This window comes from Thermofilaceae archaeon (genome assembly GCA_038731975.1).
In the GTDB taxonomy this organism is placed as follows: domain Archaea; phylum Thermoproteota; class Thermoprotei; order Thermofilales; family Thermofilaceae; genus JANXEW01.
Map to the genome: position 1 here is coordinate 56644 of JAVYQJ010000003.1, position 57671 is coordinate 114314.

Below are 57671 nucleotides of genomic sequence, written 5' to 3' on the forward strand. Positions count from 1 at the left end.
ATGCACTTCCTCCACTACCCTCAAAAAGCGCTAGTTCGCACTAGGGTATTCGATCTGGTGGAGCTTGACGAGAGGCCCTTCGGCCAAAACGTGATCGTAGCTGTTTTAACCGGAGCGGGCTACAACATCCAGGATGCTATCGTAATTAGCAAAGCGGCCATTGAAAGAGGGCTAGCACGATCAACGTTCTTTAGAACCTATGAAACTGTGGAGATGAAGTACCCTGGAGGGCAGGAGGATAGAATCGAGGTGCCTTCTGATGACGTAATGGGTTATCGATCAAAAGAAGCATACGTAAAGCTTGATCCGAGAGACGGCATAGTCTTCCCCGAGTCGGATGTTAAAGGCGGTGAAGTGATAATAGGTAAAACGAGCCCGCCCCGCTTTATCAGCAGCTTCTTCGAGCCTAGAGCAACGACGAGAAGGAGGGACACCTCGATTAGCATCAGACCTAGCGAATCGGGGATTGCGGACCGCGTCGTAATCGCTGAAGATGCCGACGGGAATAGGCTAGTGAAAGTTAGAGTGAGAGACCAGCGGATCCCTGAGCTCGGCGACAAGTTTGCTTCGCGCCACGGCCAGAAAGGAGTGATCGGACTGATCTTACCAGCCGAGGACATGCCCTTCACGGAAGACGGTATAACTCCTGATATCCTAATCAACCCTCATGCTATTCCTTCAAGAATGACCGTGGGGCAACTTCTTGAGTCGCTAGCTGGTAAAGTTGCCTCACTTACGGGTCGCACAATCGACGCTACGGCATTCGAGGGCACGCCAGAAGAGCAGCTTAGACAACTTCTTCATATGTTAGGTTTCAGAAGTGATGGGAAAGAGGTTCTATATAACGGTGTCACTGGCGAAAGATTGGAAGCGGAAATCTTCATTGGTGTGGTTTACTACCAGAAGCTTCACCACATGGTGGCAGACAAGATTCACGCAAGAGCTCGTGGCCGGGTGCAGATTCTGACGAGACAGCCTACAGAAGGCAGAGCACGGGAGGGCGGCCTGAGATTCGGTGAGATGGAGAAGGACTGCTTGGTGGGTCATGGTGCGTCCATACTGCTCAGGGAGAGGTTGTTCGAATCATCCGACAAGACTGTGATATTTGTTTGCAACAACTGCGGTTTCCTAGGGTGGTATGACGCGAGGAAAAACGAACCAACATGTCCCGTATGCAGGGACAAAGGCGAGCTCCACCCGATATACGTCTCGTACGCTTTTAAGCTCCTACTGCAAGAGCTTATGAGCCTAGGAATTGCACCTAGGCTAATTCTGAAAGACAAAGTAGAGGTGGTGTGATTTTTATGCAGTTTGAAGAGACTAAGACGATCGGCGGGATAAAGTTCGGCCTTTTATCCCCAGATCTCATAAGAGCGCTCTCCGTCACTCAAATCGTAATCCCAGAGACGTACGATGAGGAAGGGATACCGATTCGAGGCGGCCCGATGGATCGCCGATTGGGGACTGTTGAGCCCGGAGTTCGCTGCGAAACCTGCGGGAACTACATAGCCTACTGCCCAGGTCACTTCGGGCACATTGAGCTGGCTAGGCCGGTAGTGCACCCTCTCTTTGCCAAACATATCTTCCTGCTCCTCAAAGCTACATGCAGGGTCTGTGGCCGGTTACTGTTGCCTCAGGACGAGATAGAGAAGGCGAGGAGGAGGGCGAAGCAGTTAGAGGCGCGATGGCCGCTTCTTAAGTACAAGTATGGAGAGAATGTGGCCAAAAAAGCCTCAAAGTACACAACGTGTCCCCATTGTCAAGCTCAACAGTACAAGATTCGCTTTGAGAAACCCTACACCTTTTACGAAGAGAGAGAGGGTGGTTCAATAATCCTGAGGCCCTCCGAAATCCGTGAGAGGCTTGAGAGGATACCCAACGAGGATCTTGAGGCATTGGGTATGGATCCTCAGAGTGCTAGGCCCGAATGGATGGTCCTCACAGTCCTTCCCGTCCCTCCCATAACGGTGAGGCCGACCATCACTCTTGAGTCCGGCATGAGATCGGAGGATGACATAACGCATAAGCTCGTAGATTTGTTAAGGATAAACCAGAGGCTAAAGGAGAGCATTGAGGAAGGTGCACCTCAACTGGTAATCGATGATCTCTGGAGCCTACTCCAGTACCACGTCGCAACGCTTTTCGACAATGAACTTCCTGGAATCCCGCCAGCTAGGCATAAATCGGGGAGACCGCTCAGGACGCTGGCGCAGCGTCTCAGGGGCAAGGAAGGGCGCTTCAGAGGCAGTTTGGCTGGTAAACGCGTCGACTTTTCAGCCAGGACTGTAATATCCCCAGATCCAAAGCTAAGCATCAACGAGGTTGGAGTACCAATCGAGATTGCGAAGGTTCTAGTGGTACCTGAACGGGTTACCCCGTGGAACCTTGAGAGGTTAAGAGAACTTGTCAGGAGAGGGCCTCACGAGTACCCAGGGGCAAATTACATCGTTCGACCGGATGGCGGTAGAATTGACCTGCGCTTTGTCAGAGATAGAGCTGCCTTAGCTGAAGCTCTTAAACCTGGCTATGTGGTGGAAAGACACCTCCAGGATGGTGACATTGTGCTCTTCAACAGGCAGCCCTCGCTGCACCGCATGTCGATAATGGCACACAAGGTAAGAGTACTACCGTACAAGACATTCCGATTGAATCTTCTGGTCTGCCCGCCGTACAACGCTGACTTCGATGGGGACGAAATGAACCTTCACGTGCCGCAGAACGAGGAAGCCAGAGCTGAAGCGTTGACGCTCATGCTGGTGCAAGAGCAAATCCTATCGCCCCGCTACGGCGCTCCGATAATAGGTGGTCTCCACGATTACATAACTGGCGCATATTTACTGACGAGGAAAGATACCATTTTGAGTAAGAAGAAAATATCCCTCCTATTAATGGAGGGCGGCTACGAAGGACCTCTGCCAGAGCCGGCGATTCTGAAACCCGGACCCTATTGGACTGGGAAACAACTGGTTAGCCTATTCATAGATAAAAACTTTAACTTTGAATGTAAAGCTTCGGTATGCCGTAAGTGTAACGTATGTGTTAAAGAATTCTGCCAGTATGATTCCTATGTTGTCATTGAAAGGGGAGAGCTATTAATCGGTGTTTTCGATAAGAACACTGTGGCCTCTCAGGTACCACGAACATTTCTACATGATTATCTAAGAAAGATGGGTAATGATAAAGGTAGAGAACTACTTGATAGTTTATTTAAGGTTTTCATAATGTACCTGGACATGTATGGGTTCACACTGGGCATGGACAGCCTCGATATTCCGCAAGAGGCTTTGAAGGGCATCAAGTCTGTAATGAACGACGCTGAAAGAGACGTAGCAAAGTACATAGAACTATTCGAAAAGGGCTTGCTCGAACCTCTTCCAGGGAGGAGCGTGGAGGATACCCTTGAGCAACGAATCCTGGAGGTTTTATCAAGGGCGAGAGACAGGGCGGGTGAACTTGCAAGCCGATACGTAGGTATGCTGAAAGAGGCGGTGATAATGGCGAGAACAGGAGCTAGAGCCAACATGTTAAACATCACACAGATGGTCGCGATGCTGGGTCAGCAATCCCTACGGGGCGAACGTATAAAGAGAGGGTTCTCGAACAGGGTATTGCCGCACTTTAAGCCTGGTGATGTTGGACCTCGCGCTAGAGGGTATGTGTACTCCTCATTTAAAGAGGGTTTGAAGCCCACGGAGTTCTTCTTCCACGCGATGGCCGGTAGAGAAGGTTTGGTGGACACGGCTGTTAGAACTGCGCAGAGCGGTTACATGTACAGGAGATTGGCAAACGCGCTTCAGGACTTCTACGTCGCTTACGATGGAAGTGTGCGGACGTCTGAAGGCTTCGTGATACAATTTAGGTACGGCGAAGATGGTGTCAACCCCGCGAGGAGTGATCACGGAGAGCCCGTAAATGTGAGCAAGATCATTCGTGAGGTACTAGCTGAAAGAGGTGGTTGATGTGGCAAAGGGGGTGCGTGTAAGCGAGCAGGAAGTTAGATCACTGTTAGAGCCTTATGCTCACGTACTTCCCCAGAGCCTGGTAGAAGAGGTTGTAAAGGAAGTTGTAGCTGCAGGCTTGACGGAGGACGAGGCGAGGAAAGTGGTTGAGCGAGTGGTTCACGAGTACACTAAGAGTCTCGCTGAGCCTGGAGAAGCTGTGGGGATGGTCGCGGCGCAGTCCATCGGCGAACCTAGCACGCAAATGACCTTGAGAACATTTCACTTCGCTGGAGTCAGGGAGCTCAACGTAACATTGGGTTTACCCCGCCTGATAGAAATCGTCGATGCGAGGAAGACGGTCTCAACGCCTATAATGGAAGTATACCTCGAAGGCGATTACGCAAAAAGTAGGGAGAAGGCTCTAAAGATCGCTAGTGAGCTTGAACTGACAACAATTGAGAACGTAGCCAAAGCGATAACGATCGATTACATCGACTATTCGATAGTCATCGAGCTAGACCCGGAGGTGTTGGAGAACCGAGGGATAGAACCTCGCGATGTCGTGAAAGCTCTAAACAGAATCAAGGGGAAGAAGGGAAGTGTGGAACAGGAAGGATATACGATATTTTTCAGGACCGGCTTGGATGATGTAACAAAACTGAGAAAATTGTACGATAAAGTAAGGACGCAGAGGGTGAAGGGTGTAAAGGGTATTAAGAGAGCGGTTGTGCGCTACGACGAGAAGCTGGGAGAGTACAAGATTATAACTGAAGGATCGAATTTGGTCGCTGCACTCAGTATAGAGGGCGTTGACTACAGACGGACAATAAGCAATAACATCCACGAGATTGCCGAAGTGCTGGGGATAGAAGCTGCAAGGACGATGATAATCAAAGAGATGAAGAAGGTCCTCGACGAGCAGGGGCTCGACGTTGATATACGCCACATCATGCTTGTTGCTGACGCAATGACGTTCAATGGTCGGGTGAGACAGGTAGGTCGGCATGGTGTTGCGGGCGAGAAGCCAGGTGTGCTAGCCAGAGCGGCTTTCGAGGTGACCGTAAAGCACCTTATAGACTCGGCAGCTAGGGGCGAGCTCGATGAGTTGAGGGGTGTTATCGAAAATGTAATAGTAGGATCGCGCGTCGTGCCGCTGGGCACAGGTCTCGTTAAACTGCTAATGCGGTACCCGCTATCCGGTAGAGAGAGCAGTGTTGGTGAAGCAGGAGAGCAAACGCTCTCACGCTAACTTTATAGGCCGAGTCCGGGTAGCCCCCAAGGAGATGCTAAGAATTGGTTACCAACGCTCTACGATGGTGATGCTATGGATATTGTAAGAGAGATACAGACGGCGTTGAGAACTGGGAAGGTGGTGATTGGATCAAAGGAGACGCTCTCAGCCATTACTAGCGGAAGAGCAAAGCTAGTTATAGTGGCTTCCAATATTCCAGGGCAGATCAGGAGGGATGTGGAGAAATACTGTAAACTGAGTGGAACGCCTCTTTACGAATTCCCAGGCACCTCATGGGACTTAGGCGCAGTCTGCAACAAGCCTTTCGTAGTTGCCGCCATGGCTATCTTGGATCCTGGTGAGAGCAACATACTTGATGTCGTGAAAGGTTGAGTGGGGTGTAGACTATGGCGAACATCAAGCTGACTGAAAAAGAGATGCAATACATCTCCCTTTTTGAAGCGCTTACGCAGGTGGAAGTTCTAGACTGCATTAACGACGAGGAAAACAATCGCCTGATCTTTATCGTCAGGCGGGGTATGGCCGGTAAAGCGATAGGTGCAGGAGGAGCGAATGCCAAGCTAATGAAGAAACTGATAGGGAAAGACGTGGAGGTGGTAGAACAAGGACTGACTCTAGATGACCTGATACGAGCTGCCCTATTCCCAGCAAAGGTTCTATCTATCGAGATGAGAGAGAACAGTAACGGGAGTAAAGTAGCTATCGTAGAAGTTCCAGCAGAGCAGAAAGGGTTGGCTATCGGGAAGGGGGGGAGGAACGTTAAACGAGCGAAGTTGCTTGCACGAAGATACTTCGGGGTTGATGTCGCGTTAAAGTAAAAGCTTAAAAACTAGAAGGGGGTGCGCACTTAGCATGCCTGGTTCAAAGTCTCCGAAAGGACTGTACGCTGCTAGGAAGCTGATCAAAAAGCGCAAGAAGTTTAGGTGGAGCGATGCGGAGTATAAGAGCAGGATGCTACGTCTTAAGGAAGAGTACGATCCCCTCGAGGGAGCGCCGATGGCCAGAGGTATCGTGCTCGAAAAAGTCGGTGTAGAAAGCCGGCAGCCCAACAGCGCTGTGCGCAAATGCGTAAGAGTTCAGCTTATTAAAAACGGGAAAGTGGTAACAGCCTTTGTACCAGGCGATGGCGGGCTACTGTTCATAAACGAGCACGATGAGGTTGTGATAGAGCGTATAGGAGGGCCTGAAGGTAAAGCCTACGGCGACCTGCCGGGCGTTCGTTTCAAAGTGATCAAGGTTAACGGTGTTGCTCTCAAGGAGCTCTTAAGGGGTAGGAAACAGAAGCCGACAAGGTAGGGGTTCACCTTGCCAAGCGAGGGCCCCCGCATAACTATAAAGAAAATCGAGGAGAACTACTGTGAGTTCGTTCTAGAGAACGTTACCCCAGCCGTGGCGAACACTCTAAGGAGAGTATTGATGGCCGATGTTCCCATATTAGCCATTGATGAAGTAGTGATTATCGAGAATAATTCCGTGCTCTTCGATGAAATCCTAGCTCATCGTTTAGCGCTAATACCGTTGAAAGTAGATGCAGATACCTACGAAACCCTACTGCAATGCTACGAAGAGGGCAAGAGGGATAGCTGTGTAGCCACTTTTACACTAGAAGTTGAAGCTGAAAAGCCGATGGTTGTCTACTCAGGGCACATGAAGTTTGGCGGTTTCATAGGCGAAATGGCATCGCTTGTCGGTGCGGAAGTGAAGCCGGTTTCAGACTTGATACCAATCGTAAAGCTAACCTCGGGTCAGAAGGTCGTACTCGAAGCTTACGCGAAGATGGGTACGGGAAAAGAGCATGCTAAGTGGCAGGCTGCATTAGCGGCCTACAAGTACTACCCGAGATTAACTATACTGGAAGAAGAATGTGGAGCAAAGTGTGAAAAATGCATAGAAGCTTGTCCCAAAGGGATCTTAAGTATAGACGGTGGGAAGATAAAGGTTATCGACAGCAAAATTGAGGAATGCACAATGTGTAGGGCTTGCGAAGAAGCTTGTCCAGGAGTGATAAAGGTCTCGTGGGATGACACGAAGTTCATATTTAAAGTGGAAAATCATGGGATTCTTCCGATTTCTAAGATCGTAGATGTGGCGATGAGAAGGATTATCTGGAAAATAGATAATTTTATAAATGAAATTCAAAAATTATTATTTCTATAGCACGAAGCGTTTTAGAAACCTGAAGGTTTCACTAGGGTTTCAGTAAAACTGTGCTACCAGATGTGTAACTCGCTATCTGAAGGAATTAGTTAGATAAGAATCCTTAACTTGAACGTGGTGGATTTCAAAGTATGTGAGTGAAGAGCTGGCTTTTTATCAAATAAAGTGAACGTGCACCTCCTAAGTGATCTTCGCTAGCCTAGATACTCAAAAGGCATCTAATCGAGCAGCAGGCTTAAAAGAAGTGTAATAGGGGTGGTGCGAAACGGGGGGTGAGCAATGAAGAGAACGATTTCAACTAACGTGCATCTCAGAAGGTTGATACACTACCTGAGGAAGAAAGCTCGAGAGAACAAGGCACCAATATGGCGGAGGGTTGCTGAGCTACTGGAAAGGCCAGCGCGGACCCGACCAGTTGTCAACATCAGTAAGATAAACCGCTACACACAGGATGGTGATGCCGTTGTTATTCCTGGCAAAGTTCTTGGTTGCGGTACGCTGAACCATCGCGTTGTGGTTGCGGCTTACACTTTTAGTGAAAAAGCTCGTGAAAAGATAGTGGCTGCAGGTGGTGAGGCGATAACAATCCCTCAGCTCATTGAGCGAAACCCACGAGGTAGTGGGGTACGCATTCTAGTATGATTTAAAAACCTTTTAACGGCAGGGTGTGAGGGTTACGAGATGGAGCTTGAAAAGCGTTCGAGAATAGTAATTGATGCATCGGGGTTAGTCGCGGGGAGGATTGCCAGCATTGCGGCTAAACTGCTGCTAAAGGGTTATGACGTAGTCATAGTGAATGCGGAAAGGGCTATTGTGACTGGGAAGAGGAGGAGAGTTGTTGAATGGTACATGAAGAGGGTGAGCGAGTGGAGGACTCACTACAACCCTGAGAAGAAGGGTCCTAAAATCCCTAGGCGACCCGACACCATACTTCGACGCATGGTGCGAAACATGCTCCCCTACAAGAAGGCTAGAGGGCGGGAAGCTTTCAAGCGCCTTAAGGTTTACCTAGGGGTACCATCGGAGTACGAGAGCCTTGAAAAGTGGGTTCCAGAGGAGGCAAAGCTGAAGAACCCTGAGACGGAGTACGTGACGTTGGGCGAGCTCTCCACGCTAATAGGGTGTAAGGTATGGTGAAGGTTGTAATCGCTTCCGCTAGGAGGAAAACCGCTCGAGCGCGAGTAGTTGTGAAGGAAGGTAAGGGCCGAGTCTTCATCAATGGAGTTCCACTAGAGATACTCGAGCCGGAGCTTGTTAGACTAAAGATAAGTGAGCCATTATACCTAGCGGGGGAGGACATAGTGAGCAAGGTTGACGTATACGCCGAAGCCTATGGCGGAGGCATAATGGGGCAGGCTTCAGCAATTCGCACAGCTATCGCCAGAGCACTCGTGGAGTGGACGGGTTCTGATGCCCTCAGGGAGCTCTACCGCAAGTACGATAGGCACTTGCTTGTTGAGGATCCCAGGCAGGCTGAGCCCAAAAAGCCGGGCGGTAGATCGGCGAGGGCTAAGCGCCAGAAGAGTTACCGTTGAGCTAGGGAGAGTATTGCTCGTATTTAAGCACGGTGTCTATTAGATCCACGTGTGAGAGAAGCATCCTCCTACAGCAGTAGCGTTTTACTCCCAACTCGTCTAGAACTTTCGCAGGATCATCCCCCCTTGCCACTCTTTCGGCAAATTTATTCCACTTGTCGGCTATCAGCGCTCCACAAGTGAAGCATCGGATGGGAATTATCACGATGGGGTAACCTGAGACCCGCCTTTTATTCATTTCTTAGCAAAGGTTCGAGCGCCCCCTCTAATCGGGACAGCTTCCCCTTAGCTCTCATCAATACCTCGTTAGCACGCTCAACGAAGTTTATCAGAACTTCATCCCTTAGAACCGGTTTGCCATCCAATCTCACTGGGGTCTCGATCTTATCAGACGCTATTAGCTCAACCATTACGCTGCTCCCTATCGACATGATTCCGCTGTGCTTCAAACCAGCTGCTCTGGCAGCTGAGATTAACTGTCGGGCGGCATCGAGGCTTTTGCACGCAATGTGGAGTATCGGTCCCTGCACTGAGAGCCACAAGTCCTCGAAGCGGCAAGCTTCGAGGACTTCTACTAGCGAGCTTGGTGACACGGGCTCATGCCACTTGGCGATCACCAACATATGGAACTTCTCGCCGGGCAAGCGTGTAGCCGCTAGCTGTATCCGACCGCTGCAGCTGCTCGTCGTGTAGTAGTCAGCTGAACCGTTTATCAAGGATAGGATTGGGATAACATCCGGATCGACTAGCCCCAATTCGATCGAGCGTAGCAGGCTCCTTAGAGCACGCGCTTTCCCCTTATCAAATGGGTGCGTCATCCTCCTATGCGCGATGCTAGCTTCCATATGTCCACTTCGACTCTAGCATGAGGCTTACGGTCTTCGGCATGCTCCTTCGGCTCGGGGAAATGCACTTCTCTCACGATGTGGTTCTCGAGCCTCTGCAGGATCTTTCTCTCCTCGAAGAATCTCGTGTTGTAGTCTCCCTTTACGAAGGCTTCGTCATTCAATATGAGGTGGAGTAAGCCTAAGTTCGTAGCGACCCCCTTAACAACCGTCTCTTCGATCGCGATTATCAGCCTCCTCCTAGCCTCCTCTCTATTACTACCCCAGCTAACTATTTTCATCAATAGAGGATCGTAAAAAGGTGGGACTTCGCATCCAGCGTAATACCCGCTATCTACTCTTACATACGGCCCGGAAGGTTCTCTATAACTGGTTAATCGTCCGGGTGAGGGGGCGAAGTTGTTTAAGGGGTCTTCAGCGTAAACTCGTGCCTCAATCGAGTGTCCCCGAATGGTAACGTCCTCCTGCTTAAAGCTCACACCCTCGCCTCCGGCAACCAGTATCTGCTCCTTAACGATATCGACACCTGTGATCATCTCCGTTACCGGGTGTTCAACTTGAATCCTCGAATTAACCTCCAGCAGGTAGAAGCGTTTGCTCTCTGGGTCAAAGAGGAACTCGAAGGTGCCAGCGTTTACGTACTCGCACGCTTTTGCGGCTTTAATCGCTACGGAAAGCAATTGCTGCCTCAATTCCCATGTCAAAGCGGGGGAGGGAGCCTCCTCAACAACTTTTTGAAATCTTCTCTGCACCGAGCATTCTCGCTCGAAAAGGTGGTAAACGCCACCTAACCCATCGCCTATTATCTGTACCTCGATGTGCCTTGCTTTAGGCAGGTACTTCTCTAGATATACCTCAACGCGGCCAAACGCTTTGCCTGCTAGCTCGCTAGCGTCTCGCATGGCCATGCTTAACTCGTGCTCATTCCACACTACCCGCATTCCAATCCCCCCTCCCCCTCCAGCTGGTTTCACGATTACTGGATAACCCATTTCCTCCGCAACGCTGGGTGCATCGCGCGGATCGACCGGCTCAAATGTTCCAGGAACGACAGGAATCCCCGCTGATTGGAAGAATCTCCTAGCCCCCAGCTTGTCACCAACAAGCTTCTGTACTCTGGCGGGGGGCCCTATGAAAGTGATCCCCTCCTCCTCCAGTCTTTCAACAAAATCGGCTCGTTGAGAGAGAAAGCCGTAGCCTGGGTGGACGGCCTCTGCTCCCGTGCTTTTAGCAGCGTTGATTATGGCCTCGACGTTGAGGTAGCTCTCAGAAGGATCGGCCCCCCCGACCCATACAGCCTCATCCGCGATGAGCGCGTGAAGGGCATTCTGATCAGCGTCGGAATAAACGGCTACCGTCTTGATCCCGAGCATTTTCGCAGTTCTGATAATTCTCACAGCTATCTCTCCCCTATTTGCCACTAGGATCTTATCAAAGATGGGCTGCACAGGCGCTCAGTAAGCTTTCAAGATTTAAGGGATGTTCCTCAACGCGCGAAAAGAACCCTGTAGAATCATCGCTTATCTGGGAGCGTGAATCCGTAGCGCTTCTCAGTCAAGTTCAACGTTTTCATGATTCCTTAAGATAGTTTGCCATCCTAGATTGTCTAAGGCAAGTTAAAACTAATGAGGCCCGTTTCTCAAAGAGTCACGTATTAGTTTAGCCACTTGTAGGTAAAGGGTCTCGCGATTATTCTCGGTCACTGTAAACATGAGGTAGTCATTCCGCGAAAGTAGCTCTCTACCGAAGGGATCTTCTCTAGCCCTATAGTGTATTGTTGCTAAAACCGGCTTTGAAGAGTCGAGGGCATGCAGCACAGTTCTCCTAAAAGCTTGCGAGAGCAGCTCCATCGGGCCTATTTCATCGATGACGACCAGATCAGCCGAACCAACGGCCTCGATGACAGCCTTAACACCGAGCCGCTCAAGGTTATTGACAAAAACAACATACTTGCCGATGCGAGGAGTCCCTGTACCCACGCGCGCCAGGTAAGCCTGTTCCCCCGTTGCTAAATCGATCAGTACGAACCCTATGCGGCTTCCACCAGCCCTTTCTTCACGCGAGATAAAACCTCCCACCTTAAAACCGAGGCCCCTCACTTCATCAACAACCTTCATCACAAGCGTGGTTTTACCTACGCCGGGGCGACCAGTAACGAGCACGTTCACCTTACGCATGGAAGGATTCACGCATGAGCGCTTTTAAATAGTTCCAAGATCTTAGACTCTATTGCATCTTCATCCTTGCTGAGCGCGAAAAGGTACGCCTCGAGCTCGGCTGAGCGCTGGAGCAGAGCTATCATGCGCCGATCTAAGTGAATGGCCGCTTTATCGCTTTTCACGGCTACTGTTCGTCCGTCAATGAACGAACTGCGCCTGACCACCAGCGAGTTTGGGCTCTCGAATGTTAAGCAAGAGTGCCCCCACGCCCTGATGACTTCTACAAGTCCCTCGCAAACCAGGACAATTATAATGCGTGTTGCGTCGTTGGCTGCTAGTCTTTTAAAAGAGGGGGATAGGTGCATGGCTCCTTTGTCGGCGTCAATCGCGATTATGCAATCACCCCTTTTCGTCAGCCACGGATCGCACGTGATTTCAAGCGTAGACCTGTGAGTAGCTCGCACGAGAGGATGACCCCTAGCTCTAACACATTCAATTGCAATCATCGTAACCGTACTTCCCTCTCAGCGCAACAAATATGCAGTAAGTGATTGGTTCTCTGACAAGCCCCTCCCTCTTCTTTCTTACGGCTACTAGTAGCTGATGCCATCGCGGCCCCACGGGAATAACCAACGAGCCGTTTTCATCTAGCTGTTCTATCAAAGGTGGCGGAATAGTGGGAGCTGCAGCTGTGACAAGGATCCTCTTAAACCGGAAATTCTCCCTAACAGGCGAACCGCAGCTGCCGTCCGCTACAACGAGATGTACGCGGTCGTAGTATTTCGTCCGCTTCAAGTTGTCACGAGCAAAGCGGGCCAGCTCCGCCACCACCTCCACTGTGAGAACGACCCCCTCTAACGGCTCACCGGTAGGTGAAACGATCTCAGCGCATAAGGCTGCTTGATACCCGCTCCCAGTACCTACCTCAAGCACTGTATCCCCTCTTTCGATTTCTGCCGCTTCGCACATTATAGCGCACATATGAGGCGCGGATATTGTCTGTCCCTTTAGGATCGGTAGAGGATGATCTTCGTACGCCTCATCCCTGTATTCGGGAAGAACGAACTCCTCTCTAGGCACCTTTAGGAAGGCTTGCATCACTTTCTCACTCCTTATCACACCTTGTAGCCTCAGCAACTCGGCGAGCATTCGACGACGTTCCTCCACGCCTGTCCTCCCGACAAAATGGTAGTTGGAGCTTAAGAATATGTCTATCAACAACCGGGGGTCACACACTCTTCGCGCCATTCCTACTGGTAGGTTAAACGTGTTTCCTCATTCAACTGGTACGCTCTCACAGTTTCACTGAACGCTGAAGCGGTAACTGATGAATTGTGGCTACTTCCACAACGTAGGGGGGAGCATCGAGTGGGAATCTCTACCAAGGTTTGGTGGAAACATATTTTTAAGCGGTAGTGGGGGAGCCCATACCGCTATGAGGATCTTCGACGTTGGCAGAGTTTGCGTGAAGATTGCCGGCAGAGAAGCTGGCCGAAAGTGTGTCGTAGTGGACATAATCGACGATAATTTTGTCTTGGTAACAGGCCCCAAAACACTTACCGGAGTAAAGAGAAGGAGGGTTAACGTAAAGCATCTGGAACCGTTGCCGTACAAGATTGATATACCCAAGGGTGCTAATGACGAGGTTGTTCTTCAAGCTCTCGAGAAAGCTGGGTTAGTTAACGAAATGAGAGCACCGTTAAAGCCGCTAATTAAAGCATGATTGAAGCTGCTCCAAAAGGGAGGTCCAGGGAGGTTCTCATAAGAGATGAGGAGCCGATTTCGAGTTACGGTAAGCGTCCTGAGGAGCGCAGCGTAGACGAGCTGCTGGAGTTTGGAGCCATAAACCTCGATAAGCCGCCTGGGCCTTCCAGTCACGAGATCGTCGCTTGGCTAAGAAGGATCACCGGTATCGAGAAGATCGCGCATGCAGGCACTCTTGATCCCAAAGTGACAGGTGTTTTACCCATACTACTCAACAGGTCGATAAAGGTTGTGCCTTACCTCCTGGCCGAAGACAAGGAGTACGTTGGCGTCATGAGGTTGCACGGCGATGCTGACGAGGATGAAGTAAAGCGTGTTGTCAGCATGTTTAAGGGGCCTGTCTATCAGAGGCCTCCGCTCAGGTCTGCTGTCAAGAGGGCGTTAAGGGTTAGGCGCATCTACGACGTAAAAGTCCTAGAAGTTGCGGGCAGGGACGTGCTGTTCTGGATATGGTGCGAGGCGGGCACTTACATCAGAAAGTTCTGTCACGATGTCGGCGTCCTGCTTGGAGTAGGTGCCCACATGCAGGAGCTCAGGAGGGTAAGGAGTGGCAGCCTTAAGGAAGAGGAGAGCGTCACGTTGCACGACGTTGCTGACGCCTTCGCAGCCTGGAGAGAAGAGGGTAATGAGGACTACATAAGGCGAGTGGTGGTTCCTGTCGAGCGGGTCGTCGAACACTTGCCTCGCATAGTTGTTCGCGACAGCGCGGTCGACGCCATCGCTCACGGGGCTCCTTTAGCGGTACCCGGAATACTACTTATTGATGCAGGGATCAAAGTTGGGGATGTTGTTGCAATCTTCACGAAAAAGAACGAGTTGGTGGCGATAGGTAGAGCCCTAATGAGGAGCGAGCAAATGCTTGCTGCAAAGAAGGGGGAGGCGGTTAAGCCTGAAGCTGTCATTATGAAGCCTGGAACCTACCCAAGAATGTGGGGTAGCAGTAAGAAGCCATGACCGATTACTAAGCATCAACCGGCGCGATGGGCATTTCTTGGAGGCCGCTGCGCTTCAGCGAGGCAACGGTACATGCGTATGAGGGAAACAAGTTTAATAGAGAGCTGAGCAATGCTCCCCTTGCCGGGGTGGCCGAGCGGACCAAGGCGGTGGCCTGGAGTACTGGCTTCGGGTAGCCACTGCCCCTTTCGGGGCTCCCGGGTTCGAATCCCGGCCCCGGCGCCACTCCAGACAGCGGGTTATAGCAGAAGAGTTAAAAGCACGAGTAAGTGGGCTTGACGATCGTATGGCTGAGCAGGAGTTCAAGTACATAGTCCGCATAGCGGATAAGGATCTTCCAGGGGACAAAAACATAGTCTACGCTCTATCCTTGATAAAAGGCATCGGTGTAAATGCCGCGTACGCGCTCTGTCGCAAGCTCGGAATCGACACGGGAAGGAAGCTTGGTTCCCTTACGGAGGAGGAGATAAGCAAGGTTGATGAGGCTGTGAGAGAGCTGCATAAACTAGGTTTACCCTCCTGGCTTTACAACAGGCGACGGGATCCTCGGCTCGGCATTGACAGGCACTTGATCGGAGCCGATCTTGTGCTCACGGTGAAGAGTGACATAGATTTGATGAAGGAGATAAAGTGCTGGAGAGGAATACGGCATATGCTGGGGCTTAAGGTCAGGGGGCAGCGGACTCGAACCACGGGTAGAACGGGCATTACAGTAGGCGTAAAGAAACCGAAGAAGTAGGTGTTCTGGATGGGGGATCCGAAAAAACCGAAGAAAAAGTGGGAGGGGCCTGCGCATCCTTGGCGTAAGGACGTTTTAGCGCAGGAGCTTTATCTGATAGGTAAGTACGGCTTGCGCAATAAGAGGGAGCTTTGGATCGCTAAGACGATGCTCCGCAGATGGAGGATGCGGGCTAGACGGCTACTTGCGCTACCTCCAGAACTGAGAGAGGCTCGTGCAAAGCCGCTGATATCCAAGCTTTATCACCTTGGGCTGCTGGCGAGCGAGGAAGCATCGCTAAGCGACATTCTCAGGTTGACGGTTGAGGATGTTCTCGAGAGGCGTCTTCAGACGATCGTCTACAAGAGGGGGTTGGCTACCAGCCTGTATCACGCGCGTCAACTAATAACGCATGGCCACATAGCGATAGGGGGGCGACGAGTTAGGAGCCCTGGATACATGGTGTCAAGGGAGGAGGAGGGGCTGATTGGTTTCTATCCGCTATCACCCCTAGCCCGGAGTGCATCAGGCGAAGTTGGTGCTCAAGTTTAAACCAAGTTTAAAATATGGCTTTCGGAGGTGAGGATTGTGAGTGAAGAAGCGCGAGCGAGCGATAAGGGGCACGGGGGGTCTAGGAAGAGTGACGTGGGTATAGCGTGGATCTACGCCAGCTACAACAACACAATAATCCACATAACGGATCTCAGCGGTGCTGAGACTATAGCCTTCGTAACGGGTGGAATGATCGCTAAAGCCGACAGAGATAAGCCCAGCCCCTGGGCAGCCATGCAAGCTGCAGCACGGGCTGCTAAGATAGCACTGGAGAAAGGGATAAGGGTGGTTCACGTGAAAGTAAAAGCCCCTGGCGGCTACGGTCCTAAGACCCCGGGACCGGGCGCGGGGCCAGCAATCCGAGCGCTTGTCAGAGCCGGTTTAATAGTAGATCGGGTGGAGGACGTCACACCGCTGCCTACTGATAGCATAAGGAAACCCGGCGGGCGCAGGGGTAGGCGCGTCTAAGCTGAGTCTGCGCTGCCGTACGTTGTCTCCTTTTCGAGTTTTACCTTCGCTACTTACCTTTACCGGATGATTATCAGAATTCTCCGAATTTAGGACTTCATTATTCGTATGACATCTCTGAGGGTCATGCTCGAGTAGGTTGCAGACGCGTTTAGGATGTTTTCTAAGCTAGGAGAAAGCCTAGCACCTCGTCCACAACATGCGGGTCGAGTTTCTCGTACCTTTCCGTTGAGCCTACATCGTACCAGAAGGCATCGGTCAGGTAGCCTTCAACGTGGTAACCACGCTCTATTAGCTGCGGGATGAAGTGCTGCATGAGGTCCAGCTCTTGCAGAGGTTTCGCTAACTCCTCGAGGATTTTCAGCACCTCTGTTTTTACTGCGAGTACCCCTATCACGACAGGCTTGCCCAACGGTGGTTTCTCCCTGAGGCTCACGATTTTCGTACCTGCGACCTCTGCTACGCCCACGCTAACGGTATAGTTGGTTGAGAGAGCTAGAGTGGCTGCAGCACCCTTCTCACGGTGTACGCGTAGCATATCTGTGAGATCAAGGTTGGTTAGAATGTCCCCGTAGTAGATGAGCACGTCGTCAAACCCGGAGAAGACCCCCCTGCGGCTAGCGTTGAGTAGAGCACCCCCGTTCCCCCTGTAGTTGGGGTCGTCGTGGACGTATTCGAGCCTCACTCCGAAACGGCTCCCATCATCGAAATAGTTCATGATTTGCTCAGCCTTGTAGTTCACGAGTAATGCTACGTCTACAATCCCATGGTACTTCATCAGTCGGATGACGTACTCGAGAAGCGGCTTCTGCTTGAGACCGATCGGTATCATTGTTTTCTGGAAGTAGTAGGTCAAAGGCCTTAATCGTGAGCCGGTGCCACCGCAAAGGACGGCTCCTTTAACCCTACGCGCCCCCACAGGATGGAATTTCTGCCCATAAAAATACTTTTGGCGATCGTCTCTCCGCTGCTCGGCTTGCACCATTCAAGAGCATAAAGATAATGGTTTTATAACCTTCTCCGCGCGCGTAGCTTGATGAGCGAAACCCCACTCGTAGAGAACGAGTTCACGATAGTTCTCGTAAAGGGTAGGTGGATCTTAGACTCGAGAGGAAACCCCACCGTCGAGGCCGATGTAGTTACAGCCGGTGGTGGCATTGGAACGGCAGCCGTACCTGCCGGTGCTTCACGTGGCACGTACGAGGCGCTGGAGCTTAGGGATGGTGGTAAGAAGTTCCAGGGGAAAGGTGTAGAAAGAGCCGTGTCCAACATCAACGGGTTGATAGCCCAGCGAGTAATCGGCATGGACTCGAGGGATCAGGAGAGGGTCGACAAAGTTATGATCGAGCTGGACGGCACGCCGAATAAGTCGAAGCTCGGCGCGAATGCTATACTAGCGGTATCGCTAGCCACGGCTAAAGCTGCTGCTTCGACCTACGGAATGCCGCTCTTCCAGTACTTGGGTGGAAAGCTCGCGCGAGTGCTGCCTACCCCACTTATGAACGTGATTAACGGTGGCAAGCACGCAGGCAACGAGTTGAGCATCCAGGAGTTCATGATAGTGCCCGTGGGGAGTGACAAGTTCTCGGAAGCGCTTAGAATGGCTTGCGAAGTTTACTACAGTCTCAAGGAAGTCCTCGTCTGGAGGTACGGTAAGAGCTCCATCAACGTCGGAGACGAGGGCGGTTTTGCTCCACCCATGAAAGAGAGCAGGGAGGCCTTAGACGCGCTCATCGAAGCGATTAAGAAGGCTGGCTATGAGCCGGGCAACGAGTTCGTCCTAGCACTCGATGCAGCGGCTTCAAGTTTTTACGCTGGGGGACGCTACAGAATCGACGGTAAGGAGCTGGGTAGGGGTGAACTGATAGATTACTACCTGGAGTTGGTCAACGAATACCCGATAGTTTCGCTGGAAGACCCCCTCGAGGAAGAGGATTTCGAGGGATTCAGGGAGATTACCAGCAAGTTGAAACAGCGGGGCGTGCAAGTCGTTGGTGATGATCTCTTCGTAACGAACGTTAAGCGCCTTATGAAAGGAATTGAAGTGGGCGCTGCGAGCGCGCTCCTCCTCAAAGTTAACCAGATAGGAACGTTGACCGAAGCTTTAGAGGCGGCACACCTAGCTCAAAGGTGCGGGCTTAACGTAATCGTCTCGCACAGGAGTGGTGAAACCGAAGACACATCCATTGCTCACATTGCTGTCGCGCTGAGCTGCGGCCAAATAAAGACCGGCGCGCCAGCGAGGGGCGAGAGAACGGCTAAGTACAACGAGCTACTCAGGATAGAAGAGTACTTAGCGGGGGAGGCAGTCTACTTGGGGTTAAAGGCCATCAGGAGAGGCCTCTAGAAGCCCATGAACGTGAGGATTAAGCAGCCTTTTCTTCCTTTCGAAGGCTTCATCCTCGATTGTGACGGTGTCCTCTGGAGAGGAGATAAACCGATCGCAGGTGCGCGTGAAGCGGTAAAAGCTCTTAAAGCAGCTGGAAAAGTGGTAGTCTTCGTTACTAACAATGCTTCACTCTCACGGAACGGTTACCTGGAGAAGATGCGCAGAATGGGATTTGACGTTTCGCTAGGCGACATTTACTGTAGCAGCTACGTTACGGCGAGAGTGCTACGGAGAATACGCGTGAGTAGGGTTTACGTGGTGGGCGAGGAGGGATTAGTGGAAGAGTTGGAGAGGGAAGGTATCGAACTCACAGACCCACAGCATGCAGAGTGCCTAGTTGTGGGAATAGACAGGCATCTTACGTATCAGAAGTTGGCCGATGCGCTCAAATGCCTGAATCGTGGCGCGCTATTCGTAGCTACGAACGAGGACCCCACGTTACCTGTTGAGGACGGCGTGCTTCCCGGTGCGGGCGCGATTGTGGCAGCTTTAGAAAGAGCTTCGGGCAGAAAGCCAGACGTAGTTATCGGGAAGCCCTCTTCGACGATGTTCGAGATGGTCTTAGAGGAAAAGTGCTTAGATCCCTCTAAAACGCTGGTTGTGGGCGATAGAATCGATACTGACATTGCCGGAGCTAAGCGTCTGGGCATGGCGGCAGCGCTCGTCCTCACGGGGTCTACTACCTTGGACGAGCTCTCCTCCTCACCTTTGAAGCCCGACTTCGTTCTTGCCTCTCTTTCAGAAATTCTGGAGGAGGCTTTGGCATAATGATTGAACCATCCTTACCGCTGAGAGCTAAAGCTTCTCCACGAAGGTAAAGCAAGCCCACGTATGCAGCGGTTACCGCGTCAAGCTCATCGGGACCGGGTGAAGGGCTTGCCAGCTTAATGCCTATTCTTTCAAGACCCAATCGCAGCGCGTCTAGGCCAGCGCTCTTTCGAGGGATCCCTAGCAGATCCTGAGCCCCACCCGGGTAAACTTCGATCACGGTGTAACCTCTTTTTTCGAGGTCGTTCTTTAACTGCATACCTCTTCTGGTTAAAGCTCGCATCGGACCTAGCGTGACCGGGAAGAACCGTATGCCAAGACTCCTGAGAGCCTTATCGCACTCCCTGAAGTGAGGACCTGTCCTGTCATCTATGCTGGAGCGTCCTAGAGGCAGTGAGAGAGGAGCGTCTATGGCCACAACGCTAGGGCGGAACTCGAGGACAGCGCGTATTATTTCCTCATCGTTGTATGCGATCCAGGTCTTCGCGTTGAGACCCTCGTCTATGATGCACATACCAGTGGGGCGTTTAGGGCTGCCGGCTAGATCCACGCCTAAGCTTAGCATCCTAGCTGGCGCTCTCGACTTTGAGCTCTCTGATTAAGCCGCTCACTTTTTCGGCGAACCTATCGATGATCTCGTCAGCCCCCTCTACGCTTTCGCAGCTGAGCTCTATCCTATCGCGGGACGCCTCAACGTTCACCCATATACTGTCAACTCTGACTCTAAGGCCCGTTATGGTTAGCATCGCCGTCCTAAAACTCCTGTAAATCGCCTTCAAAGCGCTTAAGTAGTTGACACCGCCTAGCTTGACCGTCCTGGATATCATCTGTACTTTCGGGAGAGAATCCCTTGCTGATGACAGCGATTGATCCGTTTTGGCTATATACTCTAACAGTTTCAACGTAGCCAGCATCCCGTCGGGTGAGAGTGAGAAATCCGTGAAGATTATCTCGTTTCCGCTCGTAGCTACTAGATGAGAGCCTGAACGCCTGGCCGCTCTAATTAGGTCGTGCTTCAATCCTCTGACCCTAACCACTCTTGCTCCAATCTTTTTGCAAACTTCGTCTATCATTGAGCCCATAGACTCCGAAACAATGATGCGCGTGCCAGCAGGCATCCCGAGTGCAATTAAGCTGGCAACCTCTTCGCCGGATAAGGGCTTTCCCTCATCGTCAACGACTAGGGCTCTTGTGGCATCCGCGCAGAAGCTGACTCCAAGTGCAGCGTCAGATGCTCTTACGATTCCCTTCAGTATTTCAATGGAGTGGGGGTCAGGCATGTGTGTCACAGAGCCTCTGAAGGGTGGCCGATGAGCGTTGAGCATTACCCCTTCGATACCCAGTTCTGAGAACAGGTTGGGGAGGACCTCCGACGCTGGGCCAAAGTTTACGTCGCAGACCATCCTGTACCGTTTGCTGGCGATCGTGTGCGAGTCAAGGTAGCCGGCAATGGCTGCTGCGTATATATCGTGTACATACTCAGCGTAGGTAACCCATCCTATCGCAGCGGGTAGGCTTCTCACGATCTTCCCCGAGCCGGCGCGATCGAATAGCTCCTCCATTCTCTCAATAGAGAATACAAGCCCCTGCGAGTCGAAGATCTTAATCGCTATACCGTCACGCTCGAGCGGAGCTACGGTGAATTGTACGCCAGCTTTTGCACCTAGCCTCTTTATAGCGAAGATAAGCTCGGGGGTCGTCGCAGAATGAAAATCCATGACGGAGATTCCGGTCGACATGAGGCCTGCCGAGAACGCCCGCTTCAGCATTCGGGATGGGGGGTAGTTGTCGCGTGCCGTGACCACGAGCGCACCTTCTCCTAGCATGGTTCCTAGAGCACCGCCGAGGCTTGCCGCTATGTCCGGTGTCAAAGTCTGATTCGCTATTCCGAGTATTTGCCCTTCATCCCACTCGAGCTCTAAGCTCAATTACAGCCCCCCTCTCCTTGGTGACTAAAATACGGTCAAAAATATTTGTGCCGCTAGGTATTCTCGTGAGATCCTCGATTATCGACTTATACAGAAGGGTTTCGCTGCCCACTTCCGTCCTCGATCCTACGATGCTCTCGTAGATGCGAGCCTTATACCCTATACTGGCCCCATCCATGATAATGCTCCTCTCGATGACAGCCCCCTCTTCTACAACCGCCCAGTTGCCCAGTACTGCATAAGGCCCTACCACAGACCCCCTTTCGATTCTCACTTCGCTCCCTATTACCACGGGCGGCCGAACAACCCCCTCGACGCTCTTCGGGTTACTGAGCCATATGCCGCGGCTATACACTCCAGCGGGTCGAAGTGGTGACGCGAGACCGTCGAGAACGTCCACATTTGCCTGAAAATATGTTGGTGGCGTACCAATGTCTATCCAGTAGCAAGGTTCAGAAACCCAGCCGTAAACAGGATACCCTTCTTCCACGAGGTAGGGGAAGACGTGCCGCCCGAAGTCAAGGAGATGGGGGTTGTCATCAAGAATATCGAGAATGGAGTACGAGAAGGCGTAGATGCCGGCATTGGCGAGATTTGCGTATGTGTACCTCGCTTTGGGTCCGACAGCTAAGCTTGCCAGATAGAGATCGTAGCCCCTCGGCTTCTCCATGAAAAGCTCGATCTTATCGTTGCGCGAGAGGAATGCGAGGCCGTAGTGGCAGGGGTTATCCACGCCCTTAAGTACCACGCTGGCTACGCCTTTCTTCTCCTTGTGAAAGCGCCAAAAAGCCGCGAGATCGCAGTTGGTGATAATGTCCCCCATCAAGACGATAAAATCGTCATCTAAAAGGTGGCGCAGCCTACGCACCGAGTCGGCTGTGTCGATCGAGCTGTAGACGAGGGGTATAACCTCGATCGAACGGGGCTCCTCTCTGACGTGCTCAGCTATCATATGGCCTAAGTAATCGAGCGAGATGTAAACCCTGTCCACTAAGTTGCTAAACTCGATGATATCGAGTATGTAATCAATAACAGCCTTATTGGCAACGGGCATGAGCGGCTTAGGCCTATGGTAGGTAAAAGGTCTCAAGCGGGTACCTCTCCCTCCAGCTAGAATGACCGCGGTGAGCATGTAAGATTAGTACGAGTCTAACCCTAATTAGCGTTTCGCCAATTCAATATCGGCTAGTGCTGTTGAGAGAGTTCGAGCGATTCTCTCCCCTTCGCGAGGATCTAACTCTTTTCTTCCTCCTTGCGGTAAACCATAGAAGGGGATGACGTGGAAGTGCACGTGGAATATTACTTGGCCTGCTGCCGAACCATTGTTCTGCACTACTCTAACACCTCTAGCACCTAGGGCGCGCACTTGGGCGCCGGCTACCAGCTTAACGACCCTCGTCAGTTCGAAGAGAATATCATCAGGCGTTTCGAGAAGATCCCTGTAGTGCTCGACAGGAGCTACTAACGTATGCCCGCTCTGTATGGGGTACTTGTCCAGGAAGGCAATGACGCGGTCTGACCTAAAGATTATGTACGCAGGAGCTCTCCCAGCTGCGATCTCGCAGAACACGCAGCTCACGATTAGATGCTCCAGCTCAAGAATATATCAGTCTAGCTTCGCAGAAACTTTTTCAACAATGTGAGGGAAGGATACTTGATGAAGGCCATCGGTCCGGGTGAGAAGGCTCCTGAAGAGGTGAACGTCGTAATCGAAATTCCGCAGGGTGGTAACGTCAAGTATGAGATGGATAAGGAGAGTGGCGTTCTTTTCGTAGACAGGATACTCTACACTTCGATGGTGTACCCGTTTAATTACGGATTCATCCCCGGTACACTGGAGGAAGATGGAGATCCCGTCGATGTGCTCGTTCTGAGTCACGAACCGCTACTGCCAGGCTCTGTGATAAAGTGCAGGCCGGTCGGCGTCCTCCTCACTCGTGATGAGAAGGGGCCCGACGCTAAGGTGGTGGCCGTTCCCTCTCCTAAGATAGATCCCCGTTTCTCGGATGTGGACGATATTGGAAAACTGCCGGAGGCCTTGAGGCGTAAAATCGAGCACTTCTTCGAGCATTACAAGGAGTTGGAACCGGGGAAATGGGTGAAAGTGGAGGGATGGATGGGAGGCGTTGAAGCGCGTAAACGCATTGAGGAGGCTATTGAGCGCTACAGGAGTTCATGTAGATGAGCTGTAAACTACACTGCTCGATTTTAGAATAGTTGACAGCTTGTACTTCGTAAGTAAAGAGAGTTAGAAGAAATTTACGCGTTCTAGTAGTTGTTACTGCTTTTTGTGTAGCTTCGGTGCTAAACGTGATGTTTTATGACGATAGACCGTTCGACTACCATCTGGGCAAAACGTTAAATAGGCTGGTCTGCGCTATTAGTAGGATCAAGTATGAGTGAGCTTCCATCAACGAGGGCTTTTCTCACAAGCCTAGAGCACTGGGTTGAAACTCAGAAAGTGATCTTAGCCTCGATGGCTAAAGTTGAGGAGCAACTTAAGGACGCAGATAGGTTAGAGCTGGTGCTAGCTACACGCGTCGCATTCAGGCACATGATAAGAACTCTAGAGGCGTTCGATAGGTGGCTTCAGGATCCATTCATCATTGGTCACATGCCGCGTGAAATGCTGGAAGACGTTCAAAGAAAAGCGTGGGAGATTATGAAGCAGTTGCTCGAGCTAGACATTCTACATACGTCTCAGTTCAAGGAGTACTTTGGTAAGCTAGCGAAAGAGGGTAAGCTCAATCCCTTGCTTGTTGCTCAGAGTGGGGAGGAGAGGCGAGTCCCCGGCGTGCTGTAGCTCAGCGAGATAACGTTAAAAGGTCCGGCTCTTTTACCGATTGGATTGGCGGGATTGTCTATGCCGGAGAAGGAGCTTAAGGAGATCGAGCTTAAGGTTGCCGAGCTTCGGCATAATGAAGCTGGGCGAGGAAGGGTGCGCATCGATGAGGAGGCGATGGAGAAGCTAGGCCTAGCGCCTGGCGACGCGGTCGAAATCGAGGGGAGGAGGAAGACTGTAGCTCTAGTTTGGCCTGGGTACGCGGAGGATAGGGGCACTGGGATTATAAGGATGGATGGGTGGACGAGGAAGAATGCTGGAGTCAGCATAGGAGAGAAGGTCAGGGTTAGGCGGGCCGAGATCAAAGCTGCAGAGCTGGTGAAGCTCTCCCCAACCTCGATGACGTTAACGGTGGATGAGAACTTCATCGCTTACGCCAAGAAGAGGCTCCTCGACAGACCGATAATAGAGGGGGATATAGTGCAGGTACCGGTTCTGGGGCAGAACATACCTTTCACCGTGGTAGCTACGAAACCCCCAGGTGCAGTCGTCATAACCGAGAACAGTCGAGTCATTATTTTAGAGAAGCCGGTCGAAATCGGGAGGATCCCGCGTGTAACGTATGATGATATTGGAGACTTGGAAGAGGCCAAGCAGAAGATAAGAGAGCTGGTAGAGCTTCCGATGAAGTACCCACAGCTCTTTAAGAGGTTGGGTATCGATCCTCCAAAGGGTGTTCTACTCTACGGGCCCCCAGGTTGTGGTAAGACTTTGCTAGCCAAAGCCGTTGCAAATGAAACCGAAGCTTACTTCATCGCCATCAACGGCCCTGAGATTATGAGCAAGTTCTACGGCGAGAGCGAGCAGAGGTTAAGGGAGATTTTCGAAGAGGCTAAAGAGCACGCGCCGGCGATAATCTTCATTGATGAGATTGACGCGATCGCGCCCAAGAGGGAGGAAGTAACGGGAGAAGTCGAGAAACGTGTGGTAGCACAGCTCCTCGCCCTAATGGATGGTCTCGAAGCCCGAGGGGATGTGATCGTAATAGCTGCGACGAATAGACCTAATGCCATAGATCCTGCTCTTAGAAGGCCGGGGCGCTTCGATAGGGAAATTGAGATCCCCGTGCCCGATAAGCGCGGTAGGTACGAGATTCTGATGGTTCACACGAGGAACATGCCCTTAGCCGAGGATGTGGACCTGAGGAAGCTAGCTGAAATCACACATGGCTACACTGGTGCTGATCTCGCCGCGCTGTGTAGGGAAGCTGCTATGAGAGCCCTCCGCAGAATACTACCGAAGATCGATTTAAGCAAGGGTGAGCTACCGCCTGACGTACTCGACGAGTTGAAGGTCACGATGCAAGACTTCATGGATGCGTACAGGGAAATAACACCGAGCGCGCTTCGCGAGATAGAAATCGAGGTGCCAAATGTGCGCTGGAGTGACGTGGGCGGGCTCGAAGAAGTGAAGCAGCAGCTCAGGGAGGCGGTCGAGTGGCCGTTACGGTACCCAGAATCGTTCAAGAGGTTGGGCATTGACCCTCCGAAGGGTGTGCTGCTTTACGGTCCGCCGGGTTGTGGTAAGACTCTGTTGGCGAAGGCGGTTGCGACAGAAAGTGAGGCGAACTTCATAGCGGTTAAAGGCCCGGAGATTTTCAGCAAGTGGGTTGGCGAAAGCGAGAGAGCAATCAGAGAGATATTCAGGAAAGCTCGACAGGCAGCACCTTGCATTGTGTTCATAGATGAGTTAGACGCGCTAGCGCCGCTGAGAGGGCTCGGTTACGCCGATTCAGGAGTGACTGAGCGCGTGGTCAGTCAATTGCTCACCGAGATGGATGGATTAGAGAAGATGGAGGGCGTTGTAGTGATGGGGGCGACGAATAGGCCCGACATTATTGATCCGGCTTTGTTGAGGCCCGGCCGGTTTGACCGGATCATCTACGTGCCTCCGCCCGACCGGGCTGCAAGGCTTGAAATCCTCAAAGTGCACACGAGGCGAATGCCGCTAGCCGAAGACGTAGACCTCGAGAAAATCGCGGACGCGACGGAGGGATACGCGGGTTCCGATTTGGCGCTCCTGGTTAGAGAAGCGGGCATGCTGGCAATGAGGGAAAACCCCGGCGCTGAGAAAGTGCACATGAGGCACTTTGAAGAAGCGTTAAAGAAAGTGAAGCCGAGTCTGACGCCGGAGATGCTCAAGTACTATGAATCCTGGGCGGAGAGGTCGAAGAAGATGCTTCAAGGAAGAATCTCTCCTGTAAGCTTTTACGTGTAGCTAGGTATGACTTCCATACTTCACGTAATACTGGTAGAGCTGCTCAAGAGGGGGACTATCACGGAGAAGGATCTCTACGAGAGTGTCAGAAAATCTGTCGAGAACGCGGGTGGCGAACTCCCCCGCAGCGAGTTTCTTAAACTCCTAATGACGCTCGAGCTACGGGGCTACGTCAAAGTTGAAGGAACGCGAAGGGTGGTGCAGCTGGTTCGAACGCCTTCAGAAGCTCGTTAAGATCTTGAGGCTCACTTAAGCGCGTCAGTTAAACGAATCTTAAGCGTGCTGTTCCCAGGAGATAGTTAAGCACGCGGTAGTGAACCGCTATTTTCTTAAGCTGCCATCACGTACATCACGAAGGGAACATGGGGGTTCAACTGCGCGAGCTGGTAGCCCCCGTCAAGGTGGAAATCGAGTTGGAAAAACTCTCCGGGAAGGCTTTAGCCCTCGACGCTTACAATGCCCTCTACCAATTTCTAGCTACCATCAGGCAGCCGGATGGAACCCCCCTCATGGATGCGTACGGCAGAGTTACTAGTCACTTAAACGGGCTTTTCTATCGAACTATCAATTTACTTGAGAAGGGTATAAAACCGGTCTACGTTTTTGACGGAAAACCACCGGAGCTCAAGGCGGCTGAGCTGGAACGCAGAATGAAAGCGAGGAGGGAGGCCGAGCAGAAGTACATGGAAGCCCTCGAACGGGGTGAGCTCGAAGAGGCCAGGATTTACGCTCAACAGGCATCGTACTTAACTACATCGATGGTGAACGATGCAAAGAAGCTCCTCAGCCTAATGGGTGTGCCATGGGTTCAAGCGCCAGCCGACGGCGAGGCGCAAGCCGCCTTCATGGCCGCTAAAGGCGATGTTTGGGCAGCCGCGAGCCAGGATTACGACTCCCTGCTCTACGGTGCACCGAGGCTAGTCAGAAATGTGACCATTAGCGGGAGGAGAAAGCTCCCTCGACGCGATGAATACGTTGAAGTGAAGCCAGAGCTGATCGAGCTGGACAAGCTCTTAAACTACTACGGCATCACGAGAGTTCAGCTCGTCTACATTGGGTTGCTGATGGGCACCGACTACAACCCCGGAGGCGTCAAGGGTGTAGGACCTAAGAGGGCTCTAAAGCTGGTGAAGGACTTCGCAGACATCGATACGATAGCTAAGGTAGTCGGATGGGACTTCCCCGTTAAGCCGGCTGACGTGATTAAGATATTCCTTGAGCCTGAAACCACGGAAGACTACGAAGTAGCGTGGCACGCTCCAGACAAGGATGGGATTATCGAGTTCTTATGCGATGAGCATCAATTCTCGAGAGAAAGGGTTCTTAATGCCATCGAGAGGTTAGAAAAAGCCTATCAATCAACCCTTAGGCAACACACGCTAGAAGCGTGGTTCTCCTGATCAACTATGGAGCCCCACCCGCTCGAAGAACTCTTTAGAGGTTCTAGAAAGACCCTGAGAGTTCTACGAGTCTTACTCACTGCGCAAACTCCACTAACGAAGTACTCTATCGAGTCCAGGGCAGCGCTTTACAACGCCGGAACCGTTTTAAAGCGGCTGGAAAGAATCGGTGTTGTCAAAGCGCTAGGGGAGCGACCAAGGAGGTACGTATTGGACAGGAGCAACCAACTCGTCTCTGCAATTGAGAAGATGATGAGGGAGGTAAACTACATTCCATAGTCGAAAGCTAAGCTAACCTTCTCGCTTGGACGAGTATCGCTAGTAGCGAGAGAGCCGCTCCCACAGAAATTATGCAAAGGAAGTAGTGACCCAGTAAAGCTCCAGTGCGGGACGGAATAAAGGTGGAAAGATCGGTGAAGATGGAGCACAGCGTCTGCGTTAAGGCAGTCAGAGCCATCCACCTGCTGGCACGCCCCCCATTTTTAATGCTCAAGAATAGCCATAAAGCTGCCGTTACAACGCCGATTGATGCGATCAAATAGTGGAAGATCAGCTTGCTGAATACGTCGGGCAAAACTTGCGAGAGAAGAAGGAGATTGGTGGCACCGGTTATACCGGTTAGTATTGGGAAGGTGGCTAGTATGAGCAACCTCCCTCTAGCAGCTCGAGGTACTGAAGTGAGCAGGTTAATGCCCGCGTAGAGCAGAGCTAGTGAAAGAAGGGCTGATACCGAGGTACTCAACATCTGCGCGTACTTTTCAATTATTGAAAGAGGGTTGCTGGTCGACAGGAGTACAACTAGAGAGAAAGTGGCAAACAGTACAGCTGAAAGCTCGTAGCTGTACTTTACCAGGAAACTTCTAGCAAGTCCTCTGTGCACCCTCTGACCCATGCTTTGTGCGAGCGCGGCTATGATTATAAACGGCGTAGCTACGCCAGCCAAAAACGCTGCTAGACTCGGCAGCACCGAATTGGGATGTAATAGCAGGATTGCTGTCCAAGCCAGAAGCGGGGCCGAAGCGCATGGAGCAGCGGCTAAAGCAAAGAGGGCCCCCAGCATCGCGGAACTAGCCACGCTTACCTTTTTGACTTCGAGACCCCGATACGTGAAAGCGGAGAATATTTGTTTAGCTGGGGATAGCTCGATAAATGCTAAACAGGCGAAAAGGGTTGCAAGAACGAAACTGACGGTGTCAGGCGTTAAGCTTAGCGCAATAAGGAGGGCCTGACCGATGCTTGCTACGGAGACCGCGTAAACCAGGAGACTTACGGAGAGTGCCGTTACGAATGCAAGCGTAACTTTTAGAGAGCTGCCTACTTGTCTGGCTAGAAAGATCAAGTAGGCCGGTAAAACTGGGAAAAGGCAGGGTGAGAAGACTGTCTGAAGGCCGGCTAACAACGATAGCACGACGTTGTGGAGCTCTCCGTTCATTGAGCAGTCCCTCTCAGCTTCCTTATCGTGAGTAGGTAAGCAAGAAGAGCTAGTACGAGCACAAGTAACGATAGCACTGAGTAGAAGATCCCGCCTCCAGTCCTAACGTTCACGGCCAATATCCGCTCCTCCCTTATGCCCTCACCGCTAATCACCAGGGGGATAAGGTACCTACCCGGCTCGAGATTATCGTTAGCGACTACTGTTAATGTGAACACTGCCTTGCCCCCCGGTTGAAGGCCTAGCACACGCGTGGGCTCAACATCCACTTTCATGTTCCCTAACGGTGCATTACCCAATGAAATACTTATTTCCCTTAATGGTATTTGACCATTATTCTCTATCAAAAGTTGAAATATAGTTGAAGATCCTGGTGTTAATTCAATCTCCCAATTCTGATTCATAATATTTATTGATGGTTTTCCAATAATGTTAATACCTAAAACTATCTTTGAACTGCTGTTGGTACCTACAGCAGAAAATACGAATGTTACTGCTGTAGGGGAGGCTGTCTGAGGTATATCTATCGTTAAGAAAACGTTACGGGATTCTTTGGGGGGAATTACTATGGCTGAAAGAATATTTTCGTACTCATCCTTTACGATCCAGTTATAACCCGTAGGTAGGCCACTAACAGCGAAACTAACAATTGTAGAGCGTGTCCCATCGTTAGTGATTCGTAGAGGTATCGTCACTTTAGCGCCGGGTTGAGTCACTACGAATTGGGACTGCGCTTCTACCTCCAAACGATCGTAGCTTGGTTCAACGTGGACGAGAACTGTCGAGCGTGAAACTATATCTAAGGCCTTAGCTTGTAAAACTATTACGTAGCTCCCTGGTTCGACATTTTCAGGTAATGTTACGGTTAGCAGAGCCACAGTATTTTCACCGGGATTTAAACGTAAAGACGTTACTTGCGTGCCGTTGATAGTTACTCTGGCCAGCCAGCCGCGAGGTGGGATCACCGAGACATTGATTACTGCACTCCGCTCCAAAGTGTTTACAATCTTTAACGGGATGGAAAACTTAGAGCCAGCAAACGAGGTGACCTCGCTGTAAAACGGTACTACGAGTTCCCAGTCTCTGTAACGCGTCTCAACCGTTAACGGTATTCGCTGGGTCACGTTAGCGTAGCTGAAAACTAGCGTGAGCTCGTTTGTGCCCTCCGCGTGGCCGGGAACGCGTATCCGGACTTTTAACGTCCTTGTGTCTCTGGGGTTCATTATTAGATTCCTAATGGTTATGTACTGCTCGCTCAGAAGCGCTACACTCCATTCTGGAGGGGCATCTATGCTCACATTCACTAGGATTGTGAACGCGCCTATGTTCGACACGATCAAGGGTAGCTCCACCGTGGAGCCCTGGTCTACAACGATGTACGTGGTCCCCAGATTTACGCTGAGTGCGTAATCCAGAGTTATGCGGCCTAAGTTGGTTGTACCTGTCGTCATAAGGTCAAGCTTTAGGTATTTTCGCTCGTACCCCCATCTGTAGGCCAATATCTCGTAGGTTCCTGTCCCGGGTAGCACGAGCGAGAAGTAGCCGTTCTTAAGGGTTCTAGTAGAGCCGATGAATGATCCATCCCTGTACGCTTCGATGATTGCATTCTCCAGCGGAGACCCCTCAATGTCCGTTACAACACCTATCAGTGTAACCTGTTGAGCTTCGGATACTACCGCTGTTAGCGCGAAGATCGCAAAGAGCAGCAGCCCAATCGCCCTCCTCACGAGGCTGTGGGCACACACCGCCTTTTTAAGCTGCCTTCGTCGATCAACTATCCGAGCTCTGATATTTGTTTCATGCAGAGCAGGTAGCTCCTTTCAAGGTACTCGCGCGGATACCGTAGCCTCACTTTAGCCCAAGGGACTTCCGCACCAGGATCTAAGGGGCGAGTGTACGCATCGGTGTCCAATCCGTTCCCCCTAGCAGCCTCACGCCAGCCATGGAGGCCACCACCGCGCAAGGCCCACTCGATGAGGACGTCCGTTAACTCCGATCCCCCTCTAGATAAGACGCATTGCACGTATGCCCATGCTGGCTTGTAGGGTCTCACATCGGCTATGCCCCCCAACGCTGATACCAGAGCTTCAAGCTTCCTTCTAACAGTCCTCGGGTCTTCCATGCCGAACCATTGCATCGGAGTCTGCGGTTTCGGCACGAAAACGCTGACGCTCAGTTTAAGCTCTCTTTCACCGCGAAAACCACTGTGCTCGGAAATCCTTTTCACGAGGTTTGCTATAGCCCTCACGTCCCCCTCTCCCGGCAACCCAACCATGAAGTACAGCTTCAGGGATTTGAAGCCCGCTCTCCTAGCCTCTCTCGTTGCTTCAAGCAGGCGCTCCTCGAGCAGGGGTTTTCCGAGAACCAGTGATAGGCCGACATTCGCTGTTTCGGGGGCGAGAACTAGCGTCTTCTGGCCGCTCTTAGCTAGAAGCTCAATCCGCTCCCTGGTTAGAGTGTCGATCCTTAGCGATGGAAGGGAGATCTTGTACCCAGACTCGATCAGCGTCTCCAGGATCCTATCGGCCTCCCGATGATCGAACAGGGAGAGCGCCACAAGCGTTAATTGGTTGCTGCCGTTGAATCGGGAACCTTTTTCCGCTAACTGCACGATCTGCTCCAATGGACGATCGCGCTGCGGAGTGAAAATGTGCCCCTCCATGCAGAATCGGCACCGCCGGGAGCACCCCCGTGCCACCTCTATAATCGTGGTTCTGCGCCACTCACCGTTTTCGGGTTGGAATTGAGCCGCGGGGTGGAACTCGAGCGGCAGCTCGGCTGGATAGTTGAAGGATACTTGCTCATCCCCCCTTGAAGGCACGTAAAATCCCTGCTCGGGCTTTAAGCTGTCGAGAAACGCCCGCTTATCGCCAGCGTAGGTGACAGCTTGCTCCACTAGAATGGGCATCGTGCTCTCGATTTCACCCACGACGAGCACGTCCGCTATCCTGCTCAAGGGCTCGGGGTTGGCTATTACGGGCGGACCTCCTACCACTACAACGTGCTCACGCTTCTCAGCGAGAGGATCAACGCCGCCAGCCAGCAGGAGCCTCACAATGTTCACGTAGTCTGGCTCGTAGTGGACGGAGAATACAATCAACCGGAAATCCCTAAGGGGTCGTCCGCTCTCCAAGCTAACAGCCGGGGGCTCTGCGCCCCTTAACTTCCTTAGAACAAACCTCTCGGCCGAGATCTCATCGAAAGAGTTCAAGTAGAAATACAGCATCTGAACTGACAAACTTCTCGCTGCAGCCTCGTAGACGGAGGGGTAGGCTACCGCAACTTCGAGGCGCCCCCTCCTATACGATTTCTTGATCACGTTGATCTCTTTTACCAGCTTCACTAACAGGGGGGCACGTACCAATTCTTAAAAACTCGTTGAGCATCAACAATTTTAGAGCAGAAACTTGGGTTGGCTCGGTGAAAGGCTGGGCTCTAGGCAAGATTGAGCTGTACCCACTCGGAGAGGAGAGCTTAGGTGTGCGCTCAATGGCTCTCGGAGTCGTAACACCGGATGTTGCCATCCTGCTAGACGCCGGAGTTTCACTGGCTCCAAGGCGTTTTGGTCTGCCACCCCACCCGAAGGAGTTTGAAGCGGCGCGTGAGGCGCGGGAGCGAATAACCAGCTTTGCCGCCCGCTGTGACGTGGTGACGATAAGCCACTACCACCTGGATCATTATACACCCAGTTTCACCAGCTACTACGAGTGGTGCGATCGGAGCATTTTTGAAAAAACGTACGCTGGCAAGCTGATATTAGCGAAAAGACCGGATAGAAGCGTCAGCTTCAACCAACGGAAGAGAGCGGCAATTCTCCTGCGAGAGCTGGGGGAGGTGGGCTGCCGCGTGATCGAGGCCGACGGTTCACGCCTTATCCTGGGCAGGACGTACATCGAGACGTTAGGCCCGTTTCCGCACGGTGCCGAGAGTCCGATGGGGAGCGTTGTCTCGTTTCTCATAGAGTACGGAGGTACACGAATCGTTTTCGCCCCCGACGTACAGGGGCCTATGGAATCGAGGGCTGCGAAGGCGATAATCTCGTTAAAGCCGAGCCTCGTTGTGGTAGGCGGCCCCCCGCTCTACTTGGAAGGGCGTAAGGTGGATAAAGAGATGGTGAGAAGAGGTTTAGAGAATCTAGCCGCCATTTCACGCTCAACTAAGGCTGTCGTGTGCCACCACACTTTGCGCGATGAAGAGTGGCTGAACAAGCTGGCGAGTGGAGGGATTCCCGCCGCATTGACGTACGCCGAGCTATTGGGGATTGAGATGAAGCTTTTGGAAGCACGGAGGCGGGCCCTCTACGAGGAGGAGCCCCCGTCGCGTCAGTTCATCGAATGGCTGCATGCTCCGAAGGATTCGAGAGGTCCTCCACCGCTGTAGCACCCCTTCTCTCGGGTCGCGGAGGGGACATTTATGGTGAAAACTCTAACACAGCTACTTAAGGGGGTGTGCAGAGAGGGATTGGTATGTGGTCGATCCTGTACTACCTGAGGAACGATCCTGAGAAGTTAAGGTGGTCTCAGAGAGTGAGGGGGGAGAGCACAGAGGTCGTTGATAGGGCGTTGGAGCTTGATACGGAGTGGAGAAGGCTTCGCGCCGAGATTGACAAGCTCAGGCACGAGAGGAATGTTCTCGCCAGTAGGATAGCTAAAGCCACCCATGAAGAGAGGCGAGCTTTGATAGAGGAGGCCCGCAGGCTGGATCAAGCCTTGAATGAAGCGGAGAGGAGGCTGCAGAAGGTGGAGGAGGAGAGAGACCGCATTCTAAGATCGATACCGAACATAGTGCATGAATCCGTGCCGATCGGCCGAGGGGAGGAGGATAACGTCCCAGTGCGCTTCTGGGGCAAGCCGAGGGTCTGGGTGGGGTACCTTGAGAGCTTCAAGCTTCAGACGAAGGGTTACGATGTGGATTACGAGCTGATTGATTGGAAGCCGCTAGGGCACGCCGATTACAGCGAAGGCTCGATGCTCATCGATACCTTGAGAGCCGGTAAAGTGGCGGGAGCGCGCTTCTACTACATGTTCGACGATTTCGTGTGGCTCGAGTTAGCGCTCGTAATGTACGCGCTCGACCACCTGGCGAAGAAGGGCTTCCGTCTAGTGATTCCACCTTACATGCTCAGGAGGAAGCCCCTTGAGGGCGTGATCAGCTTCCTAGATTTCGAGGACATGGTGTACAAAATCGAAGGTGAGGACCTGTACCTGATTGCGACTGCGGAGCACCCCTTAGCATCCCTCCACATGGATGAAACGATACCGCGCGATGAATTACCCCTGCTTTACGCCGGGCTGAGCCCATGTTTCAGGAAGGAAGCAGGCGCACATGGCAAGGATACGAAGGGGATATTCAGGGTGCACCAGTTTACGAAGGTTGAGCAGTTCGTATACTGCCTCCCCGACGAATCGTGGGAATGGCACGAGCGCCTCATCAGAAACGCGGAAGAGCTCTTCCAAGGGCTGGGGATCCCCTACCGAGTCGTTAACGTCTGCTCAGGTGATCTCGGAGTAGTCGCAGCTAAGAAGTACGATCTAGAAGCTTGGATGCCGGCTCAGGGCAAGTACAGAGAGATGGTGTCTTGCAGCAACACGACGGACTACCAGTCCTACAGGCTCAACATACGCTTCGCGAAGGCGAAGGGGGCTCCAGCTGAGGGGTACGTTCACACCCTCAATTCCACAGCGATAGCCACCACGAGAGCGATAACGGCTATCGTGGAGAACTACCAGGAGCCTGACGGTACTGTAAGGATCCCCCCTGTGTTAAGAAGGTACTTAGAGGTGTTTGAAAGAGCTCCCAAGGATTACATCGAGCCGCGAAACCGCAGCCAGCATGCTACTTAAATCACAACCGGTAGTTTGCGGCTCAGCACCCATTCCCTTAGTTCACCTTTAATCACTATACGTGCTCTTTTCAGCTCGTTGAGGTTTCTCGAGTTGGTGAGGAAGAGCACTCGCCTTAAACCTTCGATCACTCTGCGGACGTAGTTTAAGGCACCTTGGTAACCCCCTTCCATCGCCGCGCGTAGAACCGGGTACGCGAAGCCGCAAATATCGGCCCCGAGTCTAAGTGCCTTACCAGCGTCAATGCCGTTTCTAAGCCCTCCCGTGGCTATTACGAGGAGATTACTTGACGCAGCTCTTACCTCGAGAATGCTTGCTGCCGTTGGAATACCCCATTCTGAGAAATCTTCGCAAAGTTGCAACAGTAAGGGATCGCCCTTCAAGAGCGCGCGTAGCCCCTCAATCCTAGCGAATGAAGTCCCCCCCGCCCCTCCCACATCGATCCCTTTCACACCGATTGCCGCCAACTTCTCTGCCGTCTCGCGGCTGATCCCCGCACCGGTCTCCTTCACGATTACCGGTACGGGGGCCCGATCTATGAGCTCCCTCAATCGCTCCAGCAGTCCCGCGTACCTAGCCTCCCCTTCGGGTTGAAGGGCTTCTTGGAGGGGGTTTAAGTGGACGGCAATGGCATCCGCGTCGACCATTTCGACTATGTCCTCGACAGCGTCCAAGCTCAACCCTTCAGCTAGCTGGCTAGCCCCAATGTTTGCTATGACGGGCACGCTGACCGCGGCTTCTCTTACAACGCTAAACGTGTCTCTCACTTCTGGGGCCTCTAGGGCGGCTCTCTGGCTGCCCACGCCCACTGCGATACCCATATCCTCTGCGACGCGCGCGAAGATTAGGTTGAGCTTTTTGGCCAGCTGTGTTCCTCCAGTCATGCCGGAGATCATAAGGGGCGCGCGCAGTTTAAAGCCAAAGAAGTCGGTAGTGAGCGTTGCATCGCTCATGTTCATTTCTGGTGCGGCCACGTGAACGAACTCTACGTACTCAAACCAACTGGTTTTCACCTTAAACTGCGAGTCTGGCTGAAGGGAAAACAGTATATGGTCGTCCTTCCTGGCCAACAGTCTCTGTACTCGTGAGCTCAAGATGCTCACTAGGCTGCGCCTGCGTCTCTCCCCTCTTTAACCTTTTTCCGTTTAACCGTGGGAAACCGTGTGGGGTAGCGATTTAGGGCTCGGGCGACGATAATGCTTCCCTATAGAAACAGATGCTGGCGTACCCCACGACCTCCGAGTAGTCACCGGTAACGTCGCCGGAGTTCGCGTACTTTAGCAGCTTCACCCTTACCGGAGGCATTTCTCTAGCTGCGGCGATGAGCGTCATGATCGCACCGTAGCCGCACGCTGTGACATCTTTCTCGATTATCACGTCGTAAAGCCCTCTATCGTCGAGTCTGAGGATCGCGTCTATAGCTGCCCTATCCTTCTCAGCTGCTTTGCGCGCCTCCTCGTAGTGCGTGAAGTCGCTGCTAGCCACTACGTACGCTTTGACCCCAAGCTCCTTTAGAACCCTCGCTATGGCTCTCCCCAACCTCCTGGATACCGTAGGCTCCTGAAGGTACATGCTGATCGGAACGATCTTGAAACTCTCACCGAATATGTATTGCAGGAATGGCAATTGCACTTCTAGAGAGTGTTCATAGGCGTGGGCGCTGTCATCCAGCGCAGCCACCTCACTCCACTCGATAATCCTCTTGGCCACTTCCTTATCCACCTCAACCGTGCCCAACGGGGTTTCCCACGCATCAGCTTCAGATACAGCTACAGGCATGCCGAGAGCGTGATGGTTCGGTCCCACTAGGATGACAACTTCTGGGGTACCGCTACTGGCCATCTCAGCGTACGAGTACGCTGCAACGTAACCTGAGTACACGTAGCCGGCGTGGGGGACCACTGCCCCTAGTACGGAGCCAGCATAGGGGCCCGGTTTTTGGAGCCTTGCGCCGGGTCCCTTGAGAAAGGCCTCCTCAAGCTGCCTTAGTAGGCCTTCCCTTGAGCGCTCGTAGAATAGCCCAGCGACTGCGGGCCTCCTGATCCTCACGGTTTTCAGATGACCTCTCCAGTTATTAAGACCTTTGCTTCGAAATCCTCCGGCGGTACAGGTAGCTCGCCGGTGGGCGGTAGTTCTCCTCTCTCCCTTAGTACCTGCCTTGCCAGCAGCCAGTACAGCAGGGCCAGCGCTCTTCTACCCCTATTGTTGGCGGGAATAACTAGGTCAACGAACTCCAACGGGCTATCGGTGTCGCAGAAGGCTACGACCGGGATGCCCACTTTTGCCGCCTCGTTAATAGCCTGTGTATCCACTCTCGGGTCTGTCACGACGAGGAGGTCCGCCTCAACGTAGCTGGGTAACTTAGGGTTGGTTAAGGCACCCGGGGGGAACCTGCCCAAGATGGGTACGCAACCGGTAAAGGCGCAGAAGCGCTGAACCGGTCTAAAGCCGTACTGCCTAGCTGATACTACCACCACCCGCGAAGGGGTGTACCGCGCTATAACGCGGGCCGCGATCCTCAACCGATTGTCTGTCTCTAGCACGTTGAGCAAGTAGAGTCCATCGGGTCGGACACCGTAGATGAAGCGCTTCATGAAAGCGCTTTTCATGCGGGTACCGATCCTGACTCCGGCTGCGAGGTACATCTCCAGTGGTACAAGGAGTTCTACCTCTTTCAGCTCCTCTCTTATCTTTGTGATGTCTTTCGCACGCTCCTCCTCAGCCACGTTTCGTGGCCTCTGCGCTTCGCTTTAAAAAGTTCTTGGCACAGCTCCACGCGGCCAGACTCCACGAAGAGGTACGTGTTGGATGGAGGGCGCCAGTAGGGCATCCCGAGGACCCAACTTTCGCGCCAGCTACCGGTGTTCGCAACCCTCGCCTCGTAATCGATTCCGGGTATGTGCGTGTGTCCCATGAACAACCACCAATCCGCTGGTAGTCGCAGCTTCCTTCTCAACGCTTTCTCCAGGAACAGCTCCTTTCCCAGGGATTTCATTAGGAAGTTGATGAGGAAGGCTTGTGCTCCGTTTCGCAGCGCCAAATCTCCGTGCGTTAGGAAGGCTGTAAGCCCTCCTAACTGCGCGATAACCGGGCCCGGGTACACCTGCAAATCCAACTCATCGGACTTGAAGTGCGCAGGCTCCCGAAGAATGGGGTCGTGGCTGGAGAGGCTTGTCACGAAAATTACCCGTAGACCTTTCACCCCCTTGAAGATGCGTCTCAGCGCCTCCCCCACCCCGCTCGCGCTCAAAGGCCTGTGCAAGTCGTCGAAGAGATCGCCGAGCACGATCAGGGTCTCCGCCCCCCTGCTGGCCGCTAAAGCGATGATCGTTCGAATAATCCGACTACCCGGGCGGTAATGCGTGTCTGAAACGAGGATTGCTGGATCGCTGGCGAACACTGTGTATGGTTTCACGGGAGGGGTTAGCGAGTAATAAAAAAGGTATTGTGGCGCGCAGCTTTTAAGCGCCGGGTCGATGGACTATCGTGGATCTTCGAGTAGTCACAGGATTAATATTGTGCGTAGTTACCTGTCTAGCGTTGAGCGTTTTCGCTGCGCCACAGGCTACCGTTTTTATCGATGTAGGCGAGGGTGGAAATGCGACAGTGAGGTTGGTGATCTGGGACAACACGAGTGGGAGCATATCCGTGTACCTCCCCCGTTTCGAGAAGTGGAGTTACACGTTTTCGGGCGGCAATGCCACGATTATTGCGATTCAAAATACCAGTGCCTACTTCTATAACAACGTTACTTTCGCCTACACTGTTACATCGGCCCATGGCCTTATCTTGAACATCAGCTACAACTTCCCCTTCGCTGCCCTCTACACTTCGAATAAAGGGTGGTTCATGTCACCACTCTTGGGTGCGTCACCTCTCTCAAGCTTCTCCGCGGTCATAACGATCTCCGACCTAGGTGCCCTCAGGGCTGTTACGCTCAATGGAGCCCCCGTGACCTATGCGTATGAAGGTAAAACACTGCGCGTGCCGCTACCAACCACTTCGGCAGGAGGTGTGCGCGTTACCATTGATTTCAATCCAGACAGACCAATCGAGGAAGTCATCCTCAGCGAGAGTATCGATGGGATTAGAGTGAACCTGCAAGCACCCTACTTCTACAGGGGGCTACTGAGCAAGATCGCGAGTACGGTGAGGGATGCCACACCGATGCTACGTGAAATCTTCGGTTACAGCCCACAAAACCTGGACTTTAAGCTCTTTCTACCAACGATGATGGATCTGAGCGCGTTAGGCTACGTCATGGGTGAGGACATCAACGCGGGTGGAGAAGGTCCTGTGCACCTCAATTTAGCGTTGGTACGCTTCAAGGAGGGTTACATGGAGACTACGATAGTTCACGAGCTCGTCCATAAGATACTGGGGGCGCTCGGAGTGCCAGCCTCACGCGAGCTGCGCTGGTTCCACGAGGGAGTAGCGCAGTACGTGTCGCTAAAGGTTTGCAAAGAGTTGGGGTTGGACGTTAACGATACCATCGAAAGTCTAGAGGAGGCTGCGAAACTGTTCAGGGAGGGGATTGTAAAACCGGGATTTGTGAGCTTCTGGAACCCATCTGGGGATGAGGGGCGCTACTACGCGGCTTCCTACTACATCGTTTCATCGTTGGCTGAAGAAAGGGGAGGATTGGCCTTCATCCGGCGGGTGGCAGAGGAGATTAGGAAGAGAGGTGGTGTTCGATCAAATGAGGAACTAGTGGAGGTACTGAGTGCTGCGGCGGAAGAAGATCTAACTCCTTTGTTCAAGAATTGGGGTTTCCAGGTCGAAGTAACAACCTACCGTATAGTTACCCGCCTAACTTCCTGGTGGGTTCTCACCGTTGCAGCGATCCTCGTTGTGGCTGCTGTAGCATTCTCTCTGCTCATCATACTTGCAAGGGGGAGATCGGCTAGGTGCCCGTACTGCTATGCAGCTATCCCTAGGGATGCCGTGTACTGCCCATATTGCGGCTACCCCCTGAAGCATAGCGAGGAACGGCAGCTATAAATCGTCCTCATCCTGCCTGTAAGGTTCACCACGGATGGCTCTTTCGAGGGCTCTCCTCGCCTCCCACCCCAGGTAGAAGGCGTGGTCGGGTGAGAGGAGGAGGGCGAGAGGCTTCAGCTGCCTGTAGCTTCCCACCCGCAGCCTGGAGGATAGCTGCCCCAGGGGCGTCCTGTGCTCCACTTCTAGGCGGCCTCCTTCAGGGTGCAGCAGGATATTGCCGCGGGGATCGGCTGTGAACTCGGATAGCTTGTCAAAGTTCTCGTGGATCAGCATCCAGGCTCTCTCCCAATCGTGCTCGTACACGTGCGCGGAGCAGCTGATGAGCGTGACAACCCCCACCTTCACACCCAGCTCACTTGCGATCAGCTCCGCCAGCTTGGCCTGCGCGTAGGCGTTAAGGGGCCACGCCGCGTACATGTCGTTGCTCCTGAGGTACACGGTGTGGTTGTAGAAGCCATCCGTCACGTCCCCCTGTACCAGCACGATGCACGGCGGATCCGTGCTGGAACGGTCACGGGCGTGGTGCCACAGCACGGCCAGCGCACGTCTAGTGTGAGGCGATGATCTAAGCTTCGTTATGAGCTCCACCAGCTGGTCACCTGCGGCTGGATGGGACCTCAGCCGTTCACCGTACGTGTAATTGACCCCTTCCGGCTTGGCAGGCTCCAGCAGCAGTCGGTAGTGCTTTTCAAACTCCTCTCTCGGGAAGTAGTCGAGCATCCTCGGCTCCAGGAGCGGCGGGCTCCCGTAGAAGCCGAGCGCCACGACCACGTTGAGCAGCTGCTTCTGGCGCTCGCCGTATTCGCTCCACTTTACGGAGCCGAGTGCCATGACGGCGTAGACGGCCTTGAGCCACGCTCTAAAGAGAGAGCCTTCCTGAATCAGCAGGCCGCTTATCGGGAGCGGCCACCCTTCAACCCTGCTTTCACGCAACTGCAACCGGATCGTTTCCCTCCTACGCTCCCCGGGTCGGTAGTGTCTGTTAATTGCCTCCTCTAGCTTAATCCACTCCCCTTTTCTGCAAGCTTCCCTAAGATCAACCACGTCGACGTCTCTAACAATCGGCTCGACAACCTCCAAAGGCCACATTAATTCAAGGTCTGGGGGAACCGACTTTTCACCGAACAGCCTTACCAGTGCCTCCCCGCTGCCCGAGAGGTCGGAGCCGTAAACGATGAGCACGTTTATCTGAGGACGCTCGGCCAGCGTGTGCAGCAGGTAGTTTATTCCGTAAACAGTGTAGAGCGTGCCCACGGCGTGCACCCTCCCCAAGAGCCCGGCCTCGGCGAGCCTGCCTACCACCACCTCCTTCTTCGTCCAGAGGGTGACAACGGCTACATTCGACTCCTCGTTGAAGAAAGCCACATCCTTGGCAACCACCAACTAATCCCACCTCAAGGAGAGGTGCAGCATGAAAGGATGCATCATCTGAGGGGTGGTGTAGTATCTAGGTTATTTGCGTTTGAGTAGGAGCATAATAGCGAGTGGGTTAGTCTACGGATCGGATTAGTCCTGAGGCGGTTAGCGTGTAGCTCCGAATCAGGGTCTTCGCAAACTCGCTCTTGGGGCTCCTTATCAGCTCCTCAAAGGGGGCGTCTTCAACGATCGTTCCTTTGTGCAGGAGGACGGCTCGGTCGGCTAAGTACTGTGCTACAGGTAGGTCGTGCGTCACGGTTATCATCGAGCATTCCAGCTTCCTCTGAATTGTGTCCAAGAGGTTGATTATCTGGGCTTGGATGGACACATCCAAGGCTGAGGTGGGTTCGTCCAGCAGGAGGATTTCAGGATCGTGCACTATGGCTCTGGCGATCAGCACTCTCTGCATCATACCGCCGCTGAGCTGAGTCGGATAGTAGTTGAGGATGCTTTCGTGAAGCTGGACCATTCTTACGGCTTCCTTTACCCTTTCTTCCTTCTCTCTTTCAGTGAGCTTGGATCGCTCAAGGGGCTCCATTATGATATCTCGGATCCTCAAGCGCGGGTTAAGCGCTCTCGCAGGCTCCTGCGGGACATAACCAATCTGGCTGGTAACCTTCCAGCGCTGCCGTTGCGGCAGACGGTAGATCTCGTGGCCCAGCACCCTCACCCTACCCGATACGGGCGGAAGGATGCCTAGTATCACCTTTAGGAGCGTAGTTTTCCCAGACCCACTCTCACCTATTACGGCTACCCTCTCCCCATCGCTTATTGTAACTTTTATACCTTTGAGCACGGGAGTAAATCTTTTCCTTATAGAGGATCCATTTGTCGTCCAGTAGCCGGCGGTGACGCCCTCGAGTTCCACTATCGGCGAGCTATGCATAGAGCCAGCATTCGACATAGTGTCCACCACTCACAGGAACAAGGGGGGGCTTCTCTCGCACGCACCTAGCGATAGAGCTGGGGCATCTACCGTAAAATGGGCAGCCCGCTTTCTCTTCTCCCGGCCTAGGAGGCTCGCCGGGGTAGGATCTCAACGGCCTCTTATCACCAAGCCTGGGAATTGCTCCGATCAGCATACGCGTGTACGGGTGAGCCGGGGCCTCCATGATGCTGCGTGTATCACCGATCTCTACTATCCTACCAGCGTACATCACCGCGCTTTTCTCGCAAAGCGCGCTGGCTAACAGCAGATCGTGAGAGATGAAGATCAGCGTAAGGCCGTTCTCCTCGCGCAGCTTCCTCAGAAGCTCGACTATCTGGAGCCGGAGGTGGGCGTCGAGCGCAGAGGTAGGTTCGTCGGCAACGAGGAGTTCAGCACCCGTCGAGAGGGCGAGAGCGATCGCAGCTCGCTGCTGCATCCCACCGCTCAGCTCATGGGGGTATCGATCGAGGACGTCATCAGGGTTCAACTCCACCTTCCTCAGGTAGTCCCTAGCCTTTGCGAACGCCTCCCTTTTCTCAAGACCATGCAGGCTATTCAGCACATGGTAGAACTGCCTTCCAATCTTAAGGTAGGGAGAGAGGCTTGAGCCAGGATTCTGGGGGATGTAGGTAACCCTCCTCCCTCTAACCCCTTCATAATCGCGTACCTCATTGTTGATGACGCTTTTCCCGTTTACGAGCAGCACCCCCCTCGTCACAGCGTGTGGGGGTAGTATACCGGCTATCGCACTGGCGAGGGTTGATTTCCCGCACCCGCTTTCACCGGCTAAGCAGAAGGAAGACCCCCGCTCGATTTCCAGGCTGACGTTTTTAACGGCCCAGACCACGCTGTCGAGCTCCTCATACCCGATGCTCAGATTCCTTGAAACCACTGCTAGAACCATAGCTTCCACCTCCTTCGCAGGCGGGGGTCGAGCTCCTCTCTCAGTGCGTCTCCAAGCAGGCTGAAACCGAGCGCGGTTAGGAGGATGAAGAACCCCGGGAATAGGCTGATCCACGGCATGGAGGTTATGTACTTGAAGCCGTTCTGGGCTATGATGCCCCAATCGGGCTCGTCGGGCTTGAGCCCCAGCCCCAGGAAGTTTATGGCGGAAGCTTCCAGCAGTACGCTGCCCAAATCCGTGATTGCTTGGACAAGGACCGGTTGTAGGATGTTCCTAAGCACGTGCCGAAGGAGAACAACCCGGTCGGGAACCCCCGCCAGCCTTGCCAAAAGCACGTAATCCATCTCGACTACCGACCTCGCGTAAACGAAGGATGCGCGCGCGTACCACGGCCACCACGACAGTATGAGGCTGAAGAGAAGCGTGTGGAACCCCTGGCCCAAAGCCAGCCGAAGAGCGAGAGCCACGACTATCGCTGGAAGGGCAAGGAAGACCTCAGTGAGGTAGTTCAGCGCGACCTCGATGGGGCCCCTGTAGTACGCCGCCAGCACTCCAACGACTAGTCCTATTGCAAGACTCGCGGCCACGACGGCGGCTATCTGGATCAGGGCTAGCCTCGCCCCCATCAGGACCCGCGAGAGGACATCCCTACCCAAGTTGTCCGTACCCATCGGGAACTCGAAGCTTGGCGGTCTACCCACCCGCTCTGCTGCAGCTGGCGGGACCGCTCCCATTCCTTCGCTAGGGTAAGGAGCTACAAGCGGTCCGAGGATCGCGAGGAGCAGAACGAATCCCGAAAGCGCGACACCCACCTTGAAGCGCGTGCTCCTTACCCACGCCCGCCTCACTGCGTGGCCAAGCTCCAGCACTTCCTTTACCTCGCTCATAGTCTCACCCTTGGGTCGATCAGAGCTTGAGCGATGTCCGCCAGGGTATTGACGATCAGGTAGAAGGCTGCAACTATTACGAGGAGCCCGATTGCGAGCCTGAAGTCGTTAACGCTGACTGCATCGTAGAGGAGGCGCCCCAACCCCTCTCTACCGAACACGTACTCGACCACCATTGCGTCAACGAGGCTGTACGCGAACGCTAAGCCGCTGACCTGAACTAAACCTGGCAGCGCAGCCCTAAAAGCGTACCTCCACACTATCGTTCTTCTCTTAACCCCCCATGCGGCGGCCGCCCTTACGTACTCCTCGAGGAGAGCGTCCGCCATGAGCGTCCGACCAATCCTCAGGCATACACCTACGGGGTAGGCAGCGACGGCCAGTGCCGGGGGCAAGAGACGTACGAGCGCATCGACGAAAACGGGGAAATTGAGCTGGAGCAGGGCATCGAGTAGGTAAAAGCCCGTAATGGTGTAGAAGCCGGTGGAAAGGGCAAGACCCGCGTTAACCCGTCCGTAAGCCGTAAAACCGGAAGGCAGCAAAGCCATGAAAATTGCCAGACCCAGCCAGAACGTCGGGGTGTTGGCGAACACCGTACCCATCGCTTGGAGCACGCCATCCACTCTTTTCCCCCTGCGAAGCGCTGCGAAGACGCCGAGGAAGGAGCCGAGGGGGACGCCGATGGCGTACGCCACGAGCAGGAGCTCTAAGGTCGCCGCTAAGTTGCGCCACAGCACGTCGTACACCGGTTGACGGTAGGCGATTGAGAGGCCAAGGTCGCCGGTGAATACCATGCGCAGGAAGTTCAGAATCTGTGTGTGGAGGGGTTGATCCAGCCCCAGCTCCTTTCTAGCTTGTTCCACCGCCCTAGCTGCGCCCGGCCCCCGCGGGTGGCCCGCCCACTTTACCGCAGGATCTCCTGGAGAGAGGATGATTATCAGGTAGGAGAGAACGACGACGCCAACTATGACGGTTACGCTCCAGACGACCCTTTTAACCAGGTAGCCGAGGCTCAGCGGCATCTCTCAGTCTCTCACTTTAACGAGTTCGAAGCGGATTACGTATATGTACAGTGGATTTAGCGCGCCCTCGGGGAGATCGACGCGGGGACTAACCACGAATGGTCTAACCTCATCCCAGAGGTTGACCGCGACGCCCTCATCGAACAGCATTTTCTGGGCTTGAGCGTAGAGCCGTAGTGCCAGCTCGTAGTCCTCCCCTTCAAGCTCGTATGCTCTATCCAATAGCTCATCGAATTCGGTATTGTTATAGCCGGCCCAATTCCACTCCGTGTTCGTGCTGTGGAAAATGGCTAGGAACTCGTAGGGGGAGGGTATCGTGGGCCACCAGTCGCTAATGATGAGGTGTGGAGCGCGTTCGGCGTCCTCCCAGACGGCCTTACCGGCATCCCTGACGGCGGTCCAAGGCAGTGGTTTGAGTTCAACGGTGATGCCTATCTCGGCCAGCCTAGACTTTAATAGCTGCGCGAAAGCCTCGTTCTCCTCGTACTCGCCCTGGTACACGAACTCGATCACCGTGCCCTTCGGTACTCCCGACTCCTGGAGGTACTCTCTAGCCAGCGTCAAGTCGTACTTGTACGCGAGCTGTTCATCGTAGCCAGGGAACCCGTGTGGTATGAGCCCCCTACCCACCCTACCGAAGCCCCTTAAGGCTACTGGTACCAGCTCTTCCCATGGTATCGCGTGGATCACAGCCAGCCTGAAGGCGGTGATGTTCGTGGGGTAGCGACGGACGTTGAACAGAAGAAGGTAGTTGTGAAATAGGGTTACATTTATCACTTTAAAGCCCCGAGACGCTAGGTCTTGCACGTTGGCTCGGGGGACGCTGGAGGCGATGTGCACCTCCCCAGCCAGCAGGCCGTTGTACTGGGACAGAGGATCCGTCATGATCTTGATCACTACAACGTCGGGTGCGTCCGGGTTGTTAACGAGGCTCCAACCCCACCATCTCTCGAACTTTCTCAGCCTCACCTCGCTCTCAGGGCTGTAGTACTCGATGTAGTAGGGCCCGCTACCGGCGTCGTTGCCCTGGTTGAACCACGACTCCAGCTTGGGGTCCAGCGGCGATTCGACACCGGCTTTAACCAGGGCTGACGGACTGAAGATGTAAGCGGAGTATATGGCAGCCGCCATCAGATCCAATCGTGCCGGGTAAGAGAGCCTGATATTGACGGTGTACTCATCAACTATTTCCACCTCCTCCACAGAACTCCAGATGTAACCGCTGCCGCGGCCGAACTTCTCGTAGACACCCTTAGCACGCTCGATAGAGAGTTTCACAGCGGTCGAGTTGAAGGGTGTACCATCGTGGAAGACAACCCCCCTCCTCAACCTGAAGGTCCAGAGCTTTCCATCCTCGCTGTGCTCCCAGCTCTCAGCGAGTACCGGCACTACGTTTCCCGTAGCCGGATCGTACCTCACCAGCGTCTCGTAAACCACACCGATTACCGGGATACCCGTGTCATCTTCGATGGACGGGTCTATCCCCGTGATCCGGTCGAGGTACGCGTACACAACCACCTTGATCTTCCCGCGCTGCTGGCTGGGTAGGTACACAAAGAAGTACGCTAAGGCAGCGGCCGCTACGATGGCTGCTACAATCCCGGCTAGGAGGACCCCCCTCCTCATCCGTACACCGCAGTGACCCTACCCCTCACTTCTTAAGCATTGCCCCGAATAGGGGTCGGCTGTGAGCTTAGCAGCTGGAACGAGGCCTTTCCGCGGCGATAGCGGCTTGAAACGAAAAACTCCGGGCGATATTCACTTCTACGTTGCATCTTTACACTGGTGGGGATGGTGTAGATGAGGGTTCTAGTCACTGGCGGTGCGGGATTCATCGGTAGTCACCTAGTGAAGAGGTTGGTTCAAAGCGGCCACGAAGTTGTAGTCTTTGACAACTTCTCGACAGGTTCGGGAGATAACCTAAGAGAGCTTATGGGTGATATCGAGGTGGTTGAGGGTGATGTCCGCGATCGTGAGGCTGTGGAAGCTGTCGCGCAGCAGGCCGATGGCATCGTACATTTAGCCGCTTTAATCGACGTGGCGGAGTCCTTGCAGAAACCCTTCCTCTACCTGGACGTAAACGTTCGGGGTACGTTGAACGTCCTTGAAGCCGCGAGGCGAGCTGAGGTGTTTGTCTTCGCATCGAGTGCTGCAGTGTATGGGAACCCTGTGCGCTTACCAATTGATGAGGAGCACCCGCTGCAGCCGCTTTCCCCCTACGGGGCCTCAAAGGTGGCGGGAGAGGCCCTCGTGAGCGCGTACGCTCACATCCACGGCTTCCGCCCAGTCGTTTTGAGGCTCTTTAACGTATATGGCCCGAAGCAGAGCAAGGCTTACGCCGGCGTTGTGGTGGAGTTCATTAAGCGTATCCAGCGGGGCGAGCCGCCCGTGATCTTCGGCGATGGTGCGCAGACGAGGGATCTGGTGTTCATCGACGACGTCGTTGAGTACTTTGTAAGAGCGCTGGTACTCGAGCGCGTCAGAGGGGTGTACAACATCGGCAGCGGAAGGCCGATTAGCGTACTTGAACTAGCCGAAACAGTGGCACGCGTCCTCGGGAGACCCGACCTAAAACCCCTACACACTGCACCGAGGCTGGGAGACATTAAGCACTCCTTCGCCAGTATCACAAGAGCTGTGAAAGATTTCGGATATGAACCATCAATCCCGCTGGAGGAAGGTATAAGGAGGACGATTAAGGCACTTCGGGACGCATAATAAACATTTTATATGCGTAACTTCCAGAAGGTGCTGAAGCTTCAATGAAAGCTGTTATACTCGCTGCGGGTCTCGGTACGCGTCTCATCCCCTACAGCAAGGAGATGCCTAAAGAGATGCTCCCCATCTTCCAGCTCGAGGGCGATAGGCCAGTTCTCAAACCGATCCTTCAGGTGGTTTTTGAGCAGCTCTACGAAGCGGGGATCAGGGATTTCTGCTTCGTTGTAGGCCGGGGTAAGAGGGCTGTCGAAGACCACTTTACTCCAGACTGGAGCTACGTTGATCTGCTGGAGGAGAAGGGCAAGCAAACTGAAGCTGAAATGCTCCGCCGCTTCTACAGAATGATAGAGAGCTCAAGTATCGTATGGGTAAACCAGCCGGTGCCCAGAGGGACGGGAGACGCTGTGGCGCAGGCAAGGGGCTTCGCTGGGAACGGGTACTTTTTTGTAGCGGCTGGAGACAATGTGTTCCTCGGCGAGAACGTGGCTGTAAGACTACTGAAGCTGCACGAAGAGCTCGGCGGCGCGATCATGGCTGGAAAGAGGGTTGAAGATCCCAGGAGGTACGGTGTCATCGTCGGCCGGGCGGTTGGCGAAAGGGTTGTCAGACTTGAGAAAATACTTGAGAAGCCGAAGATTCCCCCCAGCAACCTTGTGAACACATCACTGTACTTTCTACCACCCGGAATCTTCGACGTTTTAGAGGAGTGTAAACCGAGCCCCCGGGGCGAAATCGAGCTAACGGATGCGATTCAAGCTCTAGTCGAGCGGGGCGAGGACGTTTACGTCTACGATGTTGGTGACACATACTGGATTGATGTAGGCACGCCCGATACTTACCTTGACGCGGTGCTACTTTCGCTCAAGGTATGCAACAATCCGAGGATAATGGAGAAAGCCTGTAGGACGCTCCAAACCTAAAGCGGGATAAATGCGGGGTTCGCGTCTGTTGGCACCTCCTTGATCGCGTCGACCTTTTCTCGTATGAAGCGGGGGAGGTGGAAAAGGTGGTAGTGCACTTCTTCATCATAGAATGCCACTCCCCCCTTGAGCGAGGATAAGCGAGCTCTAAGCTCCTCTCGAGCAACTGAGAGAGGGTCCCTACCCAAGCTTCCTAGCACAAACCCCCAGTAGCTCATGAAGCTTGTCACGCTCGTGGTGTAGAGGCGAGCTAGGGGGAAGGCGGAGGCTACGGCGTTCCTTATCTTCGCAGAGGCATCCGGAGTATAGCGCAAGGAAGTGGCTTGAGTAACCATAACGCCGCCAGGGCGAAGTCTGCCCTTCACCAGCTCGTAGAACTCCCTCGTGTAGAGGTAGACGGAGGGTGTCCCCGGCAGTGGGTCGGTCAAATCCAGGATTACTACGTCAAAGCTCTCCCCAGTCTCCTCGATGTACTTGCGCCCATCCGCGATTACCAGCTCCAAGCGAGGGTCTTCGAAAGCTCCCTGGCTCCACTCGGGCATGTACCTACGGCAGAGGTCTACGAGTTCCCCGTCGATGTCCACCATCACTACCTTCTCCACTGTAGGGTAGCGGAGCACTTCCCTAGCGGTCGCGCCCTCCCCACCACCCACTATGAGGACACGTTTTGGGTCGGGGTGTGTCATCATCGCTGGGTGCACTAGAGCCTCGTGGTATACGTGCTCGTCGTACTCGCAGCTCTGCAGCTTACCGTCGAGGAAGAGGCACTTCCCAAACGAGTAGGTCTCGACGATATCGACTTGCTGGAACTTTGTCTTGCCTGAGTAGATCACGTGCTTAACCCCGTGCAAGTGGGCCTCGTGGGGCATCACCATCCACTCAAGGATAAACCTCCAGGTGGGCTCGATCACGAGGGTACGCGCCCCCAGCGAGTATTAATTTTTCCCTTCCCTCCTAGTAATCGAATAGTGGTGGCAGCATCCTGGCTTTCCCCTTAACCTCCTCTAACTTTTCACGAGAGGGAGGGTTGACGCCCAGCCTCTGCGTAGCCTCGAGAACCATCTGGCACAGCTCATCCAGCGGCCTAAGAGGGAGCTCGAAAGGTGTATGGGCGCCGGCCTCAACGAGCAGCTCCGCCAGCTCTAGATCGCAGACGCGGCAGAAGTCGGCCAACCTAACTAGCTTCAGCACCACCCCCTCCTCCAGGCCGGCTCTCTCAGCTAATGACCGCCGCTCTTTAGCTGTAAGCCCGTGCTCTACCAGCTGCCACAAGCTGTGCAACCCCAACCTGCCTAGCGTCGCCTTAACGTCTGCACTCACGAACCGGAGTTTGCTTAAACTCAGTGGGTCCTCCACGTACCCCCGGAACGTCAAGGCCTGGTATATTGATTGCAACGCTTAACCTGCCCCGATACTACTACAGGTAACTCGGTAACGTTGCGCCAAATGCCCCCGTAATGGGGCGCGAAATTGGTGTAGAGCTGGGGAGAGGAATCATACGGCTGGCAGCTAGCGAGCAGCACGGTCGACGCGCCATTGAATTGATCCGTGCCGTTGAATAAGCCTCGTATGGTGGATGAGCGCCACAGAGAACCGTCAGCAATAACTCTACGGTAAAACCATCAGTAAAATTTGAAAACTTTTTGGGCATCTGTCAGACAGAATTTTGTTAACAATTACTGTTTAAATAAGCTGGTAAGCTTTAGGGATTAGAGCCTAACTCATCTAAAGAGGGGAAGGGTACAGTCCAAGCCGTAACAAGGACGGAAAATATTTGTAGCACCGTAGGAAACCTTCCTCGATGACAAGAGATCAAGCTGTGGGAGCAGCATTAATGATCGGCTCGATAGCGGGTATCGCGATATACGGCTGGCTCCTTATGTCCCCCTACAGTCTTCTTATCCTTCAACTCACAGCTTTCATAGCGGTAGCTGGAGTTCTCGGAATACTTGCTTGGATCGGGTACACGCTTGCAACTACGCCGCCGCCCAAACCTATCGAAGAGATCGAGAAGGAGATTGAAGAGGAGCTCAAGAAGCTGGAGGAGGAAGCGAAAAAGGAGGCTGCCAGTAGCTCGCAGTAGGCACAAGGCTGAACCCTATGAGGAAGCTTGTTCTTTCTCTCGCAATTCTAGCGATCATGGTACCCCTTCTGGCTCAACCGAAGCTCACTGTGGTAACCGATTCAAGCTTTTACGAGCCGGGTAGCGAGGTCACAGTGATCGTGAACGGCCCCCCGCGCGCTCCCGTTGGATTGGAGGTTAGAGGGCCGAAAGGGGAGCTGATCGCGCTCAAACAGCTCGCACTGGACGCAAGAGGGAATGTGAAGTTCACCTTCCTCCTAGATCCCCACTGCGCAGAAGGAGTCTACACGGTTTATGTAGCCGTTCCAGGCGCTACGGCTAGTACAACCTTCGAGGTCGTTGTGCGCCCCACACCGATAATCCTGCTAGCCCCTCCCGGTCAAGCAGGCGTCGGAGAGCGGTCGGAGATACTCTGCTTCGTATATCCTGGCCTCCAGGTTAATTTGCTGGTTTACGCTAGACAAGCGGGAGGGGAGTGGACGTTACTGGGCAGGTACGAGTCCAACTCGAGCGGTTGGCTTGTTTTGCCCATTACTCCGCCCAGCGAGGGCGTGTACGAGGTAAAGGTGGAATTTGCCGGCACGCCTGAGTATGGGCCGGCCTCGGCTACAGCCAGCTTCAGAGCCGTTAGAGCCCCGCCGCAGTGGAAAATCGACTCCCCGCCGCAAAAGTGGCTCGGTGAAACGCTTACGATCAACTGTACTGGCTACGAGTATGTCGTCGCGCGGACGGTTGCGGGGGATAGGAGGTACAAGTGCGGCGAGATGGTAAGGCTGGATACGGCCGGTCCAATCTTCCTCTATCCGGGTAAGGGCGACGCTCTGGGAACGCCTAGCGTCACTATGGTGAAGGCTAAACTCAACGCGACAGTGCAAGCTCCACCAGAGGTGGGCGTCAATGAACCCTTCACTCTAGCAGCGCACCTCGCGCCACCTGCTCCCGCAGTAAGGGTGAGCTTCGTCGATGCCCGCGGTACCGTGCTCGCCGAAGCGCTTTCCAGGACGAACGGTACGGCGTTCGCCCGCGTATCCCTCGGTAAGGTTGGAGACCTTATCGTCAGGGCGATCCCCCACCAAACGAGCGTCTTTGAAGTGGGGGATTGCCCCCCTGCAACCATCCGCGTGCTAGGTGAGAGGGTGTACGTGCGCGTGACGATCCTCGACGCTGCCGGGAGAAGATTGTACAACTCCGTTGTCGAAATCGCAGGCAGAAGGTACGAGGCACCGATGGGTGTAGCAGAGGTTACTGTTAGAGCGGGCGAATACGACGTAAAGGTCCACTGGCGCGGGCTTACAGTCTATTCTGGAAGGGTGAGACTGGAGGAGCACAACGTGACGCTAACAGTCCCCCTATACGACCTGAGAGTCAAAGTCGTGGATTTCCTAGGCAGGCCGGCTGCGGGAGAGCTCGTCGAGCTGTACAACGACACGCAGAGGATAGCGGTGGGCACGACCGGGGATGAGGGAGAGCTCACCATAATCAGATTACCCCCCGGGGTCTACACCGTAAGAGTAGGCGACACCGCAAAAACGGTCTCTGTGCCGCAGGAAAGCGAAGTCAGGATTGTGCTTTCCCCCTCAATCTGGGTGCTAGCTCTTGCAGCCCTAATCGCAGCAGTTGCACTTCTTGCAGCAATTCACAGCATCTATACCCGCAGCAAGAGAAAAAGGAAGCATTAGTAACTATTAACTAACCATCCAACAAGTAGATCACTATTGCCCCTTCAAGTCGCCTAGTAGAAATTAGCAAGCATCTGCTACAGCTCTGCTCGCTAAAGTTTAATTTTTGGCCCACCTACCCGTTCAAGCTCGCTGTCCGCATCCTAAAGAATCCCTCACGCTGAAGCCTTCCTAGTCGCAAGTCCCTATTCTTAGACTGTCGCGATTAGAACTAAAAACACCAGTTAAGCATTAGGAGTTATCATCTAGCTGCGATACTTCGTGCGTTCGCGAATCTTTTTAACGAGCCTTAACCCCTCCTGTGCGTGGCAGCTTTGCGAGCGAGGATTACCGTTCCCTTCACTCTCAAACTCCTCTACCTACTTGCGCTCGCGGCTTTTTTTTTTGGCTTGGCTGCTCCGGGGATACCCGCGAGTCACCCAGAAGTACGAAAGGCTTTGGAGAGGCGAGCCACAACTGGATTCGCTTCGCGTCCCCCTCCACAACCCCCTAATCCTCCTCGAAGGCAAGGTTGAAGGCAGTCAACTGGTTTTACGCCTGTTAAGAACTTACGCGGCACCTTACGCTGAAGATCTTCTGATCGTTGTAGAGCTTCACCAGCTAAGAGGAGAAACCGTGAGAATGGAAGTGCGGAAGAGAGTTGCGCTGGGTACTTTCGTCACTCTCGCGTTTCCGTTGAGCTTTAGCGCGGAGCAGCTCGCCGGTTACAGAGTTGAAGTGTACTTAAACGAGAGGCTTGTTGCAGCAAGGCAAGGTGACAGAGAGTGGATCCCCGGCTGAGGCACTTCACCGGAGCCCTACCCCCTTCACGCTCGGAGTCTCGTTGCTGCTCGCCTGGTCCCACCTCTCATCCACCCTAGGCCTAGCCGCCCTACTCTTGATAGAACCCTCGTCACGAAAACGGTTCTCACACCGCTCGGCCTCGCAGGGTGCCTGGCTACCTGTCAACACAATAAAGGAGCTGGAGGAGGCATCGACAGCACTTAGCGAGTTCGAAGCCGCACACCGGGACGCGTAATAGGCCCCCAGAGAAACTCAGGGTTGCCGGGCGCATCACGAGGGGGAGCGAGCAGCCCTCGCAACGTAATGACCTTACCCAAGTATGACTCGAGTACAGCCCGGAAAAGACGAATCTCCACCAAAGGGTTTATTGGTGTGAAGGGAGTTTCAAAAACGTAAGAAGATCTGACAGTGGAGTTCACACCCCCATTTAAACACTTCATCACAACGGCCCATGCCCTTCTCTACTCATAGTCAAGCAGGGTCCCCGCATCCTCTGCCAGTATAGAGTGGGTAGTGCTGCAGCGATAGACGTGTTACCACAGCTCACCAACGCAAGATGCCTACGCCTAGCCAGCCCGCGGAAACAACAAACAAGAGCGAGCTTACATACGATACTGGTTAAATGCTGAACAATCGTCCCGTAGCGAAAGCCGCGCGTGTCACTACCGAGTTCACCGACGCCGCAAGGGGGAATGCCCGCGCGTAATCGAAGCTGTTGATCGCTAACGACGGGTGGTTAACGCTCGCAAGCGGTGGCGCTGAAGGCTTGAACGGGGATTGTCTAGGACGCCGCCAGTCAGCTGGAGCAACGCTTCCCTTAATAGCGGGATTTAAAGCGAAAAGGGTGAGTATTATGCTAATAAAGCTTAAACTAAGGAACTTCTTGTCGTTCAAGGATGCGAGCGTCACGCTTGGCAAGCTGAACATCGTGGTGGGAGCGAACGCTAGCGGGAAAACCAACCTCTTGAAGTCCCTCGAGCTCCTCGGCAGCCTTGCCAGGCTCGGCTACCCCCATGTCGAGGGTTACGCAGCCCCTAGCGCGGGCGGAGGCTGGTACCTCAACCTCGGTGGTCTAGCCCACAACTTCGACGCGGGCGCGGGAGTCGTGGTAGGCGTTGACGCTCTGGTAGAGGGTGCGGTAGTCTCGTACACCGTGAGGATCAGCGCTGACAGCTTCGAGGAAGAGGTGGCTAGGGGGAGGGAGATTCTGATGAAGGCCTCTTCGAAGGAGCGCAGCTTCACCTACGCCGCCCGCGACGGCTCACCCCGAACGGTAGACCGGCTCGCGGCCGCCAGCCTCGACGTGCTCTACTATGACCTCCGCGGTGACAAGAGGATCCAGCGCGTCAACGTCTACCCCTCTGCTCTGGCTCACGTGCCCGCCGACGCTCACCCAGCTCTTCGAGGCTTAGCGGAGCTCCTAAAGGGGGTTAAGGTCCTCCACCCCGATCTAGCCGCCCTCAGGTTGAGGTCCAGCGTGAGGGATCAGCCTGAAACCGGATACCGGGGAGAAGGGTTAGCCCGCCAGTTGCTCCAGCTGTGCCTCGAGAGGAGGAAGGAGTACGAGGTGATCGAGAAGACGATAAGGGGCCTCCTACCCGATCTCGACGCGATCGTGCCGCGAATCGAGGGCGAAGAAGTGGAGATCCAAATGAGGATAAACGGCCTCCCCAGGCCCCTAACAGCGGCGGGCATCCCGGACGGCGCGCTCCGCCTCACATGCTTCACCGCAGCGCTCCAATCCGGCAGTACGCTCGTAGCCTTCGAAGCGCCCGAGTGCTTCCTGCACCCCAGGCAGCTCGAGCTGCTCATCGCCCTAGCGAAGCTCGCGGAGCCCCAGATCATCTTCACCACCTACTCGCCCCAGCTTCTCGACTTCTTCCGACCCGAGGAGGTGGTGGTCGTATCAAGGGTGGACGCTGCGTCGAAAGCTGAGAGGCTCGTCGAGTCGGAGAAGTACAAGATCGTTAGAGAGTTCCTTGAAGCAGGGGGAAGCCTCAGCGAAGCCTGGCTCACAGGCCTCTTCTAGTAGCCCCATGTACAGACTAAGACACGCGAGCGCCAGCGCGAAACCCCAGACGCAGCTGAAGAGCTCACAAGACTCGCTAGCTACACTGTCTAGTCAAGGCCGCGTGGCCAGCAGTCTGCAGGCTTGTTGAGCGATTCCCTCCGCAAGCGCGAGACTTTAGGGACGCAGTTTCACTACAGTATCTCGACGACAAGGTAATATTGCGGCTACAGCAACCTATTCCAGAGTTTGGCCATGGGCTTGAAGGAAGAGCTGCTCCACCTCTTGAAAACCGATGAGGAGTTCCGCTATGCGGTAGCAGGTCTACTCGGTTACGACGAAATTCTGAAGCGCGTGAGAAGACAGGAGAAGCAGATTGCAAAGCTCCGCAGAGAGATGTACAAGAGCCTCGCACGCCTCAGCGAAGCCGTAGAAAAGCTAGCTGAAATCGCGACAAAGCACACGGAAGAAATCACTCGATTGAGAGCTGAAATGCTGGAGGGTTTCAAGAGGCATGACGAGGAGATCGCCCAGTTGAGGAGAGAGATGTTAGAGGGTTTCAAGAGGCACGACGAGCTGCTCGCCAAGCACACGGAGGAAATCGCTCAATTGAGGAGAGAGATGTTAGAGGGCTTTAGGCGTCATGATGAGCTGCTCGCTAAGCATAGCGAGGAGATCGCTCAGCTGAGGAGAGAGATGATCGAGGGTTTCAAGAGGCATGATGAGTTGCTCGCTAAGCATAGCGAGGAGATTACTCGATTGAGAGCTGAAATGATCGAGGGTTTCAAGAGGCACGATGAGGAGATCGCTCAACTGCGGAAGGAGATGCTGGAGGGTTTTAAGCGTCATGATGAGCTGCTCGCTAAGCATGACGAGGAGATCGCCCAGTTGAGGAGAGAGATGTTAGAGGGTTTCAAGAGGCACGACGAGCTGCTCGCCAAGCACACGGAGGAAATCGCTCAATTGAGGAGAGAGATGTTAGAGGGCTTTAGGCGTCATGACGAGGAGATATCTCAGCTGCGGAAGGAGATGCTGGAGGGTTTTAAGAGGCATGACGAGGAGATCGCCCAGTTGAGGAGAGAGATGATTGAGGGTTTCAAGAGGCACGACGAGCTCTACGCTAAGCTAGCCGAAGCTGTTGCGAAGCTGGGAGAGGAAGTCGCCCGGCTTGACAAGCGCATCACGGGGCTCCACTCAGCTCTACTGGCGGGCCTCGGAGAGGTAAGCAAGTTCGCTGGGTTAACGTTTGAGGAGCTCGTGAGAAAGCTCCTAACAGCGCAGCTGAGGGGGACCGGAACGATACCCCCCGACGCGGAGCTGAGGGCTGCGAGCATCGACGGTGAGCAGGTCGACATCTTCCTCGAAGACCCCCTCGTCGTCGGTGAAGTCACAAGCTACGCGGAGACGGCTGAAGAGGCGAGCAAGCTCCTCAGGAAAGCTGAAGCAGCGAGGAGGAAGTTCGGCAGAGAACCGCTGAAGTTCCTCGTCATCCTCACCGCCAGAAGAGAGGCTGCCAGAGAACTGGAGAGGATAGCCAGAGAGAACAACATCGAGCTAACAATCGGGAAGATAGTCGAAGACTAGCCTCTGGCCAACCGGTTGCCGCACGCTCGGCAGGGGTTTGGAGCGACCTCAAGCGCGTTCAAAGGTGCCCGCTCGACGCCGTGAACCGGGGAGCAAGTTTTCGCTTAACGCGCGCTCGGGGTCTGTCGCCCAGCGCCACGGCAGCTATTAATTGATAAGGACGGCCCGGGTTAGCACTTCGGTGGGAGTCTTGGGTATAATCGCTGAAGCTAGGAGCTGTAGTAGCGTGGACGAGCTGGTCAGCATCGCAAGAGCTGAGGGGGTGGACTACGAAGCCCTCAGGAAGAGGGTGAGCCAGGGCAAAGTGATCGTGCTGAGGAATCTCAGAAGGCCCAGAGCGAGACTAGTGGCAATCGGGGAGGGGCTGAGGACAAAGGTGAACGTGAACGTTGGGACGAGCGGTACCGTGGTCAACGTTGAACTGGAGGTAGAGAAGGTCAAGACGGCGGTGAAGCTTGGAACGGACACGCTGATGGACCTGAGTACGGGCGGCAACCTGGACGAGATCCGAGCGAAGCTGATGGAAGCCTCTGAGGGCGTGCCCTTCGGCACGGTACCCACATACCAAGCCTGG

Annotated in this window: 59 protein-coding genes and 1 tRNA gene (2 of these 60 only partly in view); 35 read left to right on the forward strand and 25 right to left on the reverse strand. The window is 53.7% G+C overall.

Annotated elements, in window-relative coordinates; genetic code table 11:
- The 10 genes from QXF46_02880 to QXF46_02925 form a co-directional block, all read left to right on the forward strand.
- Positions 1–1299, forward strand: the end of a protein-coding gene (locus QXF46_02880) for a DNA-directed RNA polymerase subunit B (protein MEM0225796.1). Its footprint begins 2055 nt before the window's first position; 1299 of the gene's 3354 nt are visible here — the last part of the coding sequence; its start codon lies beyond the left edge, outside the window; the stop codon is at positions 1297–1299.
- A 5-nt stretch (positions 1300–1304) separates the two neighbouring features.
- On the forward strand, positions 1305–3959 hold the full coding sequence (gene rpoA1, locus QXF46_02885) for a DNA-directed RNA polymerase subunit A' (GenBank protein MEM0225797.1): 2655 nt from the start codon (positions 1305–1307) through the stop codon (positions 3957–3959).
- Position 3960: 1 nt separating this feature from the next.
- Complete coding sequence (gene rpoA2 / locus QXF46_02890; GenBank protein ID MEM0225798.1) at positions 3961–5190, forward strand: DNA-directed RNA polymerase subunit A''; 1230 nt, start codon at positions 3961–3963, stop codon at positions 5188–5190.
- 75 nt (positions 5191–5265) lie between these two features.
- A complete protein-coding gene (locus tag QXF46_02895; GenBank protein MEM0225799.1) occupies positions 5266–5565 on the forward strand; it encodes a 50S ribosomal protein L30e in 300 nt (99 codons plus the stop codon).
- A gap of 14 nt (positions 5566–5579) precedes the next feature.
- A complete protein-coding gene (locus tag QXF46_02900; GenBank protein MEM0225800.1) occupies positions 5580–6011 on the forward strand; it encodes a NusA-like transcription termination signal-binding factor in 432 nt (143 codons plus the stop codon).
- A 34-nt stretch (positions 6012–6045) separates the two neighbouring features.
- Positions 6046–6489 (forward strand): 30S ribosomal protein S12, encoded by a 444-nt coding sequence (locus QXF46_02905; GenBank protein ID MEM0225801.1) that lies wholly within the window; start codon positions 6046–6048, stop codon positions 6487–6489.
- A gap of 9 nt (positions 6490–6498) precedes the next feature.
- On the forward strand, positions 6499–7350 hold the full coding sequence (locus QXF46_02910) for a DNA-directed RNA polymerase subunit D (protein ID MEM0225802.1): 852 nt from the start codon (positions 6499–6501) through the stop codon (positions 7348–7350).
- Between the two features lie 279 nt (positions 7351–7629).
- On the forward strand, positions 7630–7992 hold the full coding sequence (locus QXF46_02915) for a 50S ribosomal protein L18e (GenBank protein MEM0225803.1): 363 nt from the start codon (positions 7630–7632) through the stop codon (positions 7990–7992).
- Between the two features lie 39 nt (positions 7993–8031).
- The gene (locus QXF46_02920) at positions 8032–8487 is read left to right on the forward strand and encodes a 50S ribosomal protein L13 (protein MEM0225804.1); all 456 of its coding nucleotides are present in this window, start codon (positions 8032–8034) and stop codon (positions 8485–8487) included.
- Positions 8481–8885: a 30S ribosomal protein S9 gene (locus QXF46_02925; GenBank protein MEM0225805.1), complete on the forward strand. Its 405-nt coding sequence runs from the start codon at positions 8481–8483 to the stop codon at positions 8883–8885. The genes QXF46_02920 and QXF46_02925 overlap by 7 nt, the downstream gene beginning before the upstream one ends.
- A gap of 1 nt (position 8886) precedes the next feature.
- Here QXF46_02925 and QXF46_02930 read toward each other — a convergent pair whose 3' ends face one another.
- The 5 genes from QXF46_02930 to QXF46_02950 form a co-directional block, all read right to left on the reverse strand.
- Complete coding sequence (locus tag QXF46_02930) at positions 8887–9090, reverse strand: DNA-directed RNA polymerase subunit N (protein MEM0225806.1); 204 nt, start codon at positions 9088–9090, stop codon at positions 8887–8889.
- A gap of 25 nt (positions 9091–9115) precedes the next feature.
- Complete coding sequence (locus QXF46_02935; protein MEM0225807.1) at positions 9116–9730, reverse strand: hypothetical protein; 615 nt, start codon at positions 9728–9730, stop codon at positions 9116–9118.
- Positions 9700–11178 (reverse strand): acetyl-CoA carboxylase biotin carboxylase subunit, encoded by a 1479-nt coding sequence (locus tag QXF46_02940; GenBank protein MEM0225808.1) that lies wholly within the window; start codon positions 11176–11178, stop codon positions 9700–9702. Before QXF46_02940 ends, QXF46_02935 begins: the two co-directional genes overlap by 31 nt.
- A 174-nt stretch (positions 11179–11352) precedes the next feature.
- Positions 11353–11907 carry an NTPase gene (locus QXF46_02945; GenBank protein MEM0225809.1) on the reverse strand — a complete coding sequence of 185 codons (555 nt, stop codon included), beginning with the start codon at positions 11905–11907 and terminating at the stop codon, positions 11353–11355.
- 474 nt (positions 11908–12381) lie between these two features.
- Complete coding sequence (locus tag QXF46_02950) at positions 12382–13125, reverse strand: protein-L-isoaspartate(D-aspartate) O-methyltransferase (protein ID MEM0225810.1); 744 nt, start codon at positions 13123–13125, stop codon at positions 12382–12384.
- 199 nt (positions 13126–13324) lie between these two features.
- Between QXF46_02950 and QXF46_02955 the strand changes: the two genes are divergently transcribed.
- The 6 genes from QXF46_02955 (at position 13325) to QXF46_02980 (ending at position 16345) form a co-directional block, all read left to right on the forward strand.
- Complete coding sequence (locus QXF46_02955) at positions 13325–13612, forward strand: 50S ribosomal protein L14e (GenBank protein ID MEM0225811.1); 288 nt, start codon at positions 13325–13327, stop codon at positions 13610–13612.
- Positions 13609–14607: an RNA-guided pseudouridylation complex pseudouridine synthase subunit Cbf5 gene (locus QXF46_02960; protein ID MEM0225812.1), complete on the forward strand. Its 999-nt coding sequence runs from the start codon at positions 13609–13611 to the stop codon at positions 14605–14607. Before QXF46_02955 ends, QXF46_02960 begins: the two co-directional genes overlap by 4 nt.
- Positions 14608–14729: 122 nt before the next feature.
- Positions 14730–14832 (forward strand) — tRNA-Ser (locus QXF46_02965).
- A 61-nt stretch (positions 14833–14893) separates the two neighbouring features.
- Positions 14894–15346, forward strand: a complete 453-nt coding sequence (locus QXF46_02970; protein ID MEM0225813.1) for a 30S ribosomal protein S13 — start codon at positions 14894–14896, stop codon at positions 15344–15346.
- A gap of 9 nt (positions 15347–15355) precedes the next feature.
- Entirely contained in the window at positions 15356–15877 is a 522-nt protein-coding gene (locus tag QXF46_02975; protein ID MEM0225814.1) for a 30S ribosomal protein S4, read from the forward strand.
- Between the two features lie 36 nt (positions 15878–15913).
- The gene (locus QXF46_02980; GenBank protein ID MEM0225815.1) at positions 15914–16345 is read left to right on the forward strand and encodes a 30S ribosomal protein S11; all 432 of its coding nucleotides are present in this window, start codon (positions 15914–15916) and stop codon (positions 16343–16345) included.
- Positions 16346–16508: 163 nt separating this feature from the next.
- Here QXF46_02980 and QXF46_02985 read toward each other — a convergent pair whose 3' ends face one another.
- On the reverse strand, positions 16509–17264 hold the full coding sequence (locus QXF46_02985; GenBank protein ID MEM0225816.1) for a nucleotidyltransferase family protein: 756 nt from the start codon (positions 17262–17264) through the stop codon (positions 16509–16511).
- Between the two features lie 117 nt (positions 17265–17381).
- Here QXF46_02985 and eno point away from each other — a divergent pair, with 117 nt between their 5' ends.
- Positions 17382–18692: a phosphopyruvate hydratase gene (gene eno, locus QXF46_02990; protein MEM0225817.1), complete on the forward strand. Its 1311-nt coding sequence runs from the start codon at positions 17382–17384 to the stop codon at positions 18690–18692.
- Positions 18693–18698: 6 nt separating this feature from the next.
- The gene (locus tag QXF46_02995; GenBank protein MEM0225818.1) at positions 18699–19502 is read left to right on the forward strand and encodes a phosphoglycolate/pyridoxal phosphate family phosphatase; all 804 of its coding nucleotides are present in this window, start codon (positions 18699–18701) and stop codon (positions 19500–19502) included.
- On the opposite strand, the gene QXF46_03000 is transcribed toward QXF46_02995, so the two are convergent.
- Genes QXF46_03000 through QXF46_03015 form a run of 4 tightly spaced genes read right to left on the reverse strand, consistent with a single transcriptional unit; the run spans position 19414 to position 23009 of the window.
- The gene (locus QXF46_03000) at positions 19414–20067 is read right to left on the reverse strand and encodes a DUF429 domain-containing protein (GenBank protein ID MEM0225819.1); all 654 of its coding nucleotides are present in this window, start codon (positions 20065–20067) and stop codon (positions 19414–19416) included. The two genes, QXF46_02995 and QXF46_03000, sit on opposite strands and share 89 nt — an antisense overlap.
- Before the next feature lies 1 nt (position 20068).
- Positions 20069–21430 (reverse strand): hypothetical protein, encoded by a 1362-nt coding sequence (locus QXF46_03005; GenBank protein ID MEM0225820.1) that lies wholly within the window; start codon positions 21428–21430, stop codon positions 20069–20071.
- On the reverse strand, positions 21405–22562 hold the full coding sequence (locus QXF46_03010) for an NDP-sugar synthase (protein ID MEM0225821.1): 1158 nt from the start codon (positions 22560–22562) through the stop codon (positions 21405–21407). Before QXF46_03010 ends, QXF46_03005 begins: the two co-directional genes overlap by 26 nt.
- Before the next feature lie 27 nt (positions 22563–22589).
- Positions 22590–23009, reverse strand: coding sequence for an HIT family protein (locus tag QXF46_03015; GenBank protein ID MEM0225822.1), 420 nt, complete (start codon positions 23007–23009; stop codon positions 22590–22592).
- 78 nt (positions 23010–23087) lie between these two features.
- Here QXF46_03015 and ppa point away from each other — a divergent pair, with 78 nt between their 5' ends.
- From ppa to QXF46_03045, 6 genes are all read left to right on the forward strand, one after another.
- Entirely contained in the window at positions 23088–23615 is a 528-nt protein-coding gene (gene ppa / locus QXF46_03020; protein ID MEM0225823.1) for an inorganic diphosphatase, read from the forward strand.
- Between the two features lie 210 nt (positions 23616–23825).
- Positions 23826–24233 (forward strand): DUF2153 family protein, encoded by a 408-nt coding sequence (locus QXF46_03025; GenBank protein MEM0225824.1) that lies wholly within the window; start codon positions 23826–23828, stop codon positions 24231–24233.
- 45 nt (positions 24234–24278) lie between these two features.
- A complete protein-coding gene (locus QXF46_03030; protein MEM0225825.1) occupies positions 24279–26489 on the forward strand; it encodes a CDC48 family AAA ATPase in 2211 nt (736 codons plus the stop codon).
- Positions 26490–26495: 6 nt separating this feature from the next.
- Positions 26496–26723 carry a hypothetical protein gene (locus QXF46_03035; protein MEM0225826.1) on the forward strand — a complete coding sequence of 76 codons (228 nt, stop codon included), beginning with the start codon at positions 26496–26498 and terminating at the stop codon, positions 26721–26723.
- A gap of 128 nt (positions 26724–26851) precedes the next feature.
- Complete coding sequence (gene fen / locus QXF46_03040; GenBank protein MEM0225827.1) at positions 26852–27889, forward strand: flap endonuclease-1; 1038 nt, start codon at positions 26852–26854, stop codon at positions 27887–27889.
- 6 nt (positions 27890–27895) lie between these two features.
- Entirely contained in the window at positions 27896–28168 is a 273-nt protein-coding gene (locus QXF46_03045; protein MEM0225828.1) for a hypothetical protein, read from the forward strand.
- A 7-nt stretch (positions 28169–28175) separates the two neighbouring features.
- On the opposite strand, the gene QXF46_03050 is transcribed toward QXF46_03045, so the two are convergent.
- From QXF46_03050 to QXF46_03060, 3 genes are read right to left on the reverse strand one after another with little or no spacing between them, the layout of a single operon-like run.
- Entirely contained in the window at positions 28176–29321 is a 1146-nt protein-coding gene (locus QXF46_03050; GenBank protein MEM0225829.1) for a cytochrome c biogenesis protein CcdA, read from the reverse strand.
- Positions 29318–31048 carry an NEW3 domain-containing protein gene (locus tag QXF46_03055; protein MEM0225830.1) on the reverse strand — a complete coding sequence of 577 codons (1731 nt, stop codon included), beginning with the start codon at positions 31046–31048 and terminating at the stop codon, positions 29318–29320. The genes QXF46_03050 and QXF46_03055 overlap by 4 nt, the downstream gene beginning before the upstream one ends.
- A 47-nt stretch (positions 31049–31095) precedes the next feature.
- A complete protein-coding gene (locus QXF46_03060; GenBank protein ID MEM0225831.1) occupies positions 31096–32664 on the reverse strand; it encodes a radical SAM protein in 1569 nt (522 codons plus the stop codon).
- A 77-nt stretch (positions 32665–32741) separates the two neighbouring features.
- Between QXF46_03060 and QXF46_03065 the strand changes: the two genes are divergently transcribed.
- Together QXF46_03065 and serS are read left to right on the forward strand one after the other, a co-directional pair.
- Positions 32742–33701 (forward strand): hypothetical protein, encoded by a 960-nt coding sequence (locus QXF46_03065; protein MEM0225832.1) that lies wholly within the window; start codon positions 32742–32744, stop codon positions 33699–33701.
- A 68-nt stretch (positions 33702–33769) separates the two neighbouring features.
- Positions 33770–35164 carry a serine--tRNA ligase gene (gene serS, locus QXF46_03070; protein ID MEM0225833.1) on the forward strand — a complete coding sequence of 465 codons (1395 nt, stop codon included), beginning with the start codon at positions 33770–33772 and terminating at the stop codon, positions 35162–35164.
- Here serS and fni read toward each other — a convergent pair.
- The 4 genes from fni to QXF46_03090 form a co-directional block, all read right to left on the reverse strand.
- On the reverse strand, positions 35161–36267 hold the full coding sequence (gene fni / locus QXF46_03075) for a type 2 isopentenyl-diphosphate Delta-isomerase (GenBank protein ID MEM0225834.1): 1107 nt from the start codon (positions 36265–36267) through the stop codon (positions 35161–35163). The genes serS and fni overlap by 4 nt on opposite strands.
- Positions 36268–36340: 73 nt before the next feature.
- Complete coding sequence (amrB, locus tag QXF46_03080; protein MEM0225835.1) at positions 36341–37213, reverse strand: AmmeMemoRadiSam system protein B; 873 nt, start codon at positions 37211–37213, stop codon at positions 36341–36343.
- Positions 37214–37218: 5 nt separating this feature from the next.
- A complete protein-coding gene (rpsB, locus tag QXF46_03085; protein MEM0225836.1) occupies positions 37219–37890 on the reverse strand; it encodes a 30S ribosomal protein S2 in 672 nt (223 codons plus the stop codon).
- Positions 37851–38579 carry a metallophosphoesterase family protein gene (locus QXF46_03090; GenBank protein ID MEM0225837.1) on the reverse strand — a complete coding sequence of 243 codons (729 nt, stop codon included), beginning with the start codon at positions 38577–38579 and terminating at the stop codon, positions 37851–37853. Before QXF46_03090 ends, rpsB begins: the two co-directional genes overlap by 40 nt.
- 125 nt (positions 38580–38704) lie before the next feature.
- On the opposite strand from QXF46_03090, the gene QXF46_03095 reads away from it, so the two are divergent.
- Positions 38705–40165, forward strand: coding sequence for a zinc ribbon domain-containing protein (locus tag QXF46_03095; GenBank protein MEM0225838.1), 1461 nt, complete (start codon positions 38705–38707; stop codon positions 40163–40165).
- Here QXF46_03095 and QXF46_03100 read toward each other — a convergent pair.
- The 6 genes from QXF46_03100 to QXF46_03125 all read right to left on the reverse strand — a co-directional run bounded on the left by QXF46_03100 (position 40160) and on the right by QXF46_03125 (position 46948).
- Complete coding sequence (locus QXF46_03100; GenBank protein MEM0225839.1) at positions 40160–41545, reverse strand: thymidylate synthase; 1386 nt, start codon at positions 41543–41545, stop codon at positions 40160–40162. The genes QXF46_03095 and QXF46_03100 overlap by 6 nt on opposite strands.
- A gap of 109 nt (positions 41546–41654) precedes the next feature.
- Positions 41655–42485: a dipeptide/oligopeptide/nickel ABC transporter ATP-binding protein gene (locus QXF46_03105; GenBank protein ID MEM0225840.1), complete on the reverse strand. Its 831-nt coding sequence runs from the start codon at positions 42483–42485 to the stop codon at positions 41655–41657.
- Positions 42460–43413 (reverse strand): ABC transporter ATP-binding protein, encoded by a 954-nt coding sequence (locus QXF46_03110; GenBank protein ID MEM0225841.1) that lies wholly within the window; start codon positions 43411–43413, stop codon positions 42460–42462. The genes QXF46_03105 and QXF46_03110 overlap by 26 nt, the downstream gene beginning before the upstream one ends.
- Positions 43404–44300: an ABC transporter permease gene (locus QXF46_03115; GenBank protein ID MEM0225842.1), complete on the reverse strand. Its 897-nt coding sequence runs from the start codon at positions 44298–44300 to the stop codon at positions 43404–43406. The genes QXF46_03110 and QXF46_03115 overlap by 10 nt, the downstream gene beginning before the upstream one ends.
- Positions 44297–45322: an ABC transporter permease gene (locus QXF46_03120; protein MEM0225843.1), complete on the reverse strand. Its 1026-nt coding sequence runs from the start codon at positions 45320–45322 to the stop codon at positions 44297–44299. The genes QXF46_03115 and QXF46_03120 overlap by 4 nt, the downstream gene beginning before the upstream one ends.
- Positions 45323–45325: 3 nt before the next feature.
- Positions 45326–46948 carry an ABC transporter substrate-binding protein gene (locus tag QXF46_03125; GenBank protein MEM0225844.1) on the reverse strand — a complete coding sequence of 541 codons (1623 nt, stop codon included), beginning with the start codon at positions 46946–46948 and terminating at the stop codon, positions 45326–45328.
- A 174-nt stretch (positions 46949–47122) separates the two neighbouring features.
- On the opposite strand from QXF46_03125, the gene QXF46_03130 reads away from it, so the two are divergent.
- Both QXF46_03130 and QXF46_03135 read left to right on the forward strand, forming a co-directional pair.
- The gene (locus QXF46_03130) at positions 47123–48040 is read left to right on the forward strand and encodes an SDR family NAD(P)-dependent oxidoreductase (GenBank protein MEM0225845.1); all 918 of its coding nucleotides are present in this window, start codon (positions 47123–47125) and stop codon (positions 48038–48040) included.
- A gap of 44 nt (positions 48041–48084) precedes the next feature.
- Positions 48085–48960 (forward strand): sugar phosphate nucleotidyltransferase, encoded by an 876-nt coding sequence (locus QXF46_03135; GenBank protein ID MEM0225846.1) that lies wholly within the window; start codon positions 48085–48087, stop codon positions 48958–48960.
- Here QXF46_03135 and speE read toward each other — a convergent pair.
- Entirely contained in the window at positions 48957–49871 is a 915-nt protein-coding gene (speE, locus tag QXF46_03140) for a polyamine aminopropyltransferase (GenBank protein ID MEM0225847.1), read from the reverse strand. The genes QXF46_03135 and speE overlap by 4 nt on opposite strands.
- A 43-nt stretch (positions 49872–49914) precedes the next feature.
- Positions 49915–50316 (reverse strand): DUF4332 domain-containing protein, encoded by a 402-nt coding sequence (locus QXF46_03145; protein MEM0225848.1) that lies wholly within the window; start codon positions 50314–50316, stop codon positions 49915–49917.
- A gap of 445 nt (positions 50317–50761) precedes the next feature.
- Here QXF46_03145 and QXF46_03150 point away from each other — a divergent pair, with 445 nt between their 5' ends.
- From QXF46_03150 to thiC, 6 genes are all read left to right on the forward strand, one after another.
- A complete protein-coding gene (locus QXF46_03150) occupies positions 50762–51043 on the forward strand; it encodes a transcriptional regulator (GenBank protein MEM0225849.1) in 282 nt (93 codons plus the stop codon).
- A gap of 17 nt (positions 51044–51060) precedes the next feature.
- A complete protein-coding gene (locus QXF46_03155) occupies positions 51061–52722 on the forward strand; it encodes a hypothetical protein (GenBank protein ID MEM0225850.1) in 1662 nt (553 codons plus the stop codon).
- A gap of 384 nt (positions 52723–53106) precedes the next feature.
- Entirely contained in the window at positions 53107–53502 is a 396-nt protein-coding gene (locus tag QXF46_03160) for a hypothetical protein (protein ID MEM0225851.1), read from the forward strand.
- A gap of 856 nt (positions 53503–54358) precedes the next feature.
- Positions 54359–55534: an AAA family ATPase gene (locus QXF46_03165; GenBank protein ID MEM0225852.1), complete on the forward strand. Its 1176-nt coding sequence runs from the start codon at positions 54359–54361 to the stop codon at positions 55532–55534.
- A gap of 234 nt (positions 55535–55768) precedes the next feature.
- Entirely contained in the window at positions 55769–57097 is a 1329-nt protein-coding gene (locus QXF46_03170; protein MEM0225853.1) for a hypothetical protein, read from the forward strand.
- Positions 57098–57278: 181 nt separating this feature from the next.
- Positions 57279–57671, forward strand: the start of a protein-coding gene (gene thiC / locus QXF46_03175) for a phosphomethylpyrimidine synthase ThiC (protein MEM0225854.1). Its footprint extends 954 nt past the window's final position; the window shows 393 of its 1347 coding nt (coding positions 1–393); the start codon lies at positions 57279–57281; the stop codon falls past the right edge of the window.

Coding starts and splice junctions, on each gene's coding strand:
- QXF46_02935 (MEM0225807.1), bottom strand. CDS start 9,730: ATGGAAGCTAGCATCGCGCATAGGAGGATGACGCACCCATTTGATAAG.
- QXF46_03035 (MEM0225826.1), top strand. CDS start 26,496: ATGACTTCCATACTTCACGTAATACTGGTAGAGCTGCTCAAGAGGGGG.
- QXF46_02995 (MEM0225818.1), top strand. CDS start 18,699: ATGAACGTGAGGATTAAGCAGCCTTTTCTTCCTTTCGAAGGCTTCATC.
- QXF46_03105 (MEM0225840.1), bottom strand. CDS start 42,485: ATGTCGAATGCTGGCTCTATGCATAGCTCGCCGATAGTGGAACTCGAG.
- QXF46_03025 (MEM0225824.1), top strand. CDS start 23,826: ATGAGTGAGCTTCCATCAACGAGGGCTTTTCTCACAAGCCTAGAGCAC.
- QXF46_02905 (MEM0225801.1), top strand. CDS start 6,046: ATGCCTGGTTCAAAGTCTCCGAAAGGACTGTACGCTGCTAGGAAGCTG.
- QXF46_03010 (MEM0225821.1), bottom strand. CDS start 22,562: ATGCTCACCGCGGTCATTCTAGCTGGAGGGAGAGGTACCCGCTTGAGA.
- QXF46_02920 (MEM0225804.1), top strand. CDS start 8,032: ATGGAGCTTGAAAAGCGTTCGAGAATAGTAATTGATGCATCGGGGTTA.
- QXF46_02895 (MEM0225799.1), top strand. CDS start 5,266: ATGGATATTGTAAGAGAGATACAGACGGCGTTGAGAACTGGGAAGGTG.
- QXF46_03155 (MEM0225850.1), top strand. CDS start 51,061: ATGAGGAAGCTTGTTCTTTCTCTCGCAATTCTAGCGATCATGGTACCC.
- QXF46_03170 (MEM0225853.1), top strand. CDS start 55,769: ATGGGCTTGAAGGAAGAGCTGCTCCACCTCTTGAAAACCGATGAGGAG.
- QXF46_03110 (MEM0225841.1), bottom strand. CDS start 43,413: ATGGTTCTAGCAGTGGTTTCAAGGAATCTGAGCATCGGGTATGAGGAG.
- QXF46_03120 (MEM0225843.1), bottom strand. CDS start 45,322: ATGCCGCTGAGCCTCGGCTACCTGGTTAAAAGGGTCGTCTGGAGCGTA.
- rpoA1 (MEM0225797.1), top strand. CDS start 1,305: ATGCAGTTTGAAGAGACTAAGACGATCGGCGGGATAAAGTTCGGCCTT.
- QXF46_03000 (MEM0225819.1), bottom strand. CDS start 20,067: ATGCTAAGCTTAGGCGTGGATCTAGCCGGCAGCCCTAAACGCCCCACT.
- QXF46_03050 (MEM0225829.1), bottom strand. CDS start 29,321: ATGAACGGAGAGCTCCACAACGTCGTGCTATCGTTGTTAGCCGGCCTT.
- QXF46_02925 (MEM0225805.1), top strand. CDS start 8,481: ATGGTGAAGGTTGTAATCGCTTCCGCTAGGAGGAAAACCGCTCGAGCG.
- QXF46_03135 (MEM0225846.1), top strand. CDS start 48,085: ATGAAAGCTGTTATACTCGCTGCGGGTCTCGGTACGCGTCTCATCCCC.
- QXF46_02945 (MEM0225809.1), bottom strand. CDS start 11,907: ATGCGTAAGGTGAACGTGCTCGTTACTGGTCGCCCCGGCGTAGGTAAA.
- QXF46_02970 (MEM0225813.1), top strand. CDS start 14,894: ATGGCTGAGCAGGAGTTCAAGTACATAGTCCGCATAGCGGATAAGGAT.
- QXF46_02915 (MEM0225803.1), top strand. CDS start 7,630: ATGAAGAGAACGATTTCAACTAACGTGCATCTCAGAAGGTTGATACAC.
- fen (MEM0225827.1), top strand. CDS start 26,852: ATGGGGGTTCAACTGCGCGAGCTGGTAGCCCCCGTCAAGGTGGAAATC.
- QXF46_02975 (MEM0225814.1), top strand. CDS start 15,356: ATGGGGGATCCGAAAAAACCGAAGAAAAAGTGGGAGGGGCCTGCGCAT.
- QXF46_03045 (MEM0225828.1), top strand. CDS start 27,896: ATGGAGCCCCACCCGCTCGAAGAACTCTTTAGAGGTTCTAGAAAGACC.
- QXF46_02960 (MEM0225812.1), top strand. CDS start 13,609: ATGATTGAAGCTGCTCCAAAAGGGAGGTCCAGGGAGGTTCTCATAAGA.
- eno (MEM0225817.1), top strand. CDS start 17,382: ATGAGCGAAACCCCACTCGTAGAGAACGAGTTCACGATAGTTCTCGTA.
- QXF46_03115 (MEM0225842.1), bottom strand. CDS start 44,300: ATGAGCGAGGTAAAGGAAGTGCTGGAGCTTGGCCACGCAGTGAGGCGG.
- QXF46_02900 (MEM0225800.1), top strand. CDS start 5,580: ATGGCGAACATCAAGCTGACTGAAAAAGAGATGCAATACATCTCCCTT.
- QXF46_03165 (MEM0225852.1), top strand. CDS start 54,359: ATGCTAATAAAGCTTAAACTAAGGAACTTCTTGTCGTTCAAGGATGCG.
- ppa (MEM0225823.1), top strand. CDS start 23,088: ATGAAGGCCATCGGTCCGGGTGAGAAGGCTCCTGAAGAGGTGAACGTC.
- QXF46_03125 (MEM0225844.1), bottom strand. CDS start 46,948: ATGAGGAGGGGGGTCCTCCTAGCCGGGATTGTAGCAGCCATCGTAGCG.
- QXF46_03130 (MEM0225845.1), top strand. CDS start 47,123: ATGAGGGTTCTAGTCACTGGCGGTGCGGGATTCATCGGTAGTCACCTA.
- QXF46_03150 (MEM0225849.1), top strand. CDS start 50,762: ATGACAAGAGATCAAGCTGTGGGAGCAGCATTAATGATCGGCTCGATA.
- QXF46_02955 (MEM0225811.1), top strand. CDS start 13,325: ATGAGGATCTTCGACGTTGGCAGAGTTTGCGTGAAGATTGCCGGCAGA.